Origin of the sequence: Shewanella sp. K8 (assembly GCF_028823715.1) — a bacterium.
GTDB lineage: Bacteria > Pseudomonadota > Gammaproteobacteria > Enterobacterales > Shewanellaceae > Shewanella > Shewanella algae.
Map to the genome: position 1 here is coordinate 57,672 of NZ_JAPEHY010000012.1, position 56,488 is coordinate 114,159.

Annotated in this window: 40 protein-coding genes (1 of these 40 running past the window's edge); 27 read left to right on the forward strand and 13 right to left on the reverse strand. The window is 53.5% G+C overall.

Going from position 1 to position 56,488, the window contains the following annotated elements:
• The 4 genes from ON072_RS08525 to ON072_RS08540 all read left to right on the forward strand — a co-directional run.
• Positions 1 to 506: the 3' portion of a tetratricopeptide repeat protein gene (locus ON072_RS08525; protein ID WP_028781268.1), read on the forward strand. 340 nt of this gene lie to the left of the window's left edge; only the last 506 of its 846 coding nucleotides appear in the window; the start codon falls outside the window, past its left edge; it ends in the stop codon at positions 504 to 506.
• 187 nt (positions 507 to 693) lie between these two features.
• Positions 694 to 1,338, forward strand: coding sequence for an adenylate kinase (adk, locus tag ON072_RS08530; protein WP_101059853.1), 645 nt, complete (start codon positions 694 to 696; stop codon positions 1,336 to 1,338).
• 70 nt (positions 1,339 to 1,408) lie between these two features.
• Positions 1,409 to 2,446, forward strand: a complete 1,038-nt coding sequence (gene hemH / locus ON072_RS08535) for a ferrochelatase (RefSeq protein ID WP_044734783.1) — start codon at positions 1,409 to 1,411, stop codon at positions 2,444 to 2,446.
• 161 nt (positions 2,447 to 2,607) lie between these two features.
• The gene (locus tag ON072_RS08540; protein ID WP_025011037.1) at positions 2,608 to 3,912 is read left to right on the forward strand and encodes an inosine/guanosine kinase; all 1,305 of its coding nucleotides are present in this window, start codon (positions 2,608 to 2,610) and stop codon (positions 3,910 to 3,912) included.
• 139 nt (positions 3,913 to 4,051) lie between these two features.
• Here the strand turns inward: ON072_RS08540 and ON072_RS08545 are convergent, their stop codons facing one another.
• Positions 4,052 to 5,404, reverse strand: a complete 1,353-nt coding sequence (locus ON072_RS08545; RefSeq protein ID WP_028781266.1) for a dicarboxylate/amino acid:cation symporter — start codon at positions 5,402 to 5,404, stop codon at positions 4,052 to 4,054.
• Between the two features lie 220 nt (positions 5,405 to 5,624).
• Between ON072_RS08545 and ON072_RS08550 the strand changes: the two genes are divergently transcribed.
• Positions 5,625 to 8,057, forward strand: coding sequence for an Ig-like domain-containing protein (locus ON072_RS08550; RefSeq protein WP_028781265.1), 2,433 nt, complete (start codon positions 5,625 to 5,627; stop codon positions 8,055 to 8,057).
• Between the two features lie 143 nt (positions 8,058 to 8,200).
• On the opposite strand, the gene astB is transcribed toward ON072_RS08550, so the two are convergent.
• Positions 8,201 to 9,535, reverse strand: a complete 1,335-nt coding sequence (gene astB / locus ON072_RS08555) for an N-succinylarginine dihydrolase (RefSeq protein WP_117200833.1) — start codon at positions 9,533 to 9,535, stop codon at positions 8,201 to 8,203.
• A gap of 336 nt (positions 9,536 to 9,871) precedes the next feature.
• On the opposite strand from astB, the gene topA reads away from it, so the two are divergent.
• Positions 9,872 to 12,511, forward strand: a complete 2,640-nt coding sequence (gene topA / locus ON072_RS08560; protein ID WP_025011036.1) for a type I DNA topoisomerase — start codon at positions 9,872 to 9,874, stop codon at positions 12,509 to 12,511.
• Positions 12,512 to 12,783: 272 nt separating this feature from the next.
• On the opposite strand, the gene ON072_RS08565 is transcribed toward topA, so the two are convergent.
• Positions 12,784 to 13,563, reverse strand: a complete 780-nt coding sequence (locus tag ON072_RS08565) for a hypothetical protein (RefSeq protein ID WP_025011035.1) — start codon at positions 13,561 to 13,563, stop codon at positions 12,784 to 12,786.
• A 228-nt stretch (positions 13,564 to 13,791) separates the two neighbouring features.
• Here ON072_RS08565 and cysB point away from each other — a divergent pair, with 228 nt between their 5' ends.
• Both cysB and hutW read left to right on the forward strand, forming a co-directional pair.
• Entirely contained in the window at positions 13,792 to 14,766 is a 975-nt protein-coding gene (cysB, locus tag ON072_RS08570; RefSeq protein ID WP_025011034.1) for an HTH-type transcriptional regulator CysB, read from the forward strand.
• A gap of 218 nt (positions 14,767 to 14,984) precedes the next feature.
• Positions 14,985 to 16,331, forward strand: a complete 1,347-nt coding sequence (hutW, locus tag ON072_RS08575) for a heme anaerobic degradation radical SAM methyltransferase ChuW/HutW (RefSeq protein ID WP_025888738.1) — start codon at positions 14,985 to 14,987, stop codon at positions 16,329 to 16,331.
• Positions 16,332 to 16,486: 155 nt separating this feature from the next.
• Here hutW and ON072_RS08580 read toward each other — a convergent pair whose 3' ends face one another.
• Complete coding sequence (locus ON072_RS08580) at positions 16,487 to 17,863, reverse strand: L-serine ammonia-lyase (RefSeq protein WP_144224650.1); 1,377 nt, start codon at positions 17,861 to 17,863, stop codon at positions 16,487 to 16,489.
• Positions 17,864 to 18,161: 298 nt separating this feature from the next.
• On the opposite strand from ON072_RS08580, the gene nagZ reads away from it, so the two are divergent.
• The 3 genes from nagZ (at position 18,162) to ON072_RS08595 (ending at position 20,401) form a co-directional block, all read left to right on the forward strand.
• On the forward strand, positions 18,162 to 19,178 hold the full coding sequence (gene nagZ / locus ON072_RS08585) for a beta-N-acetylhexosaminidase (RefSeq protein WP_208137223.1): 1,017 nt from the start codon (positions 18,162 to 18,164) through the stop codon (positions 19,176 to 19,178).
• Between the two features lie 83 nt (positions 19,179 to 19,261).
• On the forward strand, positions 19,262 to 19,822 hold the full coding sequence (ycfP, locus tag ON072_RS08590) for an alpha/beta hydrolase YcfP (RefSeq protein ID WP_025888732.1): 561 nt from the start codon (positions 19,262 to 19,264) through the stop codon (positions 19,820 to 19,822).
• A 306-nt stretch (positions 19,823 to 20,128) separates the two neighbouring features.
• Positions 20,129 to 20,401 (forward strand): acylphosphatase, encoded by a 273-nt coding sequence (locus tag ON072_RS08595; protein ID WP_025011030.1) that lies wholly within the window; start codon positions 20,129 to 20,131, stop codon positions 20,399 to 20,401.
• On the opposite strand, the gene ON072_RS08600 is transcribed toward ON072_RS08595, so the two are convergent.
• From ON072_RS08600 to ON072_RS08610, 3 genes are read right to left on the reverse strand one after another with little or no spacing between them, the layout of a single operon-like run.
• The gene (locus tag ON072_RS08600; RefSeq protein ID WP_144224646.1) at positions 20,402 to 21,520 is read right to left on the reverse strand and encodes a CsiV family protein; all 1,119 of its coding nucleotides are present in this window, start codon (positions 21,518 to 21,520) and stop codon (positions 20,402 to 20,404) included.
• The gene (gene mfd, locus ON072_RS08605; RefSeq protein ID WP_144224644.1) at positions 21,520 to 24,984 is read right to left on the reverse strand and encodes a transcription-repair coupling factor; all 3,465 of its coding nucleotides are present in this window, start codon (positions 24,982 to 24,984) and stop codon (positions 21,520 to 21,522) included. Before mfd ends, ON072_RS08600 begins: the two co-directional genes overlap by 1 nt.
• Before the next feature lie 53 nt (positions 24,985 to 25,037).
• Positions 25,038 to 25,634, reverse strand: a complete 597-nt coding sequence (locus ON072_RS08610; RefSeq protein ID WP_039035105.1) for a hypothetical protein — start codon at positions 25,632 to 25,634, stop codon at positions 25,038 to 25,040.
• A 96-nt stretch (positions 25,635 to 25,730) separates the two neighbouring features.
• Between ON072_RS08610 and ON072_RS08615 the strand changes: the two genes are divergently transcribed.
• From ON072_RS08615 to lolE, 3 genes are read left to right on the forward strand one after another with little or no spacing between them, the layout of a single operon-like run.
• Positions 25,731 to 26,963, forward strand: a complete 1,233-nt coding sequence (locus ON072_RS08615; RefSeq protein ID WP_062793613.1) for a lipoprotein-releasing ABC transporter permease subunit — start codon at positions 25,731 to 25,733, stop codon at positions 26,961 to 26,963.
• Entirely contained in the window at positions 26,956 to 27,672 is a 717-nt protein-coding gene (gene lolD / locus ON072_RS08620) for a lipoprotein-releasing ABC transporter ATP-binding protein LolD (RefSeq protein ID WP_044734777.1), read from the forward strand. The genes ON072_RS08615 and lolD overlap by 8 nt, the downstream gene beginning before the upstream one ends.
• Complete coding sequence (gene lolE, locus ON072_RS08625; RefSeq protein ID WP_144224640.1) at positions 27,669 to 28,928, forward strand: lipoprotein-releasing ABC transporter permease subunit LolE; 1,260 nt, start codon at positions 27,669 to 27,671, stop codon at positions 28,926 to 28,928. Before lolD ends, lolE begins: the two co-directional genes overlap by 4 nt.
• Before the next feature lie 155 nt (positions 28,929 to 29,083).
• Here lolE and ON072_RS08630 read toward each other — a convergent pair whose 3' ends face one another.
• Positions 29,084 to 29,590, reverse strand: a complete 507-nt coding sequence (locus ON072_RS08630) for a DUF2062 domain-containing protein (protein ID WP_025011025.1) — start codon at positions 29,588 to 29,590, stop codon at positions 29,084 to 29,086.
• A 77-nt stretch (positions 29,591 to 29,667) separates the two neighbouring features.
• On the opposite strand from ON072_RS08630, the gene ON072_RS08635 reads away from it, so the two are divergent.
• From ON072_RS08635 to ON072_RS08655, 5 genes are all read left to right on the forward strand, one after another.
• Complete coding sequence (locus tag ON072_RS08635; protein WP_261753062.1) at positions 29,668 to 32,025, forward strand: DNA internalization-related competence protein ComEC/Rec2; 2,358 nt, start codon at positions 29,668 to 29,670, stop codon at positions 32,023 to 32,025.
• A 33-nt stretch (positions 32,026 to 32,058) separates the two neighbouring features.
• On the forward strand, positions 32,059 to 33,858 hold the full coding sequence (msbA, locus tag ON072_RS08640) for a lipid A export permease/ATP-binding protein MsbA (protein WP_109247388.1): 1,800 nt from the start codon (positions 32,059 to 32,061) through the stop codon (positions 33,856 to 33,858).
• Positions 33,859 to 34,887: a tetraacyldisaccharide 4'-kinase gene (gene lpxK / locus ON072_RS08645; RefSeq protein ID WP_028780480.1), complete on the forward strand. Its 1,029-nt coding sequence runs from the start codon at positions 33,859 to 33,861 to the stop codon at positions 34,885 to 34,887.
• Positions 34,877 to 35,056: a Trm112 family protein gene (locus tag ON072_RS08650; protein ID WP_025011023.1), complete on the forward strand. Its 180-nt coding sequence runs from the start codon at positions 34,877 to 34,879 to the stop codon at positions 35,054 to 35,056. The genes lpxK and ON072_RS08650 overlap by 11 nt, the downstream gene beginning before the upstream one ends.
• A 284-nt stretch (positions 35,057 to 35,340) precedes the next feature.
• Positions 35,341 to 36,066 carry a phosphotransferase gene (locus ON072_RS08655; RefSeq protein WP_028780479.1) on the forward strand — a complete coding sequence of 242 codons (726 nt, stop codon included), beginning with the start codon at positions 35,341 to 35,343 and terminating at the stop codon, positions 36,064 to 36,066.
• Positions 36,067 to 36,106: 40 nt separating this feature from the next.
• Here the strand turns inward: ON072_RS08655 and ON072_RS08660 are convergent, their stop codons facing one another.
• From ON072_RS08660 to ON072_RS08680, 5 genes are all read right to left on the reverse strand, one after another.
• Positions 36,107 to 36,991, reverse strand: a complete 885-nt coding sequence (locus tag ON072_RS08660; protein ID WP_045282659.1) for an MBL fold metallo-hydrolase — start codon at positions 36,989 to 36,991, stop codon at positions 36,107 to 36,109.
• A gap of 109 nt (positions 36,992 to 37,100) precedes the next feature.
• Positions 37,101 to 40,172, reverse strand: coding sequence for an efflux RND transporter permease subunit (locus ON072_RS08665; RefSeq protein ID WP_208137218.1), 3,072 nt, complete (start codon positions 40,170 to 40,172; stop codon positions 37,101 to 37,103).
• Positions 40,169 to 43,417, reverse strand: a complete 3,249-nt coding sequence (locus ON072_RS08670) for an efflux RND transporter permease subunit (RefSeq protein WP_261753054.1) — start codon at positions 43,415 to 43,417, stop codon at positions 40,169 to 40,171. Before ON072_RS08670 ends, ON072_RS08665 begins: the two co-directional genes overlap by 4 nt.
• Positions 43,418 to 43,438: 21 nt before the next feature.
• Positions 43,439 to 44,494, reverse strand: coding sequence for an efflux RND transporter periplasmic adaptor subunit (locus ON072_RS08675; protein ID WP_261753053.1), 1,056 nt, complete (start codon positions 44,492 to 44,494; stop codon positions 43,439 to 43,441).
• A gap of 616 nt (positions 44,495 to 45,110) precedes the next feature.
• Positions 45,111 to 46,397: a citrate synthase gene (locus ON072_RS08680; RefSeq protein ID WP_025011018.1), complete on the reverse strand. Its 1,287-nt coding sequence runs from the start codon at positions 46,395 to 46,397 to the stop codon at positions 45,111 to 45,113.
• Between the two features lie 412 nt (positions 46,398 to 46,809).
• Between ON072_RS08680 and sdhC the strand changes: the two genes are divergently transcribed.
• The 8 genes from sdhC to sucD all read left to right on the forward strand — a co-directional run bounded on the left by sdhC (position 46,810) and on the right by sucD (position 56,393).
• Positions 46,810 to 47,205, forward strand: coding sequence for a succinate dehydrogenase cytochrome b556 subunit (gene sdhC, locus ON072_RS08685; protein ID WP_025011017.1), 396 nt, complete (start codon positions 46,810 to 46,812; stop codon positions 47,203 to 47,205).
• A complete protein-coding gene (sdhD, locus tag ON072_RS08690) occupies positions 47,199 to 47,546 on the forward strand; it encodes a succinate dehydrogenase, hydrophobic membrane anchor protein (RefSeq protein ID WP_025011016.1) in 348 nt (115 codons plus the stop codon). The genes sdhC and sdhD overlap by 7 nt, the downstream gene beginning before the upstream one ends.
• Entirely contained in the window at positions 47,547 to 49,313 is a 1,767-nt protein-coding gene (gene sdhA, locus ON072_RS08695; protein WP_044734768.1) for a succinate dehydrogenase flavoprotein subunit, read from the forward strand.
• A 12-nt stretch (positions 49,314 to 49,325) separates the two neighbouring features.
• Positions 49,326 to 50,033: a succinate dehydrogenase iron-sulfur subunit gene (locus ON072_RS08700; RefSeq protein WP_025011014.1), complete on the forward strand. Its 708-nt coding sequence runs from the start codon at positions 49,326 to 49,328 to the stop codon at positions 50,031 to 50,033.
• 194 nt (positions 50,034 to 50,227) lie between these two features.
• On the forward strand, positions 50,228 to 53,050 hold the full coding sequence (gene sucA, locus ON072_RS08705) for a 2-oxoglutarate dehydrogenase E1 component (protein ID WP_025011013.1): 2,823 nt from the start codon (positions 50,228 to 50,230) through the stop codon (positions 53,048 to 53,050).
• Positions 53,051 to 53,080: 30 nt separating this feature from the next.
• The gene (gene odhB / locus ON072_RS08710; protein WP_028780473.1) at positions 53,081 to 54,277 is read left to right on the forward strand and encodes a 2-oxoglutarate dehydrogenase complex dihydrolipoyllysine-residue succinyltransferase; all 1,197 of its coding nucleotides are present in this window, start codon (positions 53,081 to 53,083) and stop codon (positions 54,275 to 54,277) included.
• Positions 54,278 to 54,354: 77 nt separating this feature from the next.
• Entirely contained in the window at positions 54,355 to 55,521 is a 1,167-nt protein-coding gene (gene sucC / locus ON072_RS08715; RefSeq protein ID WP_025888715.1) for an ADP-forming succinate--CoA ligase subunit beta, read from the forward strand.
• A complete protein-coding gene (sucD, locus tag ON072_RS08720; protein WP_025011011.1) occupies positions 55,521 to 56,393 on the forward strand; it encodes a succinate--CoA ligase subunit alpha in 873 nt (290 codons plus the stop codon). Before sucC ends, sucD begins: the two co-directional genes overlap by 1 nt.
• The last annotated feature ends 95 nt before the right edge of the window (positions 56,394 to 56,488 follow it).

Genomic DNA, 56,488 nt, shown 5'->3' on the forward strand with positions numbered 1-56,488 from the left:
TGCAACTTGCTGACGCCAGAGAATTACTCGCAGGAGGCGATGCCGCAGCAGCCCTGGTGCTGCTGAAGGAGGCCTATGGCGAGCACAACGGCGCCGAGGTGGCCTTGCCCTATGCCGATGCATGCCTGTTAAGCGGTGATATTGCCGGTGCCAAGAGCTTGCTTGCCGGCATCAAGCTTGAAGATCAGGATGCATACTACGCCAGTTTACAAGCCAAACTCAAATTGGCGGAAGAGGCTGCTGATACCCCGGAAATCCGCTCTTTGCAACAAGCGCTTGAAGCGGCTCCGGGTGACCTGAGTTTACTTGGCAAGCTGGCAACGGCACTGCATCAGGCGCACCGGGATGAAGAGGCTCTTGAGCTGCTTTTTGCGCAACTGCAGCAAGATCTCAACGCCGGCAATGGTGAGTTGAAACAACAGTTTCTGACGATACTTTCAGCCCTTGGCCAGGGGAATGCACTGGCGAGCGGCTATCGTCGCAAGCTCTACAGTTTACTCTACTGATAGAGTCAAGCTTGACAGCCCAAGCCTCTGCCTGAGCGGTTTTGACCATTTTCAACAGGTCAGAGCTGTCAGGTTTTTTTGGCGTTTCTGTGGCTAAAGTCGAAGCCAAAAGCCTTCTCATGGGCGGTCAGATGTGCGAAGATCGCCGCCCTAACAAGAATATCAATGCGAAAAGAGGACTCTTGATATGCGCATTATCCTATTGGGCGCCCCTGGTGCCGGTAAAGGTACCCAGGCTCAGTTCATCATGGAAAAGTATGGCATTCCACAGATCTCAACCGGCGATATGCTGCGTGCTGCCGTCAAGGCCGGTACGCCTTTGGGACTGGAAGCCAAGAAGGTGATGGACGCCGGACAATTGGTTTCAGATGAGCTGATCATAGGTCTGGTCAAAGAGCGCATTACTCAGGACGATTGCGCCAAGGGTTTCCTGCTGGACGGTTTCCCGCGCACCATTCCACAGGCTGATGCCATGGTGGCCAACGGTATCCATGTCGATCATGTGATTGAGATCGATGTGCCGGACGAAGAAATCGTCAAGCGTATGAGCGGTCGTCGGGTGCACCCTGGTTCTGGCCGGGTTTACCATGTAGTCTTTAATCCGCCTAAAGAAGAAGGCAAGGATGACGTCACTGGTGAAGAGCTGGTTATCCGTCCCGATGATGAAGAGAGCACAGTACGTAAGCGCCTTGGCATCTACCACGAACAAACCAAACCTCTGGTGGATTACTATGGTGCCATGGCTGCCAAGGGTGATACCAAGTACAGCAAGTTCGATGGTACCCAGAGCGTTGTTTCCGTCAGTGAAGCCATTGTGAAGGCACTGGGCTGATTAATTATCAGAACCGGTTCTCATAATCGAAAAAAGCCCGCTGCTGCGGGCTTTTTTTATGGTTTTAGCGATGTTAACTTGGCGCCATCTTTCTCGGAACAGGAATAATACAGTGCAGGATACCCGTCCTCCATTCGGTGTGCTTTTAGTTAACCTGGGAACTCCCTCTGCGCCAACCAAAGCGGCGGTGCGTGCTTTTTTGAAGCAGTTCCTCAGTGATCAACGTGTGGTGGATCTGTCTCCCTGGCTGTGGCAACCCCTGTTGCAAGGGATTATTCTCAATACCCGACCGGGCAAAGTCGCCAAGTTGTATCAGTCTATCTGGCAAGCAGAAGGCTCGCCATTAATGGTGGTCAGTAAACAGCAGAGACAAGCGCTGGCGGAATTGCTTCGGGAGCAAACTGGCTGCCATATTCCTGTGGAGCTGGGTATGAGCTATGGCAGCCCGTCCTTGAATGATGGCCTGACGGCGCTGAAAAATGCCGGTGTGGACAGGGTGCTGGTGTTGCCTCTCTATCCTCAATATTCCTGCTCCACTGTGGCCAGTGTGTTTGATGGTGTTGCCGCTGCACTGAAACTGGAGCGTAATCTACCTGAGCTGAGGTTTGTGCGGGATTACCACGACAAGCCAGGTTATATTCAGGCCCTGGCAGGCAGCGTCCGTAGCCATTGGCAGCGAGAAGGGCGGGGACAAAGGCTGCTTATGTCGTTTCATGGGGTGCCTGAGCGCTACATCAAGGAGGGCGATCCTTATCGCAGTCATTGCGAAACCACGGCCAAGTTGCTGGCCGCCGAACTTGGCCTGGGAGAAGGTGAATGGCAGCTATGCTTTCAATCCCGTTTCGGCAAAGAGCCCTGGTTAACCCCTTATACCGATGAGCTGCTCGAATCTTTGCCGGGGCAGGGAATCACAGCGGTCGATATCATGAGTCCCGCCTTCGCCGCCGACTGCCTGGAAACACTGGAGGAGATAGCCCAAGGGGGCCGTGAAAGCTTCCTTGAAGCCGGTGGGAAACAATATCAATTTATCCCTTGTCTCAATGCACAATCGGCTCATATGCGTTTTCTTGCCGATTTGGTGAAGTTTCACACTGAAAACTGGCATTAAGCCGGCGAGCGCGCACTGGTGCGGCGGTGGATTTGTGATAGAATCTGCCGCCATTCGGTGTGGTCGCTGGCAGCCCAGTCAGCCTGGCCTAAGATCATTATCAGGAAAGTCTGTACTCAAGCCGTGCAGCTACTCAGGGACGAAGACAACGAGAGCCCAATATGAAATTTCCCGGTCAGCGTAAATCCAAACACTATTTCCCGGTCAAAACCCGTGATCCTCTGCTGGCGCAGTTGACTCAACAGCCGCAACCCTTCAGTACCTGGATTTCAGGTATAGATCAAACTCTGGTGGATATCGAAGCCAAGGTCGAAGATGAACTGCTGCAGCGTTACGGCTTACCCAAAGGCAACTCGACTCTGATTGATGATGCCAGTGCCCACCAGTTGTATCATGAGCTCAAAAGCCGTGAGTTGGTCAGCGATGAGTTTGCCGGCGGTACTATCGGCAATACCATTCACAACTACTCAATTCTCGCCGATGACAGATCTGTGCTCTTTGGCGTGATGAGCAAGAATATTGAAGTAGGCAGTTATGCCTACCGCTATCTCTGCAACACCTCGTCCAAGGTAGATCTTAACTACCTGCAACCGGTTGAAGGCCCTATAGGTCGCTGTTTTACCCTGATCTCCGATGGCGGTGAGCGCACTTTTGCCATCAGCAAAGGCTCAATGGACAAGTTAAGCCCTGAGTTTATCGATAAAGAAGTGATTCAGGGCAGTTCTGCTTTGGTGTTGACCGCTTATCTGATGCGCGCCAGCGATGGCGATCAGATTGGTGAAGCGGCGTTGACCGCCATTCGCTATGCCCAGGAAGCCGAAGTGCCGGTAGTACTGACCTTGGGAACCCGTTTCCTGATTGCCGAAGATCCCAAGTGGTGGCAGGAGTTTATTCGCCAGCACGTTACTGTGCTGGCGATGAATGAAGATGAAGGTGAGGCGCTGACCGGATTTGCCGATCCTTTACTGGCCAGTGAAGCAGCACTTGAGTGGTGTGACATGGTACTGACCACAGCGGGTGCTTCGGGACTTTACACCGCCGGTTATACCAACGATGCCGAGAAACGCGAGACGGCTCATACTCTGCTTCCCGGTGCTATTCCTGAGTTCAACCGTTATGAGTTCTCCCGCCCGAAACTGAAAAAAGACTGTGACAAGCCCATCAAGGTGTATGCCCATATTTCGCCTTACATGGGCGGGCCGGAGAAAATTCACAATACCAATGGCGCCGGTGATGGTGCCCTGTCTGCCCTCTTGCATGACTTGGCGGCCAATACTTTCCATAAGACCAACGTGCCGGGCTCCAGCAAGCATAAACGCGATGGTTTGTGTTACTCCTCATTCTCGCAAATCTGTAAGTACGCCAACCGGGTGGCTTATGAAGTGCTGGCGCAGCACAGCCCTCGCCTCTCCAGAGGTTTGCCTGAGCGGGAAGACAGCCTGGAAGAAGCCTACTGGGAGCGTTAAGCTCGTTTCCACAAGTAGATTAAAAGAAGAGGGCGCTCAAATGAGCGCCCTCTTTGTATTTCCACTCTTTTGTTTTTGATATCTGAAAGCCAAGCCGCAAGGGCTAACTTGGCTTTGATACCCAAATCCGGATTATCCCTTACATGGGAGTGTGGTGTTCCTTGTGAAAGCTGACATTGTTTTTGCCGGCTTTAGGGTCATTGAAGGTCTCTTCATTGAACTCATTTTCCGACTTGGCAATCACCACGGTTGCGACTGTATCACCTGTGACGTTAACCGCGGTGCGCACCATATCCAGCAATCTATCTACGCCGATAATCAGTGCTATACCATCTACCGGCAGGCCCACTTGATTGAGCACCATGGCCAGCATCACCAGACCCACTCCCGGTACCCCGGCTGTGCCGATAGAGGCCAGGGTGGCCGTGACAACCACAGTGATATAGTCGGTAATCGTCAGGTCGATACCGTAAACCTGAGCAATAAACACAGTCGCCACCCCCTGCATGATGGCGGTGCCATCCATGTTGATGGTCGCGCCCAAGGGTAAGGTGAACGAGGCTATCTTGTTATCAACGCCCAGGCGATGCTCGGCCGTTTCGATAGTGACCGGCAGGGTAGCGTTGGAACTGGCGGTACTGAAGGCAAATAGCTGCACGTCGCGCATTTTACGGATAAAGGTGAGGGGATTCAGCCCTGACAGCAGATTGAGCAGCACTGGGTAGGTGACAAAGGCATGCACCAGCAGTACGCCCAGTACCACAAAGAAGTATGCAACTACGCTGCTGAAGGTCTCCATACCGAGAGTCAATGCCAGTTTACCCATAAGGGCAAATACGCCATAGGGGGCCAGATGCATGATCAGGGTTACCACCTTCATGATCACCTCATTGAGGTCCTCAAACAGGGCGGCAACCCGCTTGCCCTTGTCGCCCACATGAGAGATGGCGAAACCAAAGATCACGGCAAAGATGATGATCTGCAGCATATTGCCTTCGCTCATCGCCTGCATCGGATTGGTGGGCACTATGTTGATTAACACTTCTGCCAGGCTGGGGGCATCTTTGGCCTCAAAACTGTTACCTGCGGTAGGCATACTGCTATGTCCAGGATGCAGTAATACCGCCGCCATAATCGACAGTGTCAGGGCAACGGCTGTGGTAAACAGATAGAAAGCCAAGGTTTTACCCCCAAGGCGTCCCAGTTTTGAAGGCTCACTGAGTGAGCTGGTACCGCAGACGAGAGAGATAAATACCAGTGGCACCACCAGCATTTTCAAGCTGGAGATAAAGATGGTACCGACAACGTTGAGAAAACCTTCGGTGATGTAATCCTCAACAAAGATGAAGTAGGGGTCTTGCCGAACTTGTTCTGAGTTCAGGTCACCATCGGGGAAAAAATGTCTCAGAAGAAGGCCGAATAAAATACCGGCCGCCATCCCGATAAGGATCTTGCCGGTCAGGCCTATTTTCTTGGTTGGAGTGAATGCCATAAATCTTCCTGTTTAATTCTTGTACTTTTGTTATTTGGCGCACTAAAGCCTAGCAAGAAAGCTCTCTCGAGGAAATGATACGTGAGTTAAAGTTTTTGGCAAATAATGAGTTGTATAGTGCATTTGTGCTGGAAATGTTTAAGGAAAATTGTGTAATGTTGCTCTATAAGTAATACACAAGCAGATTGTTCGTATTTATTGAGTAACAGGGAGTCTGACAATGAGGTCAGCGTTTAAGTTTTGCTTCACTTTATTATGTAGTTTTCTTTTATTTGCCTGTGGCGGTGGGGGCAGTATTTCAGATACCGGGGATGGCTCGACGCCGCCAACGGGAACAACAACCGTCACTCTGAATATTTCAGATCCCAATATTTCCGCAGAAAACCCTGCGACCTTGACTGCGACTGTCAGCAATAGCTTAACGGGAGCGTTGGCGGGGCAACTGGTGACTTTTACCCTAAGTAACGAAAACCTGGGCACCTTCAACCCAGCCATAGGCACAGCCCTGACTGATGCAGATGGCAAAGCCGTGATTTCGCTGGCAACGTCCAACATTGCCGGTGCCGGTACCGTTAGCGCTGCAATCAGCTCAGGAGAGTCTGCCTCGGTCGGTTTCACTATGAAAGGTGATGGCGGTCAAGCCGGAGGTGGCGCGCAAGTCACCTTAACTCTTACTGACGTTGATGGTAATACGACAGACAGCATTACCAGCACATCTCCCGGTATTCTTGTTGCCACAGTAACCGGCCTGTCAAAACCGGCCATAGTGACATTCGATGCCTCTTTGGGCGATCTCCCGATAAAAACTGCGATTACGGATGCCAACGGTAAGGCCAGCGTCAGTATTTATGCAGGAAGTACTCCAGGCGCCAGTTCTGCCACCGCCTCGTTGGCAACCGGTGAAAAGGCTGAGCATGTCTTTGTGATCGGTGCTTCAGATGTACAGATGGGGAGTGGTGATCCTTTTGTTTCCGGAAAAGCAGCAGTGAGTGCAGCGACTCTATCGGCGGGGGGTACCGCTACGATTTCGGTAATGTTGCAAGATAGCCAAGGTAAGCCGTTTACTGAACCTGTCGATGTGAGTTTTTCATCAACCTGTTCCAAAAAGACCTCTCCTGAAGCCGTAATTAGTAGCCCTGTAACGGCCATTAATGGCCTGGCGACCAGTACTTATCTGGCCAAAGGATGTGTCGGTGACGATAACATCACGGTTTCTGCCGATGTTGGTGGCAAAAACCTATCTGCTACCGGGGTTGTGAAAATATTGGCAGCCGACGCCGGAAGCATAGTGTTTGTTGATGCTTCCCCTGAGAATATCGGTATCAAGGGTACAGGTTCGGATGAGTCCTCTATTATTCGCTTTAAGGTGTTGGATACCAATGGTAATGCTGTTGCCAACAAGGCTGTCAGTTTCAGCCTTAATACCGATGTAGGTGGTTTGAGTCTCAACCCGGCAACGGCGACAACCAATAACGAAGGGATAGTACAGACAGTTGTAAATTCGGGCACGGTAGCAACTACCGTTCGGGTGACGGCTGACATAGATGGGACCTCTCCGCTGATCTCCAGTCAGTCCAGTGTCTTGGTTATCTCTACCGGTAAACCGGATCAGGACTCCTTCTCGCTTTCGGCTGAAACCCTCAATGCCGAGGGATGGGATGTAGATGGCACGGCAGTGAAAGTAACTGCTCGTCTGGCCGATGCTTTCAATAACCCAGTTCCGGACGGCACGGCAGTTTACTTTACAACAGAGGGGGGCGCAATTACTCCTTCGTGTACCACCACAGGTGGTGTTTGCTCAGTGACTTGGACCAGCCAGAACGCTCGCCCTGAAGGCCAATTACTGGTCGATAACAGCGGCTCCCGTAACCCCATTGCGGAGCTTTCTGCAACCGGTGGCAACTTCTATGGCCAAAAGTATGGTGGCCGCGCAACCATCACAGCTACAGCCAACGGTGAGGAGTCTTTCCCGGATACCAATGGTAACGGCCGTTTTGACGCATCTGAAGTCGCTGCATTCCAAGGTACTGATGTCAGTGGCCAACCTTATGATCTGGCAGAGGCCTTTGTTGATCACAATGAAGATGGATTGTTCAATCCTCAGCAAGCCGGTGGTGAAATTGGCGGTGAGAATGAGGAACTGATCGACTTCGACAGCGATGGCGTATTTGACTCGGCCGATGGCAAATACAATGGTGTATTGTGCTCTATCCCCGCCCATGACGCTTGTGCCGATGGTATTAGTCATTCTCAATCCATCAACGTTCGTTCCAGCTTGGTGATGGTAATGTCTGGCAGCACGGCTTATGCCACCGACCCAGCCGACATCCGCATTATTGATCGTGACGGCGATAATCTGGGAGGTGACATTGATATCAACGGTAAATCGAGTGCGACAGTCCAGTTCACTATTTCTGACCTGCATAATCAGCAAATGCCATCCGGAAGCGTGGTGACCTTTACGACATCTGCCGGTTCGGTAGCCAGCTCAGGAAGCTATACTTGGCCCAGCTCCAATCACAACGGTGGCCGTCAATTCAGCGTAACCTTGAAGGGGGCAGATGAACCAGATTCAGGTTCCTTCATTGTTAAGGTTAAAACTCCCGGTGGTGCAGAAACCGAAGTCGTTAACTTGAAGGTCAATATTTATTGATAAAATCAAGTGACCCAAAAGGCGCCATCGGCGCCTTTTTTATCAAGAGTGTTTGTACATGTCGATTGGTCTATAACGACTTGAAATACGCGCTATCTACAAAAAGACCACTCATTTGAGTGGTCTTTTCATTAAGAAGTTGCCTATCTCTGAAACTGATAGACACTACCGAGCTTCATTATCTGGGTCAGTTCATCCAGCGCGGTGCGAGACTCGACTATCAATTGTGGGTCGGCAAGATCTGCGGGTAACAAGCGGTCGCGGTAGTGTTTGTCCACCCAGGCGTTGAGGCGAGTAAACAGGCTATCGTCGAGCAGTACATGCTGATTGATGGCTGCCAACTCGGCATCATTCATGGCGACCCTCAGGCGAAGACAAGCCGGGCCACCACCGTTTTGCATGCTTTGTTTTACATCAAAGTATTCAACTTTCTGAATCGGAGTATCCAGAGTCAGCAGTTCATCGAGGTAGGCTTTTACCGCAGGGTTCTCGGCACAATCGGTTGGCGCTATGATGACCATTTTGCCATCACTCATACTCAAAAGTTGAGTGTTGAACAGGTAAGATTTGACCGCATCCTGAATACTGACTTTGGCGGTCGGTACTTCAATGAAATGGATATCACCTTCCAGCTTGGCCCGGATCTCTGCCAGCTTGGCCTTGGTATCGACAAAGGCTTGCTCGTGATGAAAAAGCACATTGCGGTTACCGACAGCAATCACATCATTGTGGAATACGCCTTGATCTATCACCTCAGGATTTTGTTGAATAAAGACAGTGTTGTCTTCATCGAGACGATGTAAGCGAGCGATAGCCTGTGAGGCTTCCAGCGTTTGTCTGGCGGGAAACTTCTTCGGTTTTATGGCCTGAGGGTTGGTAGCTTCCTGGCCGTAAACAAAGACTTCGACTCCGGCATGACCATATTCCTGACACAGGCGGGTATGGTTGGCAGCGCCTTCATCACCAAAACTGCTGTGCTCCGGTAGGTGTTGGTGGTGTACAAAATAGCGACTGTCGCTGAAAATGGCTTTGAGAATGTTACCTGTGGTTTGCGGCTCGATAGAGCGATGCAATTTATCCACCAGGTTGGCCGGGGTAAAGTGCACACGGCCATCATGGGTATCGGCGCTCGGGGATACGGTTGCTGCATTGGCGGTCCACATGCTGGAGGCGCTGCAACAGGCTCTCAGAACCGCCGGTGCCTGCTCGGCGGCCTTCTGCAGTACTTCTTTATCGGTACCGCTAAAACCTATCCTTCGCAGCGTATGCAGATCGGGGCGTTCTTGCGGTGCCAGCATGCCCTGGATCATCCCCATGTCGGCCAGTGCCTTGGCTTTTTGTAATCCCTGCTTGGCCGCAGCCTTGGGGTTGGCTGCCTGGGCAGCATTGTTCAGGGAGGCGACATTGCCGAACGACAGGCCAGCATAGTTGTGGGTGGGTCCCACCAATCCGTCAAAATTCGCTTCAAAATGCTTCATTGCTTGTCCTTTTGGGGTATTTGAGGTTGTTATAGGGGCCCAATCCAGGCCCTGGACTGGCCCCAGTATACTTGAGCTCCTAGGCTTAACAAGTCGCCCCACAGGGTGGCAAAAGTGCTTTTTCATCACAAATGCATAACTATTACTTGCTTGCAGTGAAATAATGAAATATTAGTTTTTAATTACGCAATATTATTTTGTACAAATTTTTAACCCTGCTTAAAAATTGAGTCGCCGGTACACATAAAAGAGGGATTAACTTGAAAGTCCGAGGACAACCCTCTATATATGGTGCCAATTTTCACCGTTCTGAGATCGTTTGGCGCAAATCACACTATGGGTAAATCGCTAGTTATTGTCGAATCGCCGGCCAAAGCCAAGACTATCAACAAATATCTTGGTAAAGAATTCATCGTTAAGTCGAGTGTGGGTCACATACGTGACTTGCCGACTTCCTCCTCCGCCGACGCCAACGGCAAGGCAAAAAGCGCAGCCGAAGTGCGTAAGATGTCGCCTGAAGAAAAGGCCAAGTACAAGAAGGTGAAAGAGAAAAAGGCTCTGGTTGCCCGTATGGGGGTTGATCCTGAGCACGGCTGGAAAGCCAACTACCAAATTCTGCCTGGTAAGGAGAAGGTGGTAAAAGAACTGCAAGCGCTGGCCGATTCCGCCGATGAAATCTATCTCGCGACGGATTTGGATAGAGAAGGGGAAGCGATTGCCTGGCATTTGCAGCAGGTGATAGGCGGCGACAATTCCCGTTATAAGCGGGTGGTGTTCAACGAGATCACCAAGAGTGCCATCCAGGATGCCTTCAGCAAACCCAGCGATCTCGACAACAATATGGTCAACGCTCAGCAGGCTCGACGTTTCCTCGATCGGGTAGTGGGCTTTATGGTTTCGCCGCTGCTGTGGAAAAAGGTTGCCAGAGGCCTCTCTGCCGGACGGGTTCAGTCGGTAGCCGTGCGTTTGGTGGTTGAGCGGGAAGCCGAAATTAAAGCCTTCGTGCCTGAAGAGTTCTGGGATCTGCACGCTCAGTTGGCGACCGCTACCGATGATGCTCTGACCATGCAAGTGGTCAAGCAAAACGGCAAGGCATTTGAGCCGGTCAATCAAGCCCAGGCGCTGGCTGCTGTGGCAGCACTGCAATCTGCCAGTTATGAGGTGATCGGCCGCGAAGACAAGGCCACTCAAAGCAAGCCCAGCGCTCCCTTTATTACCTCGACACTGCAGCAGGCCGCCAGTACCCGTCTCGGTTTTGGGGTGAAGAAGACCATGATGATGGCCCAGCGTCTCTATGAGGCGGGTCATATCACTTATATGCGTACCGACTCTACCAATCTGAGCCAGGAAGCGCTGGATAACGTCAGAGCCATGATTGCCAAAGAGTTCGGCGACAAGTACCTGCCAGATGCGCCTATTCGTTATGGCAGCAAAGAGGGCGCGCAAGAGGCTCACGAAGCGATTCGACCTTCAGATGTCTCTGTACACGCTGCGTCACTGACCGACATGGAGCGTGACGCTCAGCGGCTCTATGAGCTTATTTGGCGCCAGTTTGTTGCCTGTCAGATGACTCCGGCTCAATATGATGCTACTCGACTCACGGTCAAGGCCGGTGAGTTTGAGCTGAAGGCCAGTGGTCGCACCCTGAAATTCGATGGTTGGACCCGGGTACAATCTGCGGTCAAACGCAAGAATGAAGATGAAGTCACCCTGCCATATCTGGCGGAGGGCGATAAACTGGATCTGAAACAACTGGATCCCAAACAGCACTTTACCAAGCCACCGGCGCGCTACAGCGAAGCCTCTCTGGTTAAAGAATTGGAAAAGCGCGGCATAGGTCGCCCTTCCACTTATGCCACTATTATTTCCACCATCCAGGATCGGGGCTATGTGAAGGTGGAAAACCGCCGTTTCTACGCCGAAAAGATGGGGGAAATTGTCAGTGAACGTCTGGTGGAAAACTTTGCCAACCTGATGAACTATGACTTTACCGCCGGAATGGAGCAGACCCTGGATAACGTTGCTCAGGGGCAACTCGACTGGAAACAGGTGCTTGATGGCTTCTACAAAGACTTCACCAAGCAGTTGCAACATGCCGAGCTGCCACCGGAAGAGGGTGGTATGCGCCCCAACCAGATGGTGCTGACAGACATAGCCTGTCCTACTTGTGGGCGCCCCATGGGGATCCGTACAGGCACTACAGGCGTGTTCCTGGGATGTTCCGGCTACGAATTGCCCCCGAAAGAGCGTTGTAAGACCACGCTGAACCTGACTCCGGGTGAAGAAGCGATCAGCGAGAGCGAAGATGCCGAAACCGAGGCGCTCAGGGCCAAGCATCGCTGTGGCATCTGTGGCACCGCCATGGACAGCTACCTGTTGGATGAAACCCGCAAGTTGCATGTTTGCGGTAACAATCCTGCCTGCCCGGGTTATGAAGTCGAGAAGGGACAGTTCAAACTCAAGGGTTACGAAGGCCCGGTCATTGAATGTGACCGTTGCGGCAGCGATATGGAGCTGAAGAACGGCCGTTTCGGTAAGTATTTTGGCTGCACCAACAGCGAGTGCAAGAATACCCGTAAACTGCTCAAGAATGGCGAAGTGGCGCCACCCAAGGAAGATCCTATTCCATTGCCCGAGCTCAAGTGCAGCAAGTCAGACGCTCATTTCGTCTTGCGTGATGGTGCCTCGGGTATCTTCCTGGCCGCCAGCACCTTCCCGAGATCCCGCGAAACTCGGGCACCACTGGTCTCCGAGCTGGTGGAGTACCGCGAGTTGCTGTGGCCCAAATATCAGTTCCTGGCCGATGCGCCGGTGAAAGATGATGAAGGTAATCCGACTCTGGTGAAGTTCAGCCGCAAGACTAAAGAGCAGTACGTGGCCAGCGAAGTTGATGGTAAGGCAACCGGCTGGGTCGCCCACTATCGCGATGGCAAGTGGTTTGCTGAAAACAGCAAGAAAAAGAAAGCCAAGAGCTAAGCTCAACTGAATACTTGAGCCAATAACGCCCTGCAATTGCAGGGCGTTATTGTTTGTGAAAGTGTAAGTTGACCCTAAACGGGCTGTATCGGCAGCCTGGATTATTCGGAATAAATTAATCGAGATAGAATTGGCTGAGAGAACTTTGGGGATGAGTTACTTGGCTGGCAGAGTTCACTTGGCTAGGCAAAACCGACAGCAGCAACAAAAAGCACCCAAGAGGTGCTTTTTGTTGGAGTTTACCGGTAGTAGCTTAAGCTCAAGTTGACGGCTTACCACTTCTTCTTAGGCTGGAACAACACATCGATATCATCTTCATCATTTTTCTGTTTGGGGGCGCTGGGCTGAGCCATCTTTTGCGCACCCATGATTTCATCGAGCAGTTGCTTGGCTTCATCCACTTTTCGGGCAATAAAGGGATCATTCGGAGTTTGTGCCTTGATGGTATGCAGGGTACTGAGTGCCTTGGTGACCATCTGCCTCGATGAGCCGTATTGTTTCATGTAACTGGCGGCGCGGGCGCGTGACAGCATGCTCTCCACATTGATCCTGAGTTGCAGGCTGTCAATGCGTCCTTCTTCAGCGGCAAATACTGTGGGATCGACTTTGCCCTTGTTATGCTCGGCGCGCAAAATCGCCTTGAGCTTTTTCAAGGTCTGTACCAGCACCAATACCTGACGATCGTTGTCAGGCAGGCGAAAGTTTTCAATGGCCGGTGTTTGAGGGCCGCTGCTTTGCAGATTGTTGATCAGTGCCTCAAGATCAGTCAGCCGCCGCTCATAATCCCCTTTCTGATTGGCTTTGCTCAGGGTAACGGCGATTCTTGCCGCATCCTGAATACGCTTGTAGAGCACCAAAACCATTTGTGAAGAGCAAGGGAACATGCCGGTATTGGAGAGGACTTCTTCGGTTTCGTCCAAAATAGCCCGTTGGCGAGCCAGCTCGGTACGACGTTCGGCCTCGGCTCGCTCTTTTTGTTGCTGAATAACATTGATGCCGATCACCAGCAGAAGAAGCGCGCCAATCAGCACCAGTACAAGAGTAAATGCCATAGCCTTTCCGTAAATTTTATAATTCTGTTAATGCTACAATAAATCAATAAACTAGCCTAGTTATCTTAGTCCAGCATGAGGTATCTGTCCTGAAGATAGTTCGCATTCGTGGCTATATTCCTGTTTGATTTAGTTATTGCTTTATACTATAACCATTGATTATAGATGTCCGGCATTACAACATTCAAATTCTGCTCCTGAATGGAGCAGAAATTCAAGGATCTAAAGATGAAACTGCAACAGCTCAGATATATTGCAGAAGTGGTCAATCACAACCTCAATGTTTCCGCTACCGCCGAAAACCTTTATACCTCTCAGCCAGGGATCAGTAAGCAGGTACGCATGCTGGAAGATGAACTGGGGATCCAGATCTTCGGTCGCAGCGGTAAACACTTGACCCATGTGACACCGGCCGGCGAGCAGGTCATCAAAATCGCCAATGATATTCTCGGTAAAGTCGAAAGTATCAAGAAAGTGGCCGAAGAGTACACCAAGCCGGATCAGGGGGAACTGAATATTGCCACCACAGATACTCAGGCCCGCTATGCTTTGCCGCAAATTATCCGCCAGTTTATTGAACGTTATCCCAAGGTAAATCTGCATATGCATCAGGGCACGCCATCGCAGATAAGTGAAGCGGCTGCTCGCGGGGACGCCGATTTTGCCATCGCCACCGAGGCGATGCATCTCTATTCCGACCTGATTATGTTGCCTTGTTACCACTGGAATCGTTCTGTGGTGGTATCCAGAGATCACCCTCTGGCCAGCCGCAGTCAGATCAGCATTGAAGAGCTGGCGCGCTTCCCTTTGGTCACTTATGTGTTCGGTTTTGATAAAGCCTCAGAAATTGAGCGTGGTTTCCATGGTGCCGGACTTGAGCCCAGAGTCGTCTTCAGCGCCACCAGTGCCGATGTGCTCAAGACTTATGTCAGATTGGGTCTCGGGGTTGGTGTGATAGCTTCCATGGCGATTGATCCTGTTATCGACAAGGATCTGGTGGCTATAGACGCCAGTCATCTGTTTGCCCACAGTACCACTAAGATAGGCTTTAGAAAGGGCAGCTTCCTGCGTAGTTATATGTATGACTTTATTGAACGATTTGCGCCGCACCTGACAAGGGATGTGGTGGAAAAGGCGGTTGCATTGCGTGATGCGCAGTTGATAGAGCAGATGTTCGCCGATGTCGAACTGCCGCTGCGCTGAGACCACTGCTTAACAGAACCGTCCACAAGTTGGGCGGTTTTTTATGCAGTTACAAGGTTGGAGAAGTAACTGCGATCATTGCACCTTGGGGATTATTTGACGTTCTCACTAAGCTCTTGGGTAAATTTCAGGAGCCGCTTCACAGTCTGTTGATCTGAATCAAAATGATGGTAATGATATTTATTATCATTTAAGTCTGTCGTTCAACGGACTTTCCGATGATTTTCACTCCTTCCATGACGGGGATCGCCAGCCCATCCCCCTTGCAGTTTGCTTTTAGCCCAAAACGTGCGCCCCATTCCCATGGCGGAGTCAGAGTTGAAGCTCAGCTTGATGCCGGCCAATGGCACGAGCTTTGGCAGCAAACCTCGACCAGCAGCCAGCGTGCTCTTTATCTGCACATCCCTTTTTGCCGAAAACGCTGTAGTTTCTGTAACTTTTTTGAAAATGGCGCCAAGCCGCAAAGAATAGCCGATTATGTTGAAGCCTTGAGCGCTGAGCTGCGCCGCGCCGGCCAAAATCCACTGGTGCAAAGCAGGCCTTTCCAGGCCGTCTACATAGGTGGCGGCACGCCGAGCGACATGACGGCCAGCCAAATCGCACTTCTGCTGCGTTCACTGACTGATTTCCCCTTGAGTGATGATGCGGAAATCACCCTGGAGGGGCGTCTCAACGGTTTTGGCGACGATAAATGGCAGGCGGCACTCAATGGTGGGGTTAATCGCTTTTCATTCGGGGTGCAGAGCTTTGATACCCAGGTGCGCCTTGCCGCGGGGCGTCTGGACTCAAGGGAAAAGGTCATAGAGCGTCTACAGCAACTCAGCCGCCGAAATGATGCACCTGTTATTGCCGATCTTATCTTTGGCTTGCCCTGGCAAGATGAGCGGGTGTGGCAGCAGGATATTGCCGATGTGATTGAAAGCGGCATTCACGGAGTGGATCTGTATCAGCTGATAACCTTGAGTGGCAGCCGTATTCAGCGCCAGCAGCAGAGTGAGGCTGAAGCGCCGCGTGCTGACAGTGCTACTCGCGCGCGGATGTACGCTTATGGTGCCAAGACTCTTGAGGCTGGCGCCTGGCAAGCTTTGTCCTGTAACCATTGGCGCAGAGATGTCAGAGAACGCAGCCGCTATAACCATATGGCCAAAGCCGGCGCCGAGATCATTCCCTTTGGTGCCGGTGCCGGCGGTAACATTCTCGGGTATGGCATCATGTATGGCCGTGAGCTTTCGGCCTGGCAGCAGGCGCTGAAGCTAGGGATCCGGCCACCGGCCCATATTACAGCGCCTGTGCCCAAAGGATTTGCCGGCACGATTAAGGGCGCTCTGGACTCAGGCTCCCTGGCATTTTCTCTCCTGCCTGACAGTCTGGTCGGTCACTTGATGCCGCTGTTTTTACGTTGGCAAAGCCATGGTTTGGCCGAGCTCAGTCAAACGGCTTTGAAGTTGTCTCTGGCGGGGCGTTTTTGGAATGTCAGTATGCAGTCGGGCTTGTTTGAATACCTTGAGCGCAACCCGCCGGCGGAATATCCATCTGTTACACAGGAACGGGAAAATTGTGCTTAAGGTCTGCAAGCTATCAGAAAAAGAGGGTTACGGGCATAGGAAATCCTGTAAACAGGGGAGGCAGTAATGAGGCGTTGCCTGAGCAACGCCTCATATGAGCTTTGGTGAACGAATCTACTCTTGCTATCCCCTGAGTCAGCGCAGGGCGGCACCAATCAACATTCGACGATATTAACCGCCAGGCCGCCTTTGGCGGTTTCCTTGTACTTGCTGCGCATATCTTTGCCGGTATCCATCATGGTCTTGATCACCTTATCCAGGGAAACCTTATGATTACCGTCGCCGCGCAGCGCCATACGTGAAGCGTTGATCGCCTTGACGGCGCCCATGGCATTACGCTCGATACAGGGAACCTGTACCAGGCCGCCGACAGGATCGCAGGTCAACCCCAGATTGTGTTCCATACCGATTTCCGCCGCGTTTTCGACATGCTCGACCGTACCACCCATGATCTCGGTCAGTGCGGCTGCTGCCATGGAACAAGCCACGCCGACTTCGCCCTGACAACCAACCTCGGCTCCGGAAATGGAGGCGTTTTTCTTGTACAGAATACCTATGGCCGCGGCCGTCAATAGAAAGCGGCTACAGACATCTTCATCCACTTCCTGAACAAAGGTGTCGTAGTAGCAGAGCACGGCGGGGATGATACCGGCGGCGCCATTGGTCGGGGCCGTTACCACCCGATCGCCGGCGGCATTTTGCTCATTCACCGACAGGGCAAACAAGTCCACCCAATCCATGGCATTGAGGGGATCGATATTGTTGCGGCCCTCAGCCTTGAGGCGGCGATACAGCGCCGGGGCGCGGCGGCGCAGCTTGAGACCGCCGGGCAAAATACCTTCTTTCTGATAGCCTTTCTCCACGCAGGCCTTCATGGTTTGCCAGATATGCCACAGTTTGGCTTTGACTTCACTCTCTGGGGCTATGCTGAGCTCATTGGCCATCATTAATGAAGAGATGCTCAGGCCATTGTCGCAGCACAGTTCCAAGAGTTCGCTGGCGGTATTGAAATCGTAAGGAGCCTGGGCAATGGGGGTCGCCGGAGAGGCGTTACGCTGCTGAATTTCATCCTCATCGAGAATAAAACCGCCGCCGACCGAATAGTAAGTGCGTTGATACAAACACTCTCCGCCCTTGAGGGCGTAAAGTGTCATGGCGTTGGCGTGTGCAGGCAGTGTCTTGCGTCTGTGGTAGGTGATGCCATCTTCGCGGGTAAACTTAACCTTACGGCCATCGCTGAGTGTCAGTGTCTGGCTGCCGGCCACCTCTGCCAGAATCGTCTCTATGCTGTCGGTATCGACGGTTTCCGGATCTTCCCCCATCAATCCCAGGATCACCGCCTTGCCGGTACCGTGGCCCTTGCCCGTTTGTCCAAGAGAGCCAAAAAGCTCGGCCTGCAGTTCGTCGACCTGTCCAAGTAAGTCATCTGCAGCCAGTTGTTCGATAAAGATTTTGCCCGCTTTCATCGGACCCACGGTATGGGAACTGGAGGGCCCTATACCTATCTTGAACATATCGAATACGCTAATCATTTGGTTAACCCTGTTGCTGTTTCGTTGTTATTTTAGTCATTGGGAGGCGCATTGCTCGCGCATACGCGGGTTTCGGAGTAACCTTGACCCAGAGTTACTCTGCCCATAGGGCAAGTATCCCATACTTTTGGCCTGGAATATCATTAGTTATTTTTATCAAGCTATGGTCGGATTAGCCTTGCTAACAATGGGATTGACCCTAGTCGCGCTATCCTGGCAGCCATACCTGTATCGGGGCTAACACCATTTCGTACCTTTTTCAGTCGCTTTCATGCGCGGTACCCTGTTGGAGATGTTTATGAGTCACTTAATGCTGGATCTTGCCTCTGTCGAGTTGACGCCAGAGGAGGCCTCTGTCCTGCAGCACCCGGCCGTTGGCGGGCTAATCCTTTTCAGCCGTAATTACCAAGACAGAGAGCAACTGATAGCCCTGATCCGTGCGGTTCGCAGTGTGCGTCCCGAACTGCTGATCGCCGTCGACCATGAAGGGGGCAGGGTACAGCGTTTTCGAAAGGGGTTTACCCAAATCCCAGCCATGGGCGATATATTGCCGGCCGCCGCAGGCTCGCTGGAGCTGGCGACAACCTGGGCCAAAGAGCTGGGCTTCCTGATGGCCGTTGAGCTCTTGGCCTGCGACATAGATTTAAGCTTTGCCCCTGTGCTCGATCTCAATGGTATCAGCCAGGTGATAGGCACTCGCAGTTTCGCCTCAAAGCCCGAGCAGGTCACCGCGCTGGCAGCGGCCTTTATTGAAGGCATGACTGAGGCCGGTATGGCCGCAGTTGGCAAACATTTTCCAGGCCACGGCAGCGTCGAGGCCGATTCCCATATTGCCCAGCCGGTCGACCCGCGCAGTTACCAAGAGATTGCCGAGTGTGACATGCAGCCTTTTTCACAGCTGATCGCCAAAGAGATGCTCCAAGGCATTATGCCGGCTCATGTCATTTATTCCGAAGTAGACCCTAACCCAGCCGGTTTTTCATCTTTTTGGCTCAAACAGGAGCTGCGCGGCAAATTGGCCTTTAACGGGGTGATTTTTTCGGACGATCTCGGCATGAAAGGGGCGGCGGTAGCCGGAGACTATCAGGCCAGGGCCAGAGCGGCACTGGATGCCGGTTGTAACATGGTATTGGTATGCAATGACCCTGAGGGCGCCAGAAGTCTTCTGGGGGACTTCCCTTGGCCAGAGAGCAATCCTTTCCCGGCTGCAACATTAAGGGCCGACCCCGTAAAGGTGATGCGTGCATTACAGGATGAAGTACGCTGGGACCGGGCCCGCGAGCTGGCGGCAAGGATTTCATCCACAAAAAATTGATTTGGCACAATATAGGCGCAAACTAACTTGGTTAGTTTGAAACCTGTATAACCATGACTGGAAATGAGACTTGAGGAAACAAAATGATTTTGTATTTTCACGGATTTGATGCCACCAGCCCGGGTAATCATGAAAAAGTCAGACAGTTACAGTTCATTGATGATGATGTGCGTCTCATCAGCTACAGCACCCAGCATCCCAGACACGACATGCAGCATCTGCTGAATGAGGTCAGTAAGCAGCTTAAACTCACCGATGACCCCCATCCATTGATCATAGGTGTGGGGCTGGGGGCCTATTGGGCCGAGCGAATCGCTTTTCTGTCCGGGCTCAAGGCGGTATTGGTCAACCCCAATCTGTGGCCGGAGGAAAATATGCCCGGCAAGATAGACAGGCCGGAAGAGTATGCCGATATTGCCAGCAAGTGCGTGACCGATTTTCGCAGTAAGAATCGCCACCGCGCCCTGTGCCTGCTGTCGACCGAGGATGAGGTCTTGGACAGCACCCGCAGTCATGCCTTGCTCAGCCGCTATTATGAAGTGATTTGGGACAAACAACAGAGTCATAAGTTTGCTTCGCTGGCGAGCCATTTGACTCAGATAAAAGCCTTCAAGCAAACCGAGGGTGTTGAACGGGTAGGATAAATATCCACTCATACGGTAAATTGGGTGCTTTTTGTGATCCAAGTCACGAGAGTGCCTCCGGGTTGTTTTTCAGTTTGTTTCGCTGGTTGCATCGGGCCATTGACTGTGTAAAGTTACCAACCATGGCGAGTTTGATACAGAATGTTACATTCGGTTGTTCATACAGTGCCAGACCTTTTGCGTATGTCGCCCGATGCAGCTAACACTCTTTTGTTAGCTGTTTTTTTTGCTTTTTTGTTAATCAACTGCTTGATTTATAAGCATGGCAACACAAGGCCACCAAGACAAGTCTACAAGGAGACGCCCATGAAGCGGGTGCTGCTGACTGTGAAAGGCAAGGTGCAGGGAGTCTGTTTCAGACGCTTTACCCAGCAAAAGGCTCAGTCACTTGGGGTGACAGGCTATGTGCGCAACAAAGAAGATGGTTCGGTGGAGGTGTTGGCGCAGGGCGCCTTCCCGGCGGTCGACCACTTGATTGCCTGGTGCGAGCAAGGGCCACCTCAGGCTCGGGTCGATGGTGTGTATGTAGAGGAAGACGAGGCAGATGAGATCTACCTCGACTTCTCTATCAGTGATTGATCAGAGCTCTTCGCCACCATCGGCTTGAGTTTGGCTGCCCGGCTGGGCCATACGCCTTACCTGTAGGATCATCCCCATTCTGGGATGATCGAAGTAGTGTATTTCCCCGCTGCGAATACGGCGATTCTGTTCCATGGGAATGCTGTAAAGAAAGGGGGGTTGCAGTTCAGGTTCGCCTTCCTGGGTGGCCAGAGATTTATAGCCGGCCTCCCTCAAATTAAAGCGGGTTTCCACATAGAGATAATGGCTGAGATAGATATTTAAAAGCCCATCGAACTCCCACACCGCCTTGGGTGTTTTGGGGACCATCAAGCTCCCAAGCGCTGCGTATTCCTCACTGCCCATTTGATTTGGTTCACTTAGGCCATTGCCTATTGCCTGCCCAGGCAGTTTGTCTTCCGACAAGCCATTCAAAGAGGAGCTTGAAGTCGTGTCCAACTGGTTCTGGGGTAAACCTGACTGCCTGAACTGCGAGCCATAGTTACGGCCACCAAAGAGATGCATCGCCTCTGCTCTATGGCGAGGTTTCATCTGTTGCTGCCAGGTGAGGTGCAAAAGCCCTTTCAAACCGCTCTGCCGCTTGAGGGCATTGATAACACCGCCAAATTGGGCCTGGCTCTCACTGAGCAGCAAGGCGCCGGGTTGGCTGGCTGTGCTGCTGTCTCTGGGACTGATATTCACAGGCAACTGCTTGGGCATACGGATTTCCGCTTGCTGCTGTTGGCAAGGCAAACCGGCGGTATCCGCTTGAGTCGTGTTATCGGTCTGGGCCAGAGATATCACTTGGCCTGCCTGAAGGGGACGGCCGCGCTGTGAGTCAAAGGTATCTTTATTGAGAGCCTTATCTGCTGCGCTGTCTGCGGATTGAGATTGCCATTGCGGATCACAGTCTCCCACAGCCATGCTGCTTGAGCCGATTTCGGTGGCGACCTGGGGAGTGATCAAGTCTATGGTCTTGTTCAGCTTGAGCTCCAGCGGCGTATCCGGCCACTTTTCCGTGCTTGGCCCGGGGCGTTCAAACAGGTATACCTCGACTTCGTACCAAGGGTATTGTGCCGCCTGCAATACAGGCGAAAGTGTCAGCCCCAGAGCCAGGGTTGCCAGCATATTTCGATACACTATTTTTCTCCCACAGTGTGTTGTGCCAGTTGTTGCAGCAGTAGACCCACCATCTCCAGGCGTTCTTTACTGCTTTCGGCCGCCAGGGTGAACTTTAACTTATTCGGTCCATCCATTCGATAGATTTGTGGCTGGGATTGCAACAGGCCGATGATAAAGCCGGGATCGATAATATGATCGTCACCGAACTCGACACTGCCGCCGCGGGCGTGAAAATCGAGTTTCTTCAGCCCGAGCGCTGTGGCCTGATGCTTGTACAGTGTCAGTTGCATCAGGTTACGGGTGGCTTCAGGCAACAAACCGAAACGGTCAATCAGTTCTACCTTGAGCTCATCCAGCGCCGCTTCCGTAGTGCAGTTGGCTATCCGTTTGTAGAGCGATAGGCGAATATTGACATCGCCCACATAGTCTTCCGGCAACAGCGCCGGGATCCTCAGCTCGATTTCGCACTGCTGGTTGAGCATCTGCGCCAGGGATGGCTCCTTGCCCTGTTTCAGCGCCTTGACCGCCGACTCCAGCATCTCCATATAGAGGCTGAAGCCTATCTTGGAGATATGGCCGCTCTGCTCATCCCCCAGCAATTCACCGGCGCCGCGGATCTCCAGATCCTGAGTCGCCAGCATAAAGCCGGCGCCAAGATCTTCCAGGGCATCAATCGCTTCCAAACGCTTGCGGGCATCTGAGGTCATGCGTTTCGGATGCGGGGTCATCAGATAGGCATAAGCCTGGTGATGGGAGCGGCCAACCCGGCCCCTGAGCTGATGCAGCTGCGCCAACCCGAAGGTGTCGGCCCTCTCTATGATGATGGTGTTGGCGCTCGGCACATCGATACCGGTTTCAATAATGGTGGTACACACCAACACGTTGTAGCGTCTGTGGTAAAAATCGGACATTACCCGCTCCAGCTCGCGCTCACGCATCTGGCCGTGGGCCACTACCACTCTGGCATCGGGCAACAGCTCGCGCAGCTCTTCGGCGCGTTTCTCTATGCTCTCCACATTGTTGTGCAGGTAATAGACCTGGCCGCCACGGAGGATCTCCCGCTCTATGGCCTCACGGACACTGGCCTTGTCGTATTCGCGCACGAAAGTTTTCACCGCCAGGCGTTTGGCCGGCGGGGTGGCGATAATCGACAGATCTCGCATGCCGGACATGGCCATATTCAGGGTGCGGGGAATAGGGGTCGCCGTCAGGGTGAGAATATCCACATTGGCCCTGAGCGCCTTGATCTTCTCTTTCTGCCGTACCCCGAACCTGTGTTCCTCATCTATGATAAGCAGACCGAGGGCGTCAAATTTCACCTCGCTGTTGAGCAGCTTATGGGTGCCGATAACAATATCCACCTTGCCGTTTGCCAGGTCGGCAATCACCTGTTGCTGCTCTTTGGCGGTGCGAAAACGGGACATGACTTCAATCTGCACCGGCCAGTCGGCGAATCTGTCCTTGAAGTTTTCATAGTGCTGCTGAGCCAGCAGAGTCGTGGGCACCAACACCACCACTTGCTTGCCGGCGTTGACGGCAACAAAGGCGGCGCGCATGGCCACTTCTGTCTTGCCAAAGCCCACGTCACCACAGATCAGACGGTCCATAGCCACCGGTGACTGCATATCGGCGAGAACGGCGGCGATGGAGGTTTCCTGATCCACTGTCTCTTCGAACGGGAAACCCTGGGCGAACAGGGCGTATTCGGCCTCATCCAGTTCACAGGCCTCGCCGGGGCGGGCCTGACGGCGAGCGTAAACATCCAGCAGCTCGGCGGCCACATCACGAATGCGCTCTATCGCCTTCTTCTTGGCCTTGGCCCAGCTCTCGTTGCCCAACTTGTTGAGGTTGGGGGATTCATCCGGCGCCACGGCGTAGCGGCTGATGAGGTGCAGCGACGACACGGGCACATAGAGTTTGTCGCCACCGGCATATTCCAGCTTGAGGTATTCGGCCACCACGCCGCCGGTATCCAGGGTTTCCAGCCCCTGATAGAGGGCGACGCCATGCTCCAGGTGCACTATGGGTTGGCCGACCTTGAGCTCGGCGAGGTTTTTAATCAGGGCATCGCTGCTGATCTGGCGTTGTTTTTCCCGCCGCCTCTGCTGGGAGATCCGCTGACCGAAGAGCTCTGTCTCGCAAATAATGCTCAGCTTGGGCTCATTGAGTACGCAGCCCTTGGCAAGGGGCGAGACGATTAACCCCAGCGGCGCATCCGAGTCAATAAACGCCTTGAGATGCGGGAACAGTACCGGGCGCAACTCTATCTTGGCCAGAAGCTCCATCAGCGCCTCGCGGCGGCCTTCGGATTCGGCGCTCAGCAGGACTCTGCCTGCCGAGGCGATATAGTCGGCCAATGCCTGCAAGGGCTGCTTCAGCTTATGGTTGACCGAGATATCCGGCAGCGTGCTTACTGCAGCCAATTGCTGCGGTTTTTGGGCATCCACCTGGCTTAGTTGCAGTCTTGGCCAGCGCTTGAAGGCGGCAAACAGCTGCTCGGTCAACAGATATAGGTCTGCCGGGGCCAGCAAGGGCCGCAGCGGATCGACCCGCCTGTCTTCATAGCGATTGCGCACCTGAGTCAGGTGGGTGTCGGCGGCCTGCTGCAGGTCGCCCAGCGTCAGCAGTTGCACATCGCCGGCAAAATAGTCGAATAGGGTCGCGGTTTCATCAAAGAACAAGGGCAGGTAGTTTTCGATACCGGCGGGCATCAAATGGCGGCTCACCTGCTGATAGATGGACTCGGGCTCTTTAACCAATACTTCAAAATAGCGCCGATAACGCTGGCGGAAGCCTTCTATGGCCCGTTCATCAGTGGGGAACTCCTTGGCCGGCAGCATTCGTACCTGCGACAGGGGTTCCTTGGATAGCTGGGTTTCAGGATCGAAATGGCGAATCGATTCCACTTCATCATCGAACAGTTCAATTCGCAACGGCTCGGCTGAGCCCATGGGAAAGATATCCAGAATCGAGCCGCGAATGGCAAATTCGCCATGTTCATAAACCTGGCCGACCAGATGGTAACCGGCGCTGACCAAATGCTCGCGCATCTGTTGCAGGCTGTAGTTGTCGCCCTTGTTCAGCAACATCACATTGGCCGACAGGAAAGACTTGGGCGGCAGTCGCACCATCAGGGTGTTGATAGGCACTATTACCAGGGCGCGCTTGGCACTTGGCAACCTTGACAGGGTTTCCAGCCGCTGGGAGATCAGATCCTGATGCGGCGAAAAGCTGTCGTAGGGCAGGGTCTCCCGGTCGGGAAACAACCACACGGGCAGGGTATCACCCAGAAGGTATTTAAGTTCGGCTTCCAGTGTCAGGGCAGTTGGCGTATCCGCTGTCACCAACAGGCTGACACCTTGATGTTGGCGGGCGAGGTTGGCCAAGGTCAGCGCGCGCTCCACGCCTTCGCCGAGGCCGAGATGGCGGATCTCGCCGGCCTTTGGGGCACCCTCAGGCGCCAGTACAGAAAACTTATTCATTGAAGATGTGATAACAGATTCATTCTGAATGGATTGCGCACCATTGTAGAGATTTAGGATGGCTCATGCCAGTTGGGATCCTGACTGGCCTTACGCCGCTTGAGCTGCTTTTGTTGCACGCTGAGACTGGCCTTGACCAAGAGTTCGATATCGGCATCCTGGATCACTCGATAGTCGAGATCGGCCAGAAACTGGCCTTCATGGTCTGGGTCGTCGCGGCATTCCCGCACCGAGGCGATGCACTGCAAGGACAGGATTTCATCGCGAATAAACAGGGTCAGCTTGCAAAATGTACCGGCGTCCAGTGCCTGGGGTAACTGCACCCGCACGCCGCTGCCGCCAAATTGCACCCCGGGGCAGTGTTGGCCTTCGCGGCTCTCCTGCTCCAATACGTGCTGTAACACCAGATCTATCTTACGGGACTGGAGTTTGAGGTAGTCGACTATTGCCCGGCCCTCATCGCCGAGTTGCCTCAGCTGCAACAAACAGCCGGCTTCCAGCGCCTTGACCTCGCTCATCAGTTTCAAGCCGGTGGATTGCATCGCCAGCAGTTGGCTCTCGGTCGGCAAGGGAGTGTCCTTGGGCCAGAGGCTGAGATAGACATCGAAGGCGTGGGGCACGCTGAAGTATGGATTGGATTCAGGAAACAAGGTCCCGCCTCTTGTATTTACCCGGTCAATCCACCTATTATCGTGCCCACTTCATTGATTTAGCAAGCGCAGCGCACAGGACATGCTATCCCTCTCATGAATCCGGGACTCTCATTTTACATAGGTTATCGTTACTGGCGTGCCCGCAAGGCCAACGCTTTTGCTTCCTTTATTACCTTCTTCGCCGTCAGCGGGATTTTTCTCGGGGTGGCAGCATTGATTATTGTCAGCTCTGTGATGAACGGCCTGGAAGGCCAGCTCAAGACCCGTATCCTGGGGGCCATTCCACAACTGACAGTACATACGGACAACTCTTTTGATGACTGGCAAAGCTTTAAAGGCGATTTGCAACAATTGCCCGGCGTGCTTGGGCTGGCGCCTTCGGCGACCACCCAGGCGATGGCCCAGTCGGCCGATAATATCAGTGCGGTGCAGCTCTATGGCATCTACCCCGAGGCCGAAAAAAATCTCTCGGTTATAGCCAAACACGCCTATCTGGATGCCTTCGATTCGCTCAGCAGCGGCAGCTACCGGGTGTTGTTGGGCTCAGAGCTGGCACGGCGGCTCAATGTTGCCACCGGTGACAAGCTGCGTCTGCTCAGCGGTGATGGTGTGGTGTACTCGCCGCTCGGGCCTGTTCCCAGCCAGCGAATTTTTGAAGTGGCGGGTATTTTTGAGATGGGTTCTCAGGTCGATGCCGGGGTGGCTTTTCTGCACTATGAAGATGCCCGCCGCTTGATGCGTCAGTCGCCAAAGCAAATTCAGGATCTCAGGCTGTTTTTGAGCGACCCCTTCAGCGCTCCGGCGCTGGCGCCCAAGGTTGAACATTTGTTCGAAGATAAGGGAGTCGAGGTGAGCGTCAGCGACTGGCGTGACAGTTATGGCCATCTGTTCGCCGCGGTGAAGATGGAAAAGAACATGATGTCTTTGATGTTAAGCCTGATTGTTGCGGTGGCAGCCTTCAATATCGTCTCGGCGCTGGTGATGATGGTGGTGGATAAAACTGCCGATGTCGCCGTGCTCAAGACCCAGGGGCTGGGCAGGCTGGATATCATGACGATTTTTATCTCCCAGGGCTCCCTCAATGCCCTGATAGGCCTGGCGCTGGGTTTGGGTGTTGGCATAGTGGCCACCCTCAACATTAATCCGCTGCTGTCGACCCTGGGGATCGCCGTATTGGGCGCCGGGCAGAGGTTACCCGTGCAGCTGGAACCGCAGCAACTGGTGCTTATCGCCATCGGCACTCTGCTGATGACCCTGGCCGCCACCTTGTACCCGGCTATTCGGGCCGCCCGGGTAGAACCTGCGACTGCACTTAGATATGAATAAGAGAATCAATACCATGCAACAAGCCGCGCTCCTTGAAGCCAAAGCCGTCAGCAAGAGTTACCAGGAAGGCAAGCTCAGCACCAAGGTGCTCGAGCAGGTCGACCTCAAGGTGTATCCGGGGGAGCAGTTGGCGATTGTCGGCAGTTCGGGCTCGGGCAAGAGTACCTTACTGCATATTCTTGGCACCTTGGATAAGCCCTCTGCCGGTCAGGTGTTGCTCGAAGGCGAGGACTTATACAAGGCCTCGGCTTCCCGCCAGGCACAGCTGCGCAATCAGGCGATGGGCTTTATCTACCAGTTTCATCATCTGTTACCCGAATTCAACGCCCTGGAAAACGTGGCCATGCCGGGGCTGATTGCCGGTCGACCCAAGGCGGAAGTGCGAGCACAGGCCAGGGCTTTGCTCGAAAGAGTGGGGCTGGGACATAGATTGGATCACACCCCGGCGGAGCTTTCCGGTGGTGAGCGCCAGCGGGTGGCCATTGCCAGGGCCTTGATCAACAGCCCCAAAGTGGTACTTGCCGATGAACCTACAGGTAACCTGGATGCCCACAGCGGCGAGGCTGTCTATGAGCTTATCCGCGAGCTGGCCTCACAACTGGGCACGGCTTTTGTGGTGGTAACCCATGATCATCAACTGGCGGCCAGGATGGATAGGCAGCTGCAGATGGTCGATGGTCGTTTGTCGGCGCCGGAGGCGGGCCAATGACGGCGCATCCCGCCTTGCTGCCCCTGGTCATCGGCTGGCGCTTTTACCGTGCCCGCCAGAGCAGCAGCTTTATCAGTTTTATCTCTTTTGCCTCCACCGCAGGTATCGCCCTCGGGGTTGCCGTGCTTATTCTGGTGCTGTCGGCGATGAACGGCTTTGAGCGCGAGCTGGAGCAGCGCCTGCTCGGGGTTGTGCCCCAGGGGGAGTTGAGCCAGGTTCGTGAACCTATTCATGACTGGCGTCAGATAGTGTCGGACGCCGAGCAAATCGACGGCATCAGCGCCGCCGCTCCGCTGGTACGCATGCAGGGGTTGGTGCAAAAGCCGAGCGGTTTTGTCGGCTTGTCTGTGGTGGGGGTTAACCCCGAGGCCGAAGCGCGGGTTTCGACCCTGAATCAGTATCTGACACAGGAAAGCTGGCAGAGCCTCGAGGGCGACAGCAATCATATCGTACTGGGCCAGGGGATGCTGGACAAACTGGGACTTAAGGTGGGTGAGCGCCTGACCCTCTATCTGCCATCACCCCATGGCAAGGGCAGTGGTCAACTGGCGCAGGCTCGCAGTCATTCACTGTTGATAAGCGGCAGCTTTCGTCTCGGCGGCGAGCTTGAATACACCACGGCTTATGTGCCCATGGCCTATGCCCAGCGCCTGCTTGGGCTTGGAGACGAGGTGACCGGGGTGAGAATCAAGGTTGAGCGGGTATTTGAAGCGCCGCGGCTGATTCGCGAGCTGGGTTATGCCCAGAGCCAGACTTTGTATCTCAACGACTGGACCCGCACCCAGGGGCATCTTTACCAGGACATTCAGCTGGTGCGCACCGTCATGTATCTGGTGCTGGCATTGGTAATAGGTGTGGCCTGTTTCAACATAGTCTCCACCCTGGTAATGGCGGTGCGTGACAAGGCTTCGGAAATCGCCATCTTGATGACCATGGGACTTAAGCGCGGCGCCGTGATGCTGGTATTTATTGTCCAGGGTGCGCTCAATGGTGTGCTCGGCTGCGCCATAGGAGCTCTACTGGGGGTACTGCTGGCCAAGAATCTCTCGGCCATCGCCAAGGGGATTGAGCAGTTGACCGGGCATAAGTTGCTCTCGGGGGATATCTATTTTATCGATTTCTTGCCATCCAGGCTTGAGTTGGCAGACGTACTGGTCGTGGTGGCTATGGCGCTGCTGATGAGTCTGCTGGCTACCTTGTATCCGGCGTTCAGGGCCAGTCGAATCGCCCCGGCAACCGCCCTGGCCGGGCGCTGATAAGCGACAGGCACATCCTAAATAGCAAGAACCCGGCCATCGCCGGGTTCTTGGTTTTGGTTGGCTGAACATGCTTTGGGTTGCCAAGTTTGGTCAGCGCTAAGACTAGGTATCCCTGAATTGTGCCGCTCCAGTGATGTTACTGCCAGCAGCAATTACTTACGTCGTTTTTGCCACTGCAGATAGATGGAGTACTGCCAGGCACTCTTGATCACAAAATATCCCGTCAGGGCACTGACCACACCCAATACCAAACAACCGAGCAGGAAAGGTGGGCCTATGGTACTGATGGAAGATTCTATCCAGGCCCAACTGGCTTCGAAGGTAAACTGCTGCGGCGGGTGATTGAGCAGCTTGGCGCCTATCAAATAGGCCAGGTAAAACATGGGTGGCATGGTCACAGGGTTGGTAATCCAAACCAAGGCGACCGACACCGGCAGATTGACGTGGAAGTAGATTGCCAGCGCGGCGGCCAACACCATTTGGAACGGCATCGGCATCCAGGCAACAAACAGGCCTATGGCGAAGGCGCCGGGGGCAGAGCGGCGATTCAGTGCCCAGAGGTTGGGTTTGTTCAGCAGGCTGCCGAAGATCTTGAGGTGTTTATGATTCCTCAGTTTCTCCGGATCGGGCATGAATCTCTGAATGATCTTTTTTGGCATAGGCTTGGATTGCTGTCTTAAATTACTCAATGATGAATCAATGCTTATCGGGCTTTTGCATCGCCGTACTCTCGGCCATGCTTTGGCCTTGGATACCGCCCTTATTCTCATTGCCAATTATTGCAGTGCTGCTGGTTTTGTGCCTCAGAGTCTTGAGCGGGAGCTGGGTTCCCAAGGGAAGTGCTTTGCTCTATGGTGCTTTGGGCGGTGTGCTGTGGGTCAGTGTTTACTGTCAGTTAGTTATTGATATTAAAAGCCTTACTGACTCATCATCCAGCTCTGAAACGTCTGTTACTCAGACACTGCGGGGCGAAATCATATCACTAGTTTCTGCAAACGGCGACTGGATCCGTATGGATATTCGGCCAATTGATGATAATTCTTCAACCCTGTTGGCACCCCTGGCCGCCATGTGGCGTTTGAGCTGGCAGGGGGATGCATTGCCGTCACCGCAATTGGGTGAGGTGTGGCAGTTTGAAGTCAAACCCAGATCCTTCGCCGCCGTGCTCAATCAGGGCGGCTTCAATCGTCAGCGCTATCTGCTTGGCGAGCGGATAGCCGCCAGAGGCCAGGTGATATCAGGTGAGCGGCTGTTGCCATCAACAGGACTCAGGGCCCGATTGGTCACGGAATTAACCCCAGTATTGGTTGGAATAGAGGGCGGCGATCTGCTGCTGGCGCTGACCTTGGGTGAGCGGTCACTCTTTTCCAAGGCGCGCTGGCAAGAGCTGCGCCAGTCCGGCAATGCCCATCTGGTGGCGATTTCCGGTCTGCATCTTTCGGTGGTCGCCTTCTGGTGTTATCTGCTGAGTTTTGGAGCGCTCAAACGTTGGGCACCCGCCTATGGGCGGCGCAATCTGGTGTTGGCATCTTTGGCTGCATTGCTGATGGCACTCTTTTATGCCTATCTGGCGGGCTTTGCCATTGCCACCCAAAGAGCCTTGTTGATGCTGTTTTTGCTGGTGCTCTCTTCATTAATGATGCGCTATGCCTCGGCCTGGGATCGGCTGCTGTGGGCGCTGTCCTGTGTGCTCTTGATTGACCCCTTGGCCAGTCTCAGCGGTGGCTTTTGGCTGTCATTCTCGGCACTGGCGTTAATTTTGCTGAGCCTTAATCATCAAGTTCATAATCCTAACGCTCTGGAGCAGGAGCAAGAGCAAGTGCTGACCCACTGGCCAGCCAAGCTCAAGCGCTGGGCCTTGGCATTTTGGGCGATACAGTGGCGTCTATGTCTGGGGCTGTCGTTACTGCAGGCGGTACTCTTTGGTGCCGTGACGGTTCACAGCCTGTGGCTCAACTTGCTGCTGGTACCTTGGTTCAGTTTACTGGTGATCCCTCTGGCGCTGCTGGCACTGCTGCTGTGGTTGATTTTTTCCGCTCTCGGCATGGATGCAGTGGCACTCATGCCTTGGCAATTGGCGTCTCTCAGTCTCTGGCCGGTGCAAAAATTATGGCAGTTCAATAGTCAGCTTCCCGGCGGCTGGCTCATGTTGCCGCAGGCTCTCAGCGCCGCGGCGCTGTTGCTGTTTCCGGCATGGTTTTGTTGGCGTTTACTGCCCAAGGGGCGGGGAGTGGCCATGCTGCTGATATTGCCCTTTGTACTGCAGCTCGGGCTATGGCTTGGCCTGCTCAAACCCAAGGGCTGGCAAATGCATATGTTGGATGTAGGCCAGGGGCTGGCTGTGGTGGTACAAAAGGGGCCTAATGCATTGCTCTATGATACAGGTGCGGCTTTTGGCGAGCGTTTCAGTTACGCAGAGCGGGTGATAGTGCCTTTCCTTGGCGCCAAAGGCGTGACCAGGCTCGATTTCCTTATTGTCAGCCATGGCGATAATGACCATGCAGGCGGCGCCCAAGTGCTGATGCAGGCCTTTGACAAGGCAGGTTTGATAACCGATGTTTCTGAGCTCAAGAGCAGTCATCCAAAGCGTTGGCACAGGGGCTGCCGTCCGGGGATGTTCGAGTGGCAAGGGATAGAGCTGAACTTTCTCGGCCCCGAGCAGCCAGAGCCAGGCAACAACGGTTCCTGCGTGCTGCAACTCTTCGATGGACATCATAGGGTACTGTTGCCGGGGGACATAGAGCTGGCCGCCGAGGTTGCCTTATTGTACAAAAAAGGCTCACTTGAGAGCGATATTTTACTGGCGCCCCATCATGGCAGCCGCACTTCATCTCACCCGGAGTTTATCGGCGCAATCGCACCCGAGTGGGTGTTGTTTGCTGCCGGGCATGGCAATCGCTGGGGGTTTCCCAAAGAGGAGATACGTTTGAGATATCACGCCTTTGGGGCCCAAGCCTTGATTTCCGGCGAGCTGGGGCAGGTGAGTATCCACTTTGATAGCCAAGGTTATACAGTGCACAGTTACCGCGAGGATCTGGCGCCATTTTGGTATAACCGCTTGTTTGGGTTTGGTATGGCAGGGAATCCAGAGTAGAATGGCGACTTTGTCATAAATATAGTTTCGCTGATGAGCACATCTCAACAACGTGAAGTCTGGACGGTTTTCAGACGTTTGCTGTCCTACCTCAAGCCTCTCAAAGGGGTATTTATCATCTCGATTCTGGCGTTGATCACCTATGGGGTGGTGGACGCTACTTTTATCGCTTTTGTGAAACCTTTTATTGATGAAGGGTTTGCCAATAATTCGGTCGTTGCCGGCGTGGAGCTGGGCACCTCCAAAGGGTTTAATGCCAGCTCGGATGTATTGACCATGGCCCCCTTCGTGGTAGTGGGGCTGTTCAGTCTTAGGGGATTGGCCAACTTTGTCTCTACCTATGGCATCTCTTATATCAGTGCCAAGCTTATTCAGGATATGCGTCAGCAGGTGTTTGAACACATACTGTCGCTGCCTGTCAGCTATATGGACAAGGAAAACACGGGTTCCTTGATCTCCAAAGTAACCTTCGACACAGAGCAAATTGCCAGAGCCTCCGGCAGCGCGCTGATCACTTTGGTGAGAGACAGTGTCACTGTCATAGGCATGCTGGGGTTGATGTTCTATTACTCCTGGAAGCTGTCGCTTTGCATTCTGATCATTGGTCCTTTCATCGGGGTGGTGATTGCCGTTGTCAGTCGCCGCTTCCGTAAGGTATCGCGGCAGATCCAGGGCGCCATGGGGTCAGTGACTGCAGTGACCGAGCAGATGATCAAGGGCCACAAGAACGTATTGTCTTTCGGCGGTCAGAAGACTGAGGCCGAGCGTTTTGCCAAAGTTAACGATCAAAACCGCTATCAGAACATGAAGTTGGCAGCGGCCCAGGCCATCAGCCAACCGCTTATTATGATCATAGGTTCCTTTGCATTGGCCTTTGTACTCTATGCTGCGAGCTTTGACAGCCTGAAGGATGAACTGACCGCGGGTACCTTTGCCACTATCCTCGGTGCCATGCTCGCCATGCTGCAGCCCATCAAGAACCTCACCCGGGTTAACGCCGAGTTTCAACGCGGTATTGCTGCCTGTACCACAGTGTTTGAGTTGCTGGATACTCCGGGGGAGTCCGATAGCGGCACTCACACAGTCGAGCGGGTTGAGGGTAATCTGCGTTTCGATAACGTCAGCTTTGGTTATCCGGGGCAGGAGCGTCTGGCGCTTGAGAATATCAACTTTGAAGTGCGTCAGGGGCAGACTCTGGCGCTGGTGGGTCGCTCAGGCTCGGGTAAGTCGACCATCGCCAGTCTGGTGACCCGTTTTTACGCTGGACTGAAACAGGGGGAGATTACCCTGGACGATGTCAGTATTTACGACTATTCACTCAAGTGTCTGCGTAGCCAGGTCGCGTTGGTGTCGCAGCAGGTCACTCTTTTCAACGACACCATAGCCAATAATATCGCCTATGCCTATCCAGGCGAGGCGACCCGCGAACAGATAGAAAACGCCGCCAAATTGGCCTATGCGATGGAGTTTATCGAAACCTTGCCCCAAGGACTGGATACCGAGATAGGTGAAAACGGCGTGATGTTGTCCGGTGGTCAACGCCAGCGGATCGCCATTGCCAGAGCCATCCTCAGGGATGCCCCTGTGTTGATCCTCGATGAAGCGACCTCGGCACTGGATACCGAATCAGAGAAGGCGATTCAAAAGGGGCTGGATAACCTGCGCCGCAATCGTACCTCGATAGTTATTGCCCACAGACTGTCGACCATTGAAAGTGCCGATCAGATTTTGGTGGTCGATCAGGGCAAGATCCTCGAGCGCGGCACGCATCAGAGCCTGCTGGAAAAGGATGGGACGTACGCCAAGTTGTACCAGATGCAATTCGGAGGTTAAGTGGAAGCTCTGCTTAACCGTATCTGGTATCAGAAGCATTGGGGAAGGTGGTTGCTTTGGCCGCTTTCCTGGTTGTTTGCCTTGCTCAGTGGCCTGAGACGCCTGGGGTTTAAACTTGGGCTCAAGGCCTCGCAAGCTTTGCCCGTACCCGTGATCATTGTCGGCAACATTACCGTCGGCGGCAGTGGCAAGACGCCTACCGTTATCTATCTGATTGAGTTGCTCAGGCACTATGGTTACCACCCAGGGGTAATAAGCCGTGGTTATGGCAGTGGTCAAACCGAGCCGAGACTGGTGCCCCAAGGCGCCAATCCAACGGATTTTGGTGATGAGCCGGCGATGATAGTGGCCCGCACTCAAGTGCCTATGGCTGTGGGAGTGGATCGTATAGCCACCGCCGAGTTGCTGCTGGCGTCCGCTGATGTGGATATTATTATCAGCGATGATGGTTTGCAGCATTATCGACTGGCGCGGGATATTGAAGTGGTGGTGCTCGATGCCAGCCGCCGCTTGGGTAATGGCATGTTATTGCCTGCAGGTCCCTTGAGAGAGGGTGAATGGCGCTTGGAGAGTGCCGATTTCGTTATTCACAACGGTGAAGCCAGCGATACTGTCAGAGAGTTTGGTATGCAGCTCATTCCCGGTGCAGTACTGAGTGTCGCAGGGGAAAACCAGACTCAGGCCCCCACAGCGCCTATGGCGGTAAAAGCCATGGCTGGTATCGGTAATCCGGAACGTTTTTTTGAAACTCTCTCTCAGATGGGGTTCAAGCTCGAAGCTCAAGAGGTCTTTGCCGATCATCAGGCCTACAGTCTGGAGGCCTTGGCGCCACTTGGCGATGAACTGCCGCTGCTGATGACAGAAAAAGATGCGATCAAGTGTCGCGAATTTGCAAAACAACACTGGTGGTATTTGGCCGTCAATGCCAAGCTATCACCCCAATTCGATGCCCAATTGCTGACTCGGGTGCGAGAGGCAATGGCAAGCAAACAAAAGGCAAACCAAAAAGGACAGTCTGATGGCGTTTGATAAGAAACTATTGGAAATCGTAGCCTGCCCCATATGTAAAGGCAGACTGGAGTATGACAAGCAGGCACAGCAACTTATCTGTAAGGCAGATAGGCTGGCTTATCCTATCAATGATGGGATCCCTGTGCTGCTGGCTGACAAGGCCGAGCCTTGGCAGGAAAAGCAATAACAGCCCCTGTCCGATCCCCCCAATCCGCAACAGCGGATTGGGGTCTACATTTCTACTTCCCTCCCTGGCATCGTCTCCCTCTTTTGTATTAGTTGTTGTGTTTGGAAATTGTTAATTTCATTCATCAATTGTTTTTATCATTAAGCCTCTGTGGTATTAGTCTCTGAAAATGCGTTAAATAGCAGGGTTTTAGCCTAAGTGAATTTGCTTTAATCGCCATTCCCTAAGATACTAATAAGAATTTTCTGTGAACCACCACCAATTCTTGGAAGGGAGTCCTGTCCATGGAGCAACCTAAATTCAATCAATATGTTCTGCGGGTGCTGGAAGCTCATCCCGGGGAGCGTATTTGCTCGTTTGAATATGAGGGTAAAAAATACTGGCTCAAACAGGCAGAGACTCTTCAGGGGGCCATGCGGGTGTTGAAACCCAATCCTCAACTGGCGCTGGAAAAAGAGAAACAGACTCTGGAACATCTGGCCAGCCGCTCAGCTCCTGTGCCGCGCATTGTTCAGTCCGATAAGGGCTACTTTGTCGTGGAAGATGCCGGTGTGACAGTCAAAGACTGGTTGGCACTCAAATCGCAGGATCAGCAAGGCATGCAGCAGATCCTCAATGACAGCGCCGCTGCTTTGGCGGGTTTGCACAGTATGGGCTTGGCCCACGGCCGTCCGGCACTAAGGGATATCAGTTGGCAACAGGGACAGGTAACCTTTATCGACTTTGAAGCCAATCAAAAGGGTAAAGACATGCTGATGCAGCAGATAAGGGATCTGCTGGTGTACATTCACAGCTTATACCGCTACATGGGGCCGGCCAACGAAGCGATTGCCCAAGCGATAGCCAGTTATCGCCAAGCCGGTGGTGAAGCTATCTGGCATGAGACCAGAAGTTTCCTGGTCAGTTGGCAGTGGCTCTATCTGTTGCTGAGGCCGTTTCGCGATATAGGCGGCCGTGATCTCAAGCCCATCTATTGGGTGTTGTGGCATTTTCGCAATATTCCTGCCTGAGCCTTGCCGAGTCAATAAACGCCTACAACTGAGAGGGCAGTCATTCCTCGGTTAATCCCTGATACAGGGTCTTGACCCAGCGCTCCTTGGGGATGAACTGCCAGCCCCATTCCCGCCATGCTTGGGGCAGTTCTGTGGCCTGCATCTGTTCGAGAGTCATGCCGCGCTGCTTGCCCTCTTTCATCCAATTGATGCAGTCATCCAGCATATGTTTGAACCTCAGGAGATCGGCCTTATTGGCCAGTTCACCATGACCTGGGATAACCAAGGTATCCTGATCTATGAGTTCAAGCACGGCCGCGACATTGTCTCTGTAGCCGATGACTGAGCCGCCGTGGTCGAGATCGATAAAAGGAAACCTGTCTTTAAAGAAGAGATCGCCCATATGCACCAGTTTGCGATCCTGCCACAGCACCAGGGTGTCACCATCCGTATGCCCTGGGCCCAGATGAATAAGTTCCAACACCTGGTTGTTGAAGTGAATTTTCAGTCCCTTGTCATAAGTGATAACAGGTAGCGCCTTCTTTTGGGTTGCTTTCTCATTCAACCGCTTGAGCACATTCTCGTGGGCAATAATGTTGGCGTTTTGGCCAAAGTACAGATTGCCCCCGGTATGATCGCCGTGAAAATGGGTATTGATGACAAAAGCCGGATGGCCCGGCTTGAGACCTTGTAGTGCCGCAGAAATCTTCTCTGCCAGCGGCGCAAACTGGTCGTCTATGATGAGCAGTCCATCCTCCCCGGCACTGACACCTATGTTGCCGCCGGCGCCGGTCAACATATAGCGACCTGGCAGCAGTTCATGAGTGGTTATCTTGACCTCGGCATAGGGATTCTTGGCATAGGAATTGTTTTCCGCCGCGGCAGCCAAGCTGACAAGTGTAAACAGCACGAGTGATGTAAAGCGTTTAAGCAAACCTGGCATGGGAACTCCAAATAGTTGAGTGCTGGGATAAAGCTAGTTCGCTATTGATGTCCGGGCAATAAAAAAGCTGCCATGGCAGCTTTTTTATCTGTTCTGCGGTGTTTTGGGCTCAGGTCCAGGGCAGCAGGCGCTGACTGAGTTTGAGCGATTGCCCGAGCCTGATGGCCGCATTATGACGCAGGCGGAAGAAGGCCTGGTAACACAGGGGCACCAAATAGAGACTGGTCAGGGTGGAGAAACTCAAGCCGCCTATGATGGCAATCGCCATAGGTGAGTATGGCGGGCCACCGCCGCCTATCTGAGTGTCTCCCAGCGCCAGAGGAAGCAGGCCCAGAACTGTGGTCCCAACCGTCATCAATACCGGCCGCAAGCGGGTGACACAGACAGAGGCTATGACCTCAGACAACTGCTCCAGCGGTGGCGTCATCTGATTGATTTGATCCACCAGCACTATGCCGTTGTTGACCACTATCCCCATCAGGATCAGTATGCCTATCATGGCCATCACGGACATAGGCGTGCCACTCAGCCACAGGGCCCAGAATACCCCTGTGATGGAGAAGAGTATGCTGGTAATGATGGCGCTCGGCAGCAGCAGCGACTCAAACAAAGCCGCCATCACTATATAGATCATGGCAATCGCCAACACCATGTTGATCAGCATGACTGACTCTTCCTCGTCCTGACGTTGAAAGCCGCCTCTGAGTGAGTAGTCATAACCATGGGGGAAGTTGACATGCTTGAGCGCCGCCATGATCTGTTTCTGCGCCTCTTCCATACTGAGATCTTCAAGGTTAGCGCCTATGGATAGTGCCGTCTGGCGATCATAGTGACGAATGACATCGAATCTGGGGACAATTTCCACCTTGGCCAGACTCTCCAGCGAATAGACCTTGTTGTCCTGCCGCACTATGGGCAATTGTTTTAGCCGCTCCAGCGACTGACGCCAGTCGCGTTCAAAGGCCAGTTCGATTCTGAGCTCACCACTGGGATCGTGGCGAAATGAACGCAGTGCCGCGCCCCGCAGTGCCAGGGAGATACTGCCGGCAATATCCTTGATGCTCAGCCCCAGGCGGGCGGCCAGCTCTCTGTCTATCTGTACTATCACCTCCTGCTGGGCACCGTTGAGCTCAGAGCGCACATCATGCAGGCCCTCTATGTTGGAGAGCAAAGGGATCACCTGTTCACTGAGGCGAATCAGCTCTGAGGTGGAGCGCCCGGTCAGTGTGACTCTGACGCCGGACTCATCGCTGCCCCAGCCAAACTGAGGCTTGGCAATGGAGAACTTGGGAAATCCTTCGCGGATCCGCTTTTTCAGCTCGGCGACATCTTCCTCCAGATCCGGCTTCAGCAGTATGGTGGAAGAGGCATCCTCGGGAGAGTAATAACTGTAGACGGCATCTATGTGGAACTCATCCTTATGGGCATAGAGGTAGTCCTCCATCTGGCTGACCATGGCCTCGGTGACCGCCAGGCTGTGACGTCCTTCCAACTGGTAGTTAATGTAGAAGCGCTCCTTGCTTTGGCTGTCCTGACTGTCCTGTTTCACCAACGACAGCGGCAGGGCGGTTGACAGTAACATCAGCAGTGCCAGGCAAGTAGCGGTTTTCGGGTGCTGCAGTATCCAGTTGAGACTGGTGTGGTAAGACTTCTGCAGCCGCGATTCTTTCTCGACCCGCTCAAACCTGAGTTGCAGTTTTGACAGCATCAAGGGGATCAGCGTCTTGGCCACCAACAGCGAGGCCGCCAGCGAAATGCAGATGGCGATGGCAACATGTTCGAGGAAGATAGTCAGCTCCACTTTAACCCCGAAAATATTCGGCAGGAACACTATCGCCGTGGTCAGGGTGCCGGCCAGCACCGCCAGCGCCACCTTGTCGACCCCGTTGAGGATTGCCCGATCGCCAGCGTTGTTGGGGCTGTCATCTGTATTGTGACCGACAGCGCCATGTTGCTGCTCCTGCAACACACTCTCTGTGACCACCACGGCATTATCAATCAGCATACCTATCGCCAGCAGCAGCCCCATCATAGAGAGGATATTGAGGCTGTAGCCGAGAAAGTACATGCCGGCCAATGTCATACAGATGGAGATGGGCACGGAGGAAACCACCACCAGGGTCATGCGCAGGTTACGCAGGAACAGGTACAGCACGGCAAAGGAGAGCAGGGCGCCCAGCAGGCCGGACATCAACAAGTCCTTGAGTGACGATTTCACTCCATGGGCCTGATCTTCCATGATAAACAGCTTGATCCCCTGAAATTGCTTATCCTCTCTGGCGGCCTCAATCACTTTAAGCACCCTGGTCGAAACCTCCACCAGATTGGCGCCGGATTCCTTGAACACATCCAGGCCGACGGCATATTTCTTATCAAGATGGCGGCCCTCGGTGGCTTCAGGCAGGGCGAAATTGACTTCGCTGATATCGCCCAGGGTCAAACCCGGCAGCAATACCAGCGCCTTGATCTCTTCGAGATTACGGAACTCGCCCTTGGGAGACACCTGATAGACCCGGCCGTTGTCCCTCAGGTTGCCGCCGCTTATCACAAAGTTTTCTGCCGCCAGACGCTTGTGAATGGCGGGAACACTCATGCCACTGGCGGCCAGGCGCTGGGCATCGAGACGTATCTCTATCTGTTTTTGCTCCACACCATAGAGGGTGACCTTGGAGACGCCTTCCACCCGCTCCAGTGGCCGTTTGAGCTGTTTTTCCAGCAGATCGAAGGCGCCGGAGAGTTCCCGCTCACTGGAGATCCTGATATTCAGCATAGGCATGTCGGCAGTGGAGAACTGCATGATAAACACCCGCTCCACATCGGTTGGCAGCAGATGGCGCACCGCATCCACCTTTTCCCGCGCTTCCAGGCTGCGGGCGGCGACGTTTTCACCCCACTTCATTCTCACTTCTATCTCGCTGCCATCCTGGCTGGAACGTGAGCGCAGCTCATCGAGTCCACCCATGGTGGCGAGTGACTCTTCCAGGACATTGGTGATGTCGCGTTCCACTTCCGCCGGAGAGGAGCCTTTGTAAGGCACCTGGATGAAGATCCGCGGTATCTCTATCCCGGGGAACATCTCCAACGGCAGCAAGCGGCTGGCGGCCAGACCAAAGAGCAAAATGGCCACAAAGAACATGCTGGTGGTCACCGGGCGCTTAAGCGCCAGTTTGGTCAGGTTCATGCGCCTTCTCCCATGGTGGCCGGCTCGGCGTACTGTTTGCGGTCGAACAGGGCATAGAGCACAGGAATAACCACCAGAGTCAGCAGAGTCGACAGGCTGAGGCCGAAAATGACAGTGATCGCCATGGGGGCACGCACTTCACTGCCGTCCCCTAAGCCTATTGCCATGGGCAGCAGCCCCAGATTAGTGGTCAGTGTGGTCATCAGTATGGGTCTTAAACGCGATGCTGCCGCTTGCTTGATGGCGTCGAGACGTTGTTTGCCGCTTTGCCTGAGCTGATTGATCCTGTCTACCAATACTATGGCGTTATTGACCACTATCCCGGCGAGCATGATAAGGCCGATAAAGACGATGACAGACAACTGGGTGCCTGTTATCGCCAGGCCGTAGATACTGCCGCTCAGTGCCATGGGTACAGCCATCAGGATAAGCAAGGGGTGCAGCAATGACTCAAACTGACTGGCCATCACCAGATAAACCAGGAATACCGCCAAGATCAGCGCTATCTTCAGCGATTGGAACGAATGCTCCATCTCTTCATTCTGACCGCCGAATCGGCTTTGCACTGAGGCGGGTAGTGTCAGTTGGCTGAGAATGCGTTTGGCACTGGCCACCGCCTGATTAAGATCGCCATAGGCCAGATTGGCCGACACTATGGCTACCCGCTGCTGGCTGATGCGATTGATTGCCGAAGGTCCCAGAGTCAACGAGACATCGGCCACGGCGCTCAAGGGGATGGGCTGCGGGCTGGATGGGTTGATCAGCATGGCATCGATATCGCTTATCTGATTGCGTTCATCCAACTCGCTACGCACCAGAATATCTATCTTGCGTTCTCTCAGGGTGTATTTGCTGGCTACGGTACCGCCAACCCGCTGGGCTATGCTGGTAGCCACGGTTGGTGCATCCAGGCCAAGGGCGGCCATTCTGGCGTGATCAAAACGGATACTCAGCTCCGGCTGACCGTCACGCAAGCTGCTGCTGACATCGACAAAGCGGGGATCGCCCTCCAGCGCCTTAACCAGTGAAGCGGCCGAGGTTTTCAACTGTTCCAGTTCATAGCCGGACAACTCTATCTCCAGCGGAGTCTTGAAGCTGAACAGCTCGGGATATTGGATCTGCGCTTCCAGCTCGGGAATAGTGCGCAAAGTGCTGCGCAGCTTGGCGGCAACTTGGTCAAACGCGCGGTGATCGGCCAGCACCACCTGCAGACGCCCCCAGTTCTCGCCGCCACGCCGGGTATCCGAGGTCATAAGACCACCGCTGCCGGCCTGGCTGTATGCGTGTTTTACGTCCTCCCTGTCTTTGATAGCCAGCGCCAGACGCTGCAATACGGCATCGGTTTGGCTCACCTCACTGCCGGGAGGCAGCAGGATTTCCACATAGAATTCGCCTTGATTCATCGGTGGGATCAGCTCCATTCCCAGGCGGCTCATCAAGACGCCAGAGATGGCGGTGACCGCAATGGCCAGCGCCAGAGTGATGCCACGGAACTTGAGCGCCAGGTTCAGCAGCGGCCGATAGCCATCGGCCAGCCAGCCGTAGCAAAGGTTAAACAGTCTGGACAGCGGCTTCATCACCAGGGATACCAGCCACACCAGCAGCCGGGTGAGGATTAACACCAGCGTCAGCAGCAATCTTGGCAGATAGCTGAGCAGCAACAGGAAAGGGAAGGTAAACACAGTGGCGCTGTAATGCTTGAGCTTGCCAAGCTTACTCGCCGGAGGCTGTGGTTTGTCACGCTTGACCAGTTCCGGCAACATTGTGAAGCCTTCGCGGGAAGCCAACATAGGAATCGAGGTGAGGGCAACCAGCAAAGAGGCCAGCAGGGCGAAAGTAACGGTCAGGGCCTGATCGGCAAACAGGGCTCCGGCAATGCCATCGACAAATACCAAGGGCACAAATACCGCCAGCGTGGTCAGAGTAGAGGCAAAAATCGCCCCGGCCACCTCTTTGGTTCCTGTGATGGCGGCCTGACGGCGATCCATCCCCTGGGCCTTGCACCTGTCGATGTTTTCCAGCACCACGATGGCGTTATCCACCAACAACCCCACCGCCAGCGCGATACCACCGAGCGACATGATGTTAAGACTGATATCGGCAAAATACATCATGTTAAAGGTGGCTATCACAGAGAAGGGGATAGAGATGGAGATGATCAGGGTAGGGATGATGTCTCGAAGGAACAGGTAGATCACCAGCATCGCGAGCAGACTGCCGATAAGGGCTGATGAAGTCACTTCACTGACGGCGCTTTCGATAAACTCCGACTGATCGTAAATTATCTCAGGCACTGGCGTGGCGCTGTCTTTGGCCTCGGAGCGCATCTGTTGCAACTGGCTCTTAAGCTTATTGGCTACGGCTACCGTATTGGCATCGCCCTCCTTATAGATGGCGAGCTCAATGGACTCCTTGCCGCCGATGCGAGTAATATCGCTGCGCTCTTTAAAGGCATCCGTGACCTCGGCTATCTCGCCAAGACGTACCAGGGTATTGCCCTTTTGATAGACAATCACATTGGCCAGCTCATCGAGGGAGTGGAACTGGTTAACGGTGCGCACCAGATATTCGCGGTCGCCCTGGATCACCTTACCGGCAGAAAGGTTGACGTTTTCTTCACTGATACGGTTGCGAATGGCTTCGCTGCTGAGATCCAGCTGCGCCAGTTTCTCTTGATTGAGCAGAATATGCACTTCCTGCTCCAGCCCGCCGGAAAGGCGCACGGCAGCGACTCCGGAAAGCGACTCGAGATCCCGCTTCAGCTCCTCTTCGGCATAAGTCCGCAGCCGCTTGAGCTCGGCTTCTGTGGCCTTGGGGGCCGGCAGTGCCAGGCGCATGATGGGATCGAGATTGGGATTAAAGCGCAGCAACAAAGGCTTTTTCACATCCAGCGGCAGTTCTATGGTGTCGAGTTTTTCCCGCACATCGAGACTGGCCATATCCATCTCTGTGCCCCATTCAAATTCGAGCACCACATCGGACATACCGGAACGGGAAATCGAACTTATCAGCCTCAGCCCTTTAACAATACCGACCGCTTCCTCGATAGGTTTGGAGATAAGCTGCTCTACCTCCACGGGTGCCGCGCCCTCGTAGAGGGTGCGTATGGTGAGTGTGGGGTAGCTCAAGTCGGGCAACAGCTTTACCGCCAGACGGGAGAAACCCACCATGCCGAACAGGATAACGGCCAGCATAAACATCCAGACGGTCACCGGACGCTTGACCGAAGTGGTAATAATAGACATAAGAGGTGGTCCTTGTGACAGTTAGTTGGCCTTGGCCAGATCCAGCGGAGCTATCACTTCCACCAATGATTGATCCTTGAGATTGTGTTGACCGCGAACCACCACCTGTTCACCCGGACTTATGCCCTCAATGATTTCCACTTTATCGTCCTGGCGGTAACCCAGTTTGACCTCGCGGCGCTGCGCCTTACCCTCTTCGATAACATAGAGCGCCTTGCGATCATCCTGATTGATGACGGCGTTATAGGGCACCACTATCACATTGTCGTGGGTGTCGTATCTGAGTTCGACCCGGGTAAACATCCCGGCCTTGAGACTGGCATTCTGATTGGGGATCGAAAGAGTTACCTTGAAAGTACCGCTGGTGGCTTCCACCACAGGGCTTATTCTGAGTACCTTGGCCGCCACTTGCTGCTGGCGGGAACTGATGACTTCGGCTTCCTGACCTATGCGCAAACTGCTCAGTTGCTGCTCCGGCAGATTGACTATGCCGTAGAGCTCATCCTGATTGACCAGGTAGAACAGCTCTTCAAACTCCTTGGCCATATTGCCCTGTTTGACAAAACGTTTGGCGACGACGCCATCTATGGGAGAGCGGATTTGGCTTTCTTCCACCTGAAGTTTGGCCAAGTCCCGACGCGCCTTGGCGGCTTGCAGGTTGAATTCCAGTTTGGCCATGGCATCGGCACTGACAAACTCACGGTTATTCATTTTCTTCAGCCGGTTGAGCTCCTGCTCGATGATTTGCACCTCGGCTTCGGCCTTATCCAGTTCATAACGTTGGCGACGGGAGTCTATCACCGCCAGCAACTGCCCCTTGTTGACTCTGTCACCTTCCTCGACTTGCAGAGTTTCTATCAGCCCGGCAATACGGCTGACCACATGGGCTTCTTGTGGCGCTTCCAGTGTGGCTGTGGTGGCGTAGAAGGAGGAAACCTGGCCTTGAGTGACTATGCTGGTCTCGACCGGAATGGCAAAGGCTTGTTGTTCTTCTTCCTGCTGCTGTTCGCTGCAGCCGCTGGCCAAAGACCCAAGCAGCAAAACAGTGCTCAGGGTGTAGGTGAGGTTACGCTTCATGTGAAAGTCCTTATCTTGATCTTTGTTGCGATAAAGCAAAACCAATGCCAATTTTAAATTTCTTTTTAAAACAAAGGTTAATGATATTTTAGTGTCTACCTTATTGAGGTGTTTGATGCCGATGTAGCAAAAAAGTTTATTTTGTGATGATTTTTACCAATGCTGCTCAGTATAGCGTCTGCGCAAGCGGCTGAGCTGAGACCAGGGAAGTGACCGCACTGCGCTGAGCTGATGGTGTAATACAGTTCACGGCAAGCGAGGGGCTCACTCATTCGCTAAAGGCGGCGCTATTGAGGCTTGATAACATGAAGTGGGCACTAAGGGTTGGTGACATTAGGGTTGGCGGCATTAAGAGTTAGTGGCGGTAGGAGTTAGTGACATGAAGAGTTGTGCAGGATGCGGCTTTAGCGGGTGAACCGGCTTTTGAGAGGTGAGACAACAGCAAGTGAGCTTAAGAGATAGTGGGTTAGGCGAGGGCCAATTTGCAGAACAAAGTTAGCAGCCGGTTATCGAAAGTGAAGCCTGGCTGGTTTCCCCTTGATCACGCGACATGCTTGAACACAAAAAAGGCGCCCAAGGCGCCTTTTTCAATGAGTTAGACTTAGCGTTGTCAGGCTCAGCGTTTGTCCAGTTCCACGAAGTCGCGGGATGTGGCACCTGTGTAGAGCTGACGTGGACGGCTGATCTTGTGACCAGGCTGATCCAGCATCTCTTTCCAGTGAGCAATCCAGCCAACGGTGCGGGCCAGGGCAAAGATAACGGTAAACATGGAGGTTGGAATACCAATCGCCTTCATGATGATACCTGAGTAGAAGTCGACGTTTGGATAGAGCTTCTTGGAGATGAAGTATTCATCTTCCAGCGCGATACGCTCAAGTTCCATGGCGACATCCAGCAGAGGGTCGTTAACCTTGAGTTCAGCCAGCACTTCGTGACAGGTTTCACGCATCACTTTGGCGCGTGGGTCAAAGTTCTTGTAAACCCTGTGACCGAAGCCCATCAGACGGAAAGGATCATCCTTGTCCTTGGCACGTTCGATAAACTCAGGGATGCGATCCACAGTGCCGATTTCTTCCAGCATACGCAGACAAGCTTCGTTGGCACCACCATGGGCAGGTCCCCACAGCGAAGCGATACCGGCAGCGATACAGGCAAATGGGTTGGCACCCGAAGAGCCCGCCAGACGCACTGTAGAGGTTGAAGCGTTCTGTTCATGGTCGGCGTGCAGGATAAAGATGCGATCCATGGCACGTTCAACAATCGGGTTCACCTTGTACTCTTCACAAGGTACCGCGAACATCATCGACAGGAAGTTACCGGCATAGCTCAGATCGTTGCGTGGGTACACGAACGGCTGACCTATGGAGTACTTGTAGCACATGGCGGCAATGGTCGGCATCTTGGAAACCAGGCGGAAGGCTGCAATTTCACGATGACGGGCATCGTTGACATCCAGAGAGTCCTGATAGAAAGAAGACAGGGCGCCTGTTACGCCACAAAGCATGGCCATTGGGTGAGCGTCACGACGGAAGCCTCTGAAGAAGAAGGCCAACTGCTCATGCACCATAGTGTGAGTTTTAACTGTGTAGGCAAACTTCTCATATTCTGCCTTGGTTGGCAGCTCGCCGTACAACAGCAGGTAACAGAGATCCAGATAGTCGGATTCTGTCGCCAGTTGATCTATCGGATAGCCACGGTGCAGCAATACGCCCTGTGCGCCATCGATATAGGTAATTGCAGATTCACAGGAGGCCGTCGCGAGAAATCCTGGATCAAAGGTAAAGTAGCCTTTACTGCCGAGTTTACTGATGTCGATTACGTCGAAACCAGCAGTTCCTTGTTTCACTGGCAGTTCAATCGAGTCGTTCCCTGGTAATTCCAATTTGGCTTTTAAATCAGCCATACCCCGTTCTCCTTACTTCATTCTTATGTGAGTGCGGCATGTCAAACGGCCATTACTTTACAGCCAATCTAGATCACATTTCAATTTAAATAAGCGTTTAAATTCGTTAGACCATGGTATAGGTAAGACCAATTTCCCTGATAACACCAGCACTTATCCTGAAAAAAGCTCAAAAAAACAAAATTTGGATAATGTGATGTTTGTATTTGACATTTACGGCGAGTATACTTGCTCCGGCTCGCAAGAGCTGCAAACGGCGGGCTTGGTTAGCATATCACTAATTAACTAATTTTGTGTGTTGTCAACAAGTTAGCTTTTTGTTTCAACTTTCTTTTGTGAAACCCTTCTCTGTGACTTCAGTCACGGAACTGTGTAAGAGCAAAATCGGTTCACATAACAAAAAAAATGCTCAATGGAGCTGAGTGAGCAGAACGTGAAAAAGCAAAGACCTGTCCATTTAGATCTGCAGACCATTCGCTTCCCGGCGACTGCAATTGTGTCCATTCTGCACCGGGTTTCCGGTGTCATCATGCTGTTCGCTGTTGGTATACTCCTGTGGTTGCTGAATGCCTCGCTGGCATCGGCCGAGAGTTTCCAAGGCGTACAATCTCTGTTAGACAACTTCGTGGTGAAGTTTATCCTGTGGGGCATTCTGACCGCACTGGCTTACCACTTGCTGGGCGGCTTGCGTCACCTGGTAATGGATACCGGTCGTTGGGAAGAGTTACCTTCGGGTAAAGCATCGGCCAAGGCAGTATTTGTCCTGACCGCAGTGTTTTCTGTATTAGCGGGGATCTGGGTATGGTAACCAATGCAGCGAGTTTTGGACGCAGTGGTGTTCATGACTTCATCCTATTACGCGCAAGCGCCGTCATTCTGGCCGTTTACACTATATTCCTGGTCGGATTCGCAGCTTGCAGTTCACCTCTCACCTACGACGTCTGGCATGGGCTGTTTGCTTCACTGCCGATGAAGGTCTTTACTCTGTTGGCGCTGATTGCGCTGCTGATCCACGCCTGGATCGGTATCTGGCAGGTACTGACAGACTACGTCAAAAACGTAGCACTGCGTGGGGTTTTACAGTTTGTCTTTGTCGTGACCGCCTTTGCTTATCTGGCGTCAGGCATAGTAATAGTGTGGGGTGTTTAAGTGGCTATTCCAGTACGCGAGTTTGACGCTGTCGTGATTGGTGCCGGTGGTGCCGGCATGCGCGCAGCACTGCAGATTTCCCAAGAAGGCAAGAGCTGTGCGCTCCTGTCCAAGGTTTTTCCTACACGTTCTCACACGGTTTCGGCTCAGGGCGGGATCACTGTTGCTCTGGGTAATGCCCACGAGGACAACTGGGAACACCATATGTACGACACGGTAAAAGGGTCCGACTTCATCGGCGACCAGGATGCCATCGAGTACATGTGTCAGACCGGCCCCGAAGCGGTTATCGAGCTGGAGCAGATGGGTCTACCATTCTCACGCTTTGAAAACGGCACTATTTATCAGCGTCCTTTCGGCGGTCAATCCAAGAATTTCGGTGGTGAGCAGGCGGCCCGTACCGCGGCTGCAGCTGACCGTACCGGCCACGCTCTGTTGCACTGCCTGTACCAGCAGAACGTCAAGAACAAGACTCAGGTATTTTCCGAGTGGTATGCCCTGGACCTGGTTAAAAACGAAGACGGTGCCATCGTAGGTTGTACTGCAATCGAAATTGAAACCGGTGAAATCGTTTACTTCAAAGCCAAGGCCACGGTATTGGCTACCGGCGGTGCCGGTCGTATCTTTGCCTCTACCACAAATGCTCACATCAACACAGGTGATGGCGTTGGTATGGCTGCCCGTGCCGGGGTTCAGCTGCAGGACATGGAAATGTGGCAGTTCCACCCAACCGGGATTGCCGGTGCAGGTGTTCTGGTGACTGAAGGTTGTCGTGGTGAGGGCGGTTATCTGCTCAATAAGGACGGCGAACGCTTCATGGAGCGCTATGCGCCCAACGCCAAAGACCTGGCATCCCGCGACGTGGTTGCCCGCTCCATGATGACAGAAATTCGTGAAGGCCGCGGTTGTGAAGGTCCTATGGGTCCACACCTGAAGCTGAAACTGGACCATCTGGGCAAAGAAACCCTGGAAGCGCGTCTGCCTGGCGTATGCGAACTGTCCCGTACCTTTGCTCACATAGATCCCGCCGATGGCCCAATTCCGGTTATCCCAACCTGTCACTATATGATGGGTGGTCTGCCAACCAAGGTATCCGGTCAGGTGATCCACAAGAACGCCGATGGTACTGAAGAAGATATCACGGGCCTGTTCGCCGTGGGCGAAATCGCCTGCGTATCGGTTCACGGTGCCAACCGTCTGGGTGGTAACTCACTGCTCGACTTGGTGGTATTCGGTCGTGCGGCCGGTCAGCATCTGGGTAAAGCGCTGGATGAAACGGCAGATCCCAAGGCTGCGACTGAAGCCGACATACAGAAGTCTCTTGAGCGCCTGAATCGTTGGGAAAGCAATAAAGACGGTGAAGATCCAGCGGTTATCCGTAAAGATCTGCAGATGTGCATGCAGCTGAACTTCTCGGTATTCCGTAGCGGTGATGCCATGGCCGAAGGCCTGAAAGAATTGCAGAAAATTCGTGAGCGTCTGGCCAATGCCAAGCTGTCTGACAATTCCAGAGAGTTCAACACTCAGCGTATCGAGTGTCTGGAACTGGATAACCTGATGGCGACAGCAATCGCTTCTGCTTACGCAGCCAACTTCCGTACCGAGAGCCGTGGTGCTCACAGCCGTGAAGACTTCCCTGAGCGTGATGACGCCAACTGGCTGTGCCACAGCCTGTTTGACCCTGTCAACGAAACCATGTCCACCCGTGAAGTGAACATGGCGCCCAAGACACGTGAAGCCTTCCCGCCTAAGAAGCGTACCTACTAAGGAGTTGCGAAGATGAAATTGGATATTGCAGTTTATCGCTACAATCCTGATGTAGATACCAAGCCCTACATGCAGGATTACAGCCTGGAAGTGGCTGAAGGTTCAGATATGATGGTGCTGGATGCCTTGCTCAAGCTTAAAGAGCAGGACCCAAGCCTATCTTTCCGCCGCTCTTGTCGTGAAGGGGTTTGTGGCTCCGACGGCATGAACATGAATGGCAAAAACGGTCTGGCCTGTATCACGCCTGTGTCTACCTTCAAAGGCAAGAAGATTGAAATCCGTCCTCTGCCCGGTATGCCTGTGGTGCGTGACCTGGTGGTTGACCTGAGTCAGTTTTACAAGCAATACGAGAAGATCAAGCCGTACCTCATCAATGATGAGAAGAAGCCGGCCCGTGAACATCTGCAATCACCGGAGGAGCGTGCTCACCTGGATGGCCTGTATGAATGTATCATGTGTGCCTGTTGTTCTACGGCTTGCCCATCATTCTGGTGGAACCCGGACAAATTTGTTGGCCCCAGTGGTCTGCTGCATGCCTATCGCTTCCTGATAGACAGCCGTGATACTGCGACCGAAGAGCGTCTGAGCGAGCTGGATGATGCATACAGCGTCTTCCGTTGCCACGGCATCATGAACTGCGTGGATGTTTGTCCGAAAGGCTTGAACCCAACCAAGGCCATCGGACACATCAAGTCCATGTTGCTGAAGCGGGCTGTATAAATGCAAGACGACGAGCTTAATCCAATAACTACATAGGCTCGTAGGGAGTCACTTTCTCTGGGCAGGAAGTGGCTCTTTTGTGTGTAAAGGACTACAAAAGGCCGTAACATCCGGATGTCCCAGGGGCGGCTGAGACCCTGCCAAGGCAGGGAAAATATGGCTAAGCACGTGTATCAAGTTTGAAAGGATAAGAAATGCACCAAGGCAGCATGAAAGCCTGGCTCGAATCATCTCACTTGAGTGGGGCGAACTCGACCTACGTTGAAGAGATGTATGAAGCCTACCAAGAAGACCCCACCTCGGTATCTGATGACTGGCGTGCGGTGTTTGAGCAACTCCCTCCCGTGAACGGTGCCTCTGCTGATGTACCCGAAGCTTCTCACTCCAAGATCCGTGACTATTTTCGTTCTCTTGCACAGGAAGGCCGCAGCAAAGGTACCAGCCGTGTGTCCGATCCTGATGTGGACGCCAAGCAGGTAAAAGTTCTGCAATTGATCAACGCCTACCGTTTCCGTGGCCACCAGAATGCCAATCTGGACCCACTGGAGCTGTGGAAGCGCGACACAGTTGCTGAATTGGATCCGGCTTTCCACGGCCTGAGCGGCGAGGATATGGAGCGGGAGTTCAACACAGGTTCTTTTGCTTATGGCGGTGATACCCTGAAACTGGGTGAGCTGGTGAAGGCGCTCAAGGCGACTTACTGCGGCTCTATCGGCGCCGAATATATGCATATCACCGACACCGAGGAGAAACGTTGGATCCAGCAACGTCTCGAACCTTCACTGGGTAAGGGCAGCTATGATAAGGCCGTCAAGACCCGGATCCTTGAAGGATTGAATGCCGCCGAAGGCATGGAAAAATATTTGGGTGCCAAGTTCCCCGGTGCCAAGCGCTTCTCCCTCGAAGGGGGCGACTCGCTGGTGCCTATGATGCGCGAAATTATCTATCGCGCCGGTGAAGCGGGTACCAAAGAGATAGTCGTGGGTATGGCTCACCGTGGCCGTCTTAACGTTCTGGTTAACATTCTGGGCAAGCGTCCTGCCGAACTCTTTGACGAGTTTGCCGGCAAGCATCATGAGACGCTGGGTTCAGGGGACGTTAAGTACCATCAGGGCTTCTCTTCCGATTTTGAAACGCCCGGTGGCAATGTTCACCTGGCTTTGGCGTTTAACCCTTCACACCTGGAAATCGTTAACCCGGTAGTGATGGGTTCGGTACGCGCCAGACTGGATCGTCGCGGCAGCGAAGATGGCCTGCAGGTAATGCCTATCACCATCCATGGTGACTCGGCCATTGCCGGACAGGGCATAGTGCAGGAGACATTCAATATGTCTCAGACCCGTGGCTTTAAAGTCGGCGGCTCTATCCGCATCGTGGTGAACAACCAGGTGGGCTTTACCACCTCCAACCACCAGGATGTGCGCTCAACCGAATACTGTACCGATATCGCCAAGATGGTGCAGGCGCCGATTTTCCACGTCAACTCTGACGATCCAGAAGCTGTGGCTTTCGTATCTCAGCTGGCGGTGGATTATCGCAACACCTTTAAGCGTGATGTCGTTATCGACCTGGTGTGCTACCGCCGCCATGGTCACAACGAGGCCGATGAGCCAAGCGCGACTCAGCCACTGATGTACGCCAAGATCAAGAAGCACCCAACGCCACGTAAGATCTACGCCGACAAGTTGATTGCCGAAAACAGCATTGCGGCCGACGATGTCACCGCCATGATCAACAGCTATCGTGACGCGCTGGATCAAGGGGATTGTGTGGTCAAAGAGTGGCGTCCAATGACGCTGCACACTGTGGACTGGACTCCTTATCTCAACCGCGAGTGGGATGAGTCTTTTGAATCCGGTATGACCCGCGAACGTCTGCAGAATCTGGCCGACAAGATAAGTTATGTGCCGGAGAGCCACAAGCTGCACTCCCGCGTGGCCAAGATATATAACGACCGCGTCGCTATGGCCAAAGGCGAGAAGCTGATGGACTGGGGCTTTGCCGAGACTCTGGCCTATGCCAGCATCCTCGAAGACAAGCAAAGAGTCAGGATCACCGGTCAGGACTCGGGTCGTGGTACCTTCTTCCATCGCCACGCCGTGCTGCACAACCAGAACGATGCCACTACTTACCTGCCGCTGCGCCATGTGGCCGAAGAGCAGGGCCCTATCGACATCACTGACTCAGTGTTGTCTGAAGCCTCAGTGCTGGCGTTCGAGTACGGTTATGCCACTGCTGAGCCAGGCGGCCTGACTATCTGGGAAGCCCAGTTCGGTGACTTTGCCAACTGTGCCCAGGTGGTTATTGACCAGTTCCTGTCATCCGGTGAGCAGAAGTGGGGCCGTCTGTGCGGTTTGACCATGTTACTGCCTCACGGCTATGAAGGTCAGGGTCCGGAGCACTCCAGTGCTCGTCTGGAGCGCTTCCTGCAGCTGTGTGCCAACCACAATATGCAGGTGTGTGTGCCTTCGACTCCGGCTCAGGTCTACCACATGCTGCGTCGTCAGGTGGTGCGTCCAATGCGTCGTCCGCTGGTGGTAATGTCTCCCAAGTCACTGCTGCGTCACCCGCTGGCAGTGTCTTCCATGGATGAGCTGGCCAATGGTCAATTCCAGAACGTTATCGGTGAAATCGATACATTGGATGCCGCCAAGGTCGATCGCGTGGTGTTCTGTAGCGGTAAGGTTTACTACGAGCTGCTGGAACGTCGCCGTAAAGAGAATATCGATAACGTCGCTTTGGTGCGGGTCGAGCAGTTGTATCCCTTCCCACACGAAGAGATGGCAACAGCACTGAAAGACTATCAGCATGTGACCGACTTTGTTTGGTGTCAGGAAGAGCCTCAGAACCAAGGTGCCTGGTATTGCAGCCAGCATCACTTCTGGGCAGCCATTCCCAAAGGTGCCCAGCTCAGCTACGCTGGCCGTGACGCCTCTGCAGCGCCGGCCTGTGGCTACCCTGAGTTGCATACGCATCAGCAGGAATCACTGATCACTAGCGCATTAAAACTGAAGTAATAGAAATTTATACAAAAAGGAAAGCTTTCCATGAGTATCGAAATCAAGGTACCTGTACTGCCCGAATCTGTTGCCGACGCGACTATCGCCACTTGGCACGTTAAGCCTGGTGAGCCGGTTTCCCGTGATCAGAACCTGGTTGATATTGAAACAGATAAAGTGGTGTTGGAAGTTGTAGCACCCGAAGATGGCCAGATCAGCGAACTGCTGTTCCAGGAAGGGGATACCGTCCTGGCAGAGCAGGTTATCGCCAACTTCGTCGCCGGCGCGGTTGCCGGCCAGGAAGTGAGCAAAGAGCAGGCTGAAGCCGCTGCGCCAAAGGCTGAAGAAGCCGCGGCAGAAGGCAACGATGCCCTGAGCCCATCAGTACGCCGCCTGATAGCCGAACACAATCTGGATGCCGCTAAAATCAAGGGCACAGGTGTGGGTGGCCGTATCACCAAAGAAGATGTGGAAGCCTTCGTTAAGTCCAGCTCTGCCAAGCCAGCTGCAGCTGCTGCCACAGCACCTGTGACCCTGGCGGGCGATCGCAGCGAGAAGCGCGTACCTATGACGCGTCTTCGCAAGACTATCGCCACTCGTCTGCTGGAAGCCAAGAACTCCACCGCCATGTTGACCACCTTCAACGAGGTCAACATGAAGCCTATCATGGACATCCGTAAGAAGTATCAAGAAGTCTTTGAGAAGAAACACGGCATCCGTCTTGGCTTTATGTCTTTCTATGTGAAAGCCGTAACCGAAGCGCTGAAGCGTTATCCAGAAGTCAACGCTTCTATCGATGGCAGCGACATCCTGTACCACAACTACTTTGATGTCAGCATCGCCGTTTCCACGCCTCGCGGCCTGGTAACGCCTGTGCTGCGCGACACAGATACCATGAGCCTGGCCGATATTGAAAAAGCGGTTCGCGAACTGGCTATCAAGGGCCGTGACGGCAAGCTGACAGTGGAAGATATGACAGGTGGTAACTTCACTGTGACCAACGGCGGAGTGTTTGGCTCCTTGATGTCGACGCCTATTCTTAACCTGCCACAAAGTGCAATCCTTGGCATGCATGCCATCAAGGACCGCCCAATGGCAGTCAATGGTCAGGTGGAAATCCTGCCCATGATGTACCTTGCTCTCTCATATGACCATCGCATCATTGATGGTCGTGAGTCAGTTGGCTTCCTGGTAACCATTAAGGATCTGCTGGAAGACCCAACTCGTCTGCTGCTGGACTTGTAAGCGCCGCCAGACAATAACCTCGTGACTGGCCCCTCGGGGCCGGTTGGATTTAAAACGTAGTATACGGATAGATCATCATGAATTTGCATGAGTATCAGGCAAAAGCCCTATTTGCCGAATATGGTTTACCAGTGTCAGAAGGCTATGCTTGTGACACAGCTCAGGAAGCTGTTGAAGCAGCCGGTCGCATTGGCGGAAACATGTGGGTAGTCAAGTGCCAGGTGCACGCTGGCGGCCGCGGTAAGGCAGGTGGCGTTAAAGTTACTGGCGACAAAGAAGAGATCAGAGCCTTTGCCGAACATTGGCTGGGCAAGAATCTGGTAACTTATCAGACTGATGAAAAAGGTCAGCCGGTTGCCAAGATCCTGGTTGAAAGCTGCACTGATATCGCCAACGAACTCTATCTGGGTGCCGTTGTCGACCGTGGCACTCGCCGCGTCGTGTTTATGGCTTCTACCGAAGGTGGTGTGGAAATTGAAAAGGTGGCCGAAGAGACCCCTGAGCTGATCCACAAAGCCATTATCGACCCTATCACAGGTCCTCAGCCTTACCAGGCGCGCGACCTTGGCTTCAAGCTGGGTCTGAACCCAACTCAAATCAAGCAGTTCACCAAGATCTTTATGGGTCTGGCGACCATGTTCCTGGAGCATGACTTTGCCCTGCTGGAGATCAACCCTCTGGTGATCACCACCGAAGGCAACCTGCACTGTCTGGACGGCAAGATTGGCGTAGATGGTAACGCTCTGTTCCGTCAGCCAAAGATCAAAGACATGCACGATCCTTCACAGGATGACCCACGTGAAGCCCACGCTGCCAAGTTCGAACTGAACTATGTGGCTCTGGACGGTAACGTAGGTTGCATGGTAAACGGTGCCGGTCTGGCCATGGGTACCATGGATATCGTTAACCTGCACGGTGGCAAGCCAGCCAACTTCCTCGACGTAGGTGGTGGCGCGACCAAAGAACGTGTTGCCGAAGCCTTCAAGATCATTCTGTCTGACAGCAATGTGAAGGCCGTTCTGGTGAATATCTTCGGTGGTATCGTGCGTTGTGACATGATCGCCGAAGGTATTATCGGTGCAGTGAAAGAAGTCGGTGTGAAAGTGCCTGTGGTTGTGCGTCTGGAAGGTACCAACGCCGAGCTGGGCTCTAAAGTTCTGGCCGAATCAGGTTTGGATATCATTGCTGCGACAAGTCTGACCGACGCTGCTCAGCAAGTAGTTAAAGCTGCGGAGGGCAAATAATGTCTGTTTTAATCAACAAAGATACCAAGGTTATCTGCCAGGGTTTCACCGGCGGTCAGGGTACTTTCCATTCTGAGCAGGCGATTGCCTATGGTACTCAGATGGTCGGCGGTGTGTCTCCAGGTAAAGGCGGCACCACTCACTTGGGCTTGCCAGTATTCAACACTGTGAAAGACGCTGTTGCCGCCACCGGCGCCACTGCATCTGTTATCTATGTACCTGCGCCTTTCTGTAAAGACGCTATCCTGGAAGCCATCGATGGCGGTATCGAGCTGATCGTTTGTATCACCGAAGGTATCCCAACTCTGGATATGCTGCAGGTAAAAGTGAAGCTGGAAGAAACCGGCGTGCGCATGATTGGCCCTAACTGCCCGGGTGTTATCACCCCCGGCGAATGTAAAATAGGCATCATGCCAGGTCACATCCACAAGCCAGGTAAAGTGGGTATCGTTTCCCGCAGCGGCACTCTGACTTACGAAGCCGTTAAGCAGACTACTGACGAAGGTTTCGGCCAGTCTACCTGTGTGGGCATTGGTGGTGACCCAATCCCTGGTACCAACTTCATCGACGTACTGGAAATGTTCCAGAACGATCCTCAGACCGAGGCCATAGTGATGATAGGTGAAATCGGCGGTACCGCCGAAGAAGAAGCGGCGGCTTACATCAAGGCCAACGTCACCAAGCCTGTGGTCTCTTACATTGCCGGTGTGACTGCACCAGCAGGTAAGCGTATGGGCCATGCCGGCGCCATCATTGCCGGCGGTAAGGGGACAGCCGCCGACAAGTTCGCTGCTCTGGAAGCCGCGGGCGTGACTACCGTACGCTCGCTGGCCGAAATCGGCAGCGCGCTGCGTGAGAAGACCGGCTGGTAAGCACAGTCGTTAAGCTCAAAAAAGGCGCCGCAAGGCGCCTTTTTTATTGTCACCCCAAAACCACCTCCTATGGAGGTGGTGATCGTCAAGTCGGG

Excerpts from the sequence above, each read along its gene's own strand:
- ON072_RS08650 (WP_025011023.1), top strand. The coding sequence starts at position 34,877 with ATGGCGTTTGATAAGAAACTATTGGAAATCGTAGCCTGCCCCATATGT.
- hemH (WP_044734783.1), top strand. The coding sequence starts at position 1,409 with ATGTTAACTTGGCGCCATCTTTCTCGGAACAGGAATAATACAGTGCAG.
- topA (WP_025011036.1), top strand. The coding sequence starts at position 9,872 with ATGGGTAAATCGCTAGTTATTGTCGAATCGCCGGCCAAAGCCAAGACT.
- lolD (WP_044734777.1), top strand. The coding sequence starts at position 26,956 with ATGAATAAGAGAATCAATACCATGCAACAAGCCGCGCTCCTTGAAGCC.
- ON072_RS08565 (WP_025011035.1), bottom strand. The coding sequence starts at position 13,563 with ATGGCATTTACTCTTGTACTGGTGCTGATTGGCGCGCTTCTTCTGCTG.
- adk (WP_101059853.1), top strand. The coding sequence starts at position 694 with ATGCGCATTATCCTATTGGGCGCCCCTGGTGCCGGTAAAGGTACCCAG.
- lolE (WP_144224640.1), top strand. The coding sequence starts at position 27,669 with ATGACGGCGCATCCCGCCTTGCTGCCCCTGGTCATCGGCTGGCGCTTT.
- ON072_RS08655 (WP_028780479.1), top strand. The coding sequence starts at position 35,341 with ATGGAGCAACCTAAATTCAATCAATATGTTCTGCGGGTGCTGGAAGCT.
- odhB (WP_028780473.1), top strand. The coding sequence starts at position 53,081 with ATGAGTATCGAAATCAAGGTACCTGTACTGCCCGAATCTGTTGCCGAC.
- ON072_RS08700 (WP_025011014.1), top strand. The coding sequence starts at position 49,326 with ATGAAATTGGATATTGCAGTTTATCGCTACAATCCTGATGTAGATACC.
- ON072_RS08630 (WP_025011025.1), bottom strand. The coding sequence starts at position 29,590 with ATGCCAAAAAAGATCATTCAGAGATTCATGCCCGATCCGGAGAAACTG.
- ON072_RS08670 (WP_261753054.1), bottom strand. The coding sequence starts at position 43,417 with ATGTCTATTATTACCACTTCGGTCAAGCGTCCGGTGACCGTCTGGATG.
- mfd (WP_144224644.1), bottom strand. The coding sequence starts at position 24,984 with ATGAATAAGTTTTCTGTACTGGCGCCTGAGGGTGCCCCAAAGGCCGGC.
- sucD (WP_025011011.1), top strand. The coding sequence starts at position 55,521 with ATGTCTGTTTTAATCAACAAAGATACCAAGGTTATCTGCCAGGGTTTC.
- ON072_RS08615 (WP_062793613.1), top strand. The coding sequence starts at position 25,731 with ATGAATCCGGGACTCTCATTTTACATAGGTTATCGTTACTGGCGTGCC.
- ON072_RS08540 (WP_025011037.1), top strand. The coding sequence starts at position 2,608 with ATGAAATTTCCCGGTCAGCGTAAATCCAAACACTATTTCCCGGTCAAA.
- msbA (WP_109247388.1), top strand. The coding sequence starts at position 32,059 with ATGAGCACATCTCAACAACGTGAAGTCTGGACGGTTTTCAGACGTTTG.
- ON072_RS08660 (WP_045282659.1), bottom strand. The coding sequence starts at position 36,991 with ATGCCAGGTTTGCTTAAACGCTTTACATCACTCGTGCTGTTTACACTT.
- ON072_RS08680 (WP_025011018.1), bottom strand. The coding sequence starts at position 46,397 with ATGGCTGATTTAAAAGCCAAATTGGAATTACCAGGGAACGACTCGATT.
- ON072_RS08545 (WP_028781266.1), bottom strand. The coding sequence starts at position 5,404 with ATGGCATTCACTCCAACCAAGAAAATAGGCCTGACCGGCAAGATCCTT.
- sucA (WP_025011013.1), top strand. The coding sequence starts at position 50,228 with ATGCACCAAGGCAGCATGAAAGCCTGGCTCGAATCATCTCACTTGAGT.
- ON072_RS08675 (WP_261753053.1), bottom strand. The coding sequence starts at position 44,494 with ATGAAGCGTAACCTCACCTACACCCTGAGCACTGTTTTGCTGCTTGGG.
- nagZ (WP_208137223.1), top strand. The coding sequence starts at position 18,162 with ATGAGTCACTTAATGCTGGATCTTGCCTCTGTCGAGTTGACGCCAGAG.
- sucC (WP_025888715.1), top strand. The coding sequence starts at position 54,355 with ATGAATTTGCATGAGTATCAGGCAAAAGCCCTATTTGCCGAATATGGT.
- sdhC (WP_025011017.1), top strand. The coding sequence starts at position 46,810 with ATGGAGCTGAGTGAGCAGAACGTGAAAAAGCAAAGACCTGTCCATTTA.
- sdhD (WP_025011016.1), top strand. The coding sequence starts at position 47,199 with ATGGTAACCAATGCAGCGAGTTTTGGACGCAGTGGTGTTCATGACTTC.
- ON072_RS08550 (WP_028781265.1), top strand. The coding sequence starts at position 5,625 with ATGAGGTCAGCGTTTAAGTTTTGCTTCACTTTATTATGTAGTTTTCTT.
- ON072_RS08595 (WP_025011030.1), top strand. The coding sequence starts at position 20,129 with ATGAAGCGGGTGCTGCTGACTGTGAAAGGCAAGGTGCAGGGAGTCTGT.
- astB (WP_117200833.1), bottom strand. The coding sequence starts at position 9,535 with ATGAAGCATTTTGAAGCGAATTTTGACGGATTGGTGGGACCCACCCAC.
- ON072_RS08665 (WP_208137218.1), bottom strand. The coding sequence starts at position 40,172 with ATGAACCTGACCAAACTGGCGCTTAAGCGCCCGGTGACCACCAGCATG.
- cysB (WP_025011034.1), top strand. The coding sequence starts at position 13,792 with ATGAAACTGCAACAGCTCAGATATATTGCAGAAGTGGTCAATCACAAC.
- ycfP (WP_025888732.1), top strand. The coding sequence starts at position 19,262 with ATGATTTTGTATTTTCACGGATTTGATGCCACCAGCCCGGGTAATCAT.
- ON072_RS08580 (WP_144224650.1), bottom strand. The coding sequence starts at position 17,863 with ATGATTAGCGTATTCGATATGTTCAAGATAGGTATAGGGCCCTCCAGT.
- hutW (WP_025888738.1), top strand. The coding sequence starts at position 14,985 with ATGATTTTCACTCCTTCCATGACGGGGATCGCCAGCCCATCCCCCTTG.
- ON072_RS08635 (WP_261753062.1), top strand. The coding sequence starts at position 29,668 with ATGCTTTGGCCTTGGATACCGCCCTTATTCTCATTGCCAATTATTGCA.